The 57,671-nt window shown below is 44.7% G+C and carries 55 protein-coding genes (1 of these 55 running past the window's edge); 28 read left to right on the top strand and 27 right to left on the bottom strand.

The genetic code is table 11. The features are described from left to right. Nucleotides 1-710: 710 nt before the first annotated feature. The 3 genes from Q4Q46_RS18780 to Q4Q46_RS18790 form a co-directional block, all read right to left on the bottom strand. Complete coding sequence (locus Q4Q46_RS18780; RefSeq protein ID WP_172837314.1) at nt 711-1,337, bottom strand: FRG domain-containing protein; 627 nt, start codon at nt 1,335-1,337, stop codon at nt 711-713. 438 nt (nt 1,338-1,775) lie between these two features. Continuing rightward, on the bottom strand, nt 1,776-2,873 hold the full coding sequence (locus tag Q4Q46_RS18785) for a ParB family protein (protein WP_311906751.1): 1,098 nt from the start codon (nt 2,871-2,873) through the stop codon (nt 1,776-1,778). Continuing rightward, complete coding sequence (locus Q4Q46_RS18790) at nt 2,873-4,072, bottom strand: ParA family protein (RefSeq protein WP_011979538.1); 1,200 nt, start codon at nt 4,070-4,072, stop codon at nt 2,873-2,875. Before Q4Q46_RS18790 ends, Q4Q46_RS18785 begins: the two co-directional genes overlap by 1 nt. A 168-nt stretch (nt 4,073-4,240) precedes the next feature. Here Q4Q46_RS18790 and Q4Q46_RS18795 point away from each other — a divergent pair, with 168 nt between their 5' ends. Next, nucleotides 4,241-4,468 (top strand): hypothetical protein, encoded by a 228-nt coding sequence (locus tag Q4Q46_RS18795; protein ID WP_014358140.1) that lies wholly within the window; start codon nt 4,241-4,243, stop codon nt 4,466-4,468. Between the two features lie 661 nt (nt 4,469-5,129). Here the strand turns inward: Q4Q46_RS18795 and Q4Q46_RS18800 are convergent. Beyond that, the gene (locus Q4Q46_RS18800; RefSeq protein ID WP_012197907.1) at nt 5,130-5,861 is read right to left on the bottom strand and encodes a hypothetical protein; all 732 of its coding nucleotides are present in this window, start codon (nt 5,859-5,861) and stop codon (nt 5,130-5,132) included. Nucleotides 5,862-6,307: 446 nt separating this feature from the next. Then, complete coding sequence (locus Q4Q46_RS18805; RefSeq protein ID WP_012197906.1) at nt 6,308-6,490, bottom strand: ribbon-helix-helix domain-containing protein; 183 nt, start codon at nt 6,488-6,490, stop codon at nt 6,308-6,310. A gap of 119 nt (nt 6,491-6,609) precedes the next feature. Between Q4Q46_RS18805 and Q4Q46_RS18810 the strand changes: the two genes are divergently transcribed. The 22 genes from Q4Q46_RS18810 (at nt 6,610) to traI (ending at nt 33,174) form a co-directional block, all read left to right on the top strand. Then, nucleotides 6,610-6,867 (top strand): hypothetical protein, encoded by a 258-nt coding sequence (locus Q4Q46_RS18810; RefSeq protein ID WP_012197905.1) that lies wholly within the window; start codon nt 6,610-6,612, stop codon nt 6,865-6,867. A 101-nt stretch (nt 6,868-6,968) separates the two neighbouring features. After that, nucleotides 6,969-7,157: a TraY domain-containing protein gene (locus Q4Q46_RS18815; protein ID WP_012588990.1), complete on the top strand. Its 189-nt coding sequence runs from the start codon at nt 6,969-6,971 to the stop codon at nt 7,155-7,157. A 63-nt stretch (nt 7,158-7,220) separates the two neighbouring features. Next, complete coding sequence (locus Q4Q46_RS18820; protein ID WP_012588991.1) at nt 7,221-7,595, top strand: hypothetical protein; 375 nt, start codon at nt 7,221-7,223, stop codon at nt 7,593-7,595. A 3-nt stretch (nt 7,596-7,598) separates the two neighbouring features. Further along, nucleotides 7,599-7,901 carry a type IV conjugative transfer system protein TraL gene (traL, locus tag Q4Q46_RS18825; protein WP_012588992.1) on the top strand — a complete coding sequence of 101 codons (303 nt, stop codon included), beginning with the start codon at nt 7,599-7,601 and terminating at the stop codon, nt 7,899-7,901. Between the two features lie 40 nt (nt 7,902-7,941). Continuing rightward, nucleotides 7,942-8,508 carry a type IV conjugative transfer system protein TraE gene (gene traE, locus Q4Q46_RS18830; protein WP_311906752.1) on the top strand — a complete coding sequence of 189 codons (567 nt, stop codon included), beginning with the start codon at nt 7,942-7,944 and terminating at the stop codon, nt 8,506-8,508. After that, a complete protein-coding gene (gene traK / locus Q4Q46_RS18835; protein WP_311906753.1) occupies nt 8,508-9,323 on the top strand; it encodes a type-F conjugative transfer system secretin TraK in 816 nt (271 codons plus the stop codon). Before traE ends, traK begins: the two co-directional genes overlap by 1 nt. Next, the gene (locus tag Q4Q46_RS18840; protein ID WP_012197902.1) at nt 9,320-10,846 is read left to right on the top strand and encodes a TrbI/VirB10 family protein; all 1,527 of its coding nucleotides are present in this window, start codon (nt 9,320-9,322) and stop codon (nt 10,844-10,846) included. The genes traK and Q4Q46_RS18840 overlap by 4 nt, the downstream gene beginning before the upstream one ends. Nucleotides 10,847-10,866: 20 nt before the next feature. Next, a complete protein-coding gene (gene traV, locus Q4Q46_RS18845) occupies nt 10,867-11,322 on the top strand; it encodes a type IV conjugative transfer system lipoprotein TraV (RefSeq protein ID WP_014615237.1) in 456 nt (151 codons plus the stop codon). Between the two features lie 3 nt (nt 11,323-11,325). Continuing rightward, the gene (traC, locus tag Q4Q46_RS18850; protein WP_311906754.1) at nt 11,326-13,914 is read left to right on the top strand and encodes a type IV secretion system protein TraC; all 2,589 of its coding nucleotides are present in this window, start codon (nt 11,326-11,328) and stop codon (nt 13,912-13,914) included. Nucleotide 13,915: 1 nt separating this feature from the next. Beyond that, the gene (locus tag Q4Q46_RS18855) at nt 13,916-14,287 is read left to right on the top strand and encodes a TrbI F-type domain-containing protein (RefSeq protein WP_311906755.1); all 372 of its coding nucleotides are present in this window, start codon (nt 13,916-13,918) and stop codon (nt 14,285-14,287) included. Further along, nucleotides 14,284-14,988 carry a type-F conjugative transfer system protein TraW gene (gene traW / locus Q4Q46_RS18860; RefSeq protein ID WP_063883625.1) on the top strand — a complete coding sequence of 235 codons (705 nt, stop codon included), beginning with the start codon at nt 14,284-14,286 and terminating at the stop codon, nt 14,986-14,988. Before Q4Q46_RS18855 ends, traW begins: the two co-directional genes overlap by 4 nt. Further along, nucleotides 14,975-15,988 carry a conjugal transfer pilus assembly protein TraU gene (gene traU, locus Q4Q46_RS18865; protein WP_012197965.1) on the top strand — a complete coding sequence of 338 codons (1,014 nt, stop codon included), beginning with the start codon at nt 14,975-14,977 and terminating at the stop codon, nt 15,986-15,988. Before traW ends, traU begins: the two co-directional genes overlap by 14 nt. 22 nt (nt 15,989-16,010) lie before the next feature. Next, entirely contained in the window at nt 16,011-16,748 is a 738-nt protein-coding gene (trbC, locus tag Q4Q46_RS18870) for a type-F conjugative transfer system pilin assembly protein TrbC (RefSeq protein WP_220773237.1), read from the top strand. After that, the gene (gene traN, locus Q4Q46_RS18875; RefSeq protein ID WP_311906757.1) at nt 16,745-18,562 is read left to right on the top strand and encodes a type-F conjugative transfer system mating-pair stabilization protein TraN; all 1,818 of its coding nucleotides are present in this window, start codon (nt 16,745-16,747) and stop codon (nt 18,560-18,562) included. The genes trbC and traN overlap by 4 nt, the downstream gene beginning before the upstream one ends. Next, a complete protein-coding gene (gene traF / locus Q4Q46_RS18880) occupies nt 18,559-19,434 on the top strand; it encodes a type-F conjugative transfer system pilin assembly protein TraF (RefSeq protein WP_012197894.1) in 876 nt (291 codons plus the stop codon). Before traN ends, traF begins: the two co-directional genes overlap by 4 nt. A 13-nt stretch (nt 19,435-19,447) precedes the next feature. After that, nucleotides 19,448-19,885, top strand: a complete 438-nt coding sequence (gene trbB / locus Q4Q46_RS18885) for a type-F conjugative transfer system pilin assembly thiol-disulfide isomerase TrbB (protein ID WP_012197893.1) — start codon at nt 19,448-19,450, stop codon at nt 19,883-19,885. A 172-nt stretch (nt 19,886-20,057) separates the two neighbouring features. Further along, nucleotides 20,058-21,446: a conjugal transfer protein TraH gene (locus Q4Q46_RS18890; RefSeq protein ID WP_012197892.1), complete on the top strand. Its 1,389-nt coding sequence runs from the start codon at nt 20,058-20,060 to the stop codon at nt 21,444-21,446. A 2-nt stretch (nt 21,447-21,448) separates the two neighbouring features. Further along, nucleotides 21,449-24,262 (top strand): conjugal transfer mating-pair stabilization protein TraG, encoded by a 2,814-nt coding sequence (gene traG / locus Q4Q46_RS18895; RefSeq protein ID WP_012197891.1) that lies wholly within the window; start codon nt 21,449-21,451, stop codon nt 24,260-24,262. Nucleotides 24,263-24,299: 37 nt separating this feature from the next. After that, complete coding sequence (locus Q4Q46_RS18900; RefSeq protein ID WP_012197888.1) at nt 24,300-24,833, top strand: hypothetical protein; 534 nt, start codon at nt 24,300-24,302, stop codon at nt 24,831-24,833. A gap of 2 nt (nt 24,834-24,835) precedes the next feature. Next, the gene (gene traD / locus Q4Q46_RS18905) at nt 24,836-26,962 is read left to right on the top strand and encodes a type IV conjugative transfer system coupling protein TraD (protein WP_259216213.1); all 2,127 of its coding nucleotides are present in this window, start codon (nt 24,836-24,838) and stop codon (nt 26,960-26,962) included. Nucleotides 26,963-26,975: 13 nt separating this feature from the next. Next, nucleotides 26,976-27,155, top strand: a complete 180-nt coding sequence (locus Q4Q46_RS18910) for a MerR family transcriptional regulator (protein WP_041411649.1) — start codon at nt 26,976-26,978, stop codon at nt 27,153-27,155. A 58-nt stretch (nt 27,156-27,213) separates the two neighbouring features. Further along, complete coding sequence (gene traI, locus Q4Q46_RS18915) at nt 27,214-33,174, top strand: conjugative transfer relaxase/helicase TraI (protein ID WP_311906758.1); 5,961 nt, start codon at nt 27,214-27,216, stop codon at nt 33,172-33,174. A gap of 20 nt (nt 33,175-33,194) precedes the next feature. On the opposite strand, the gene Q4Q46_RS18920 is transcribed toward traI, so the two are convergent. The 19 genes from Q4Q46_RS18920 to Q4Q46_RS19010 all read right to left on the bottom strand — a co-directional run bounded on the left by Q4Q46_RS18920 (nt 33,195) and on the right by Q4Q46_RS19010 (nt 46,699). Beyond that, nucleotides 33,195-33,554 carry a hypothetical protein gene (locus Q4Q46_RS18920; protein WP_006087379.1) on the bottom strand — a complete coding sequence of 120 codons (360 nt, stop codon included), beginning with the start codon at nt 33,552-33,554 and terminating at the stop codon, nt 33,195-33,197. A 558-nt stretch (nt 33,555-34,112) separates the two neighbouring features. Continuing rightward, nucleotides 34,113-34,412 carry a hypothetical protein gene (locus Q4Q46_RS18925; RefSeq protein WP_311906759.1) on the bottom strand — a complete coding sequence of 100 codons (300 nt, stop codon included), beginning with the start codon at nt 34,410-34,412 and terminating at the stop codon, nt 34,113-34,115. Nucleotides 34,413-34,491: 79 nt separating this feature from the next. After that, nucleotides 34,492-34,929 carry an IS200/IS605-like element ISSod23 family transposase gene (gene tnpA, locus Q4Q46_RS18930; protein ID WP_012088248.1) on the bottom strand — a complete coding sequence of 146 codons (438 nt, stop codon included), beginning with the start codon at nt 34,927-34,929 and terminating at the stop codon, nt 34,492-34,494. Nucleotides 34,930-35,079: 150 nt separating this feature from the next. Further along, entirely contained in the window at nt 35,080-36,078 is a 999-nt protein-coding gene (locus Q4Q46_RS18935) for an ArdC family protein (RefSeq protein WP_311906761.1), read from the bottom strand. A 602-nt stretch (nt 36,079-36,680) separates the two neighbouring features. Continuing rightward, the gene (locus tag Q4Q46_RS18940; RefSeq protein WP_012197942.1) at nt 36,681-37,019 is read right to left on the bottom strand and encodes a type II toxin-antitoxin system HicB family antitoxin; all 339 of its coding nucleotides are present in this window, start codon (nt 37,017-37,019) and stop codon (nt 36,681-36,683) included. Beyond that, entirely contained in the window at nt 37,016-37,261 is a 246-nt protein-coding gene (locus Q4Q46_RS18945; protein ID WP_006087375.1) for a type II toxin-antitoxin system HicA family toxin, read from the bottom strand. The genes Q4Q46_RS18940 and Q4Q46_RS18945 overlap by 4 nt, the downstream gene beginning before the upstream one ends. Nucleotides 37,262-37,457: 196 nt before the next feature. Then, nucleotides 37,458-37,859, bottom strand: a complete 402-nt coding sequence (locus Q4Q46_RS18950; protein ID WP_311906762.1) for a hypothetical protein — start codon at nt 37,857-37,859, stop codon at nt 37,458-37,460. Nucleotide 37,860: 1 nt separating this feature from the next. Further along, on the bottom strand, nt 37,861-38,484 hold the full coding sequence (locus Q4Q46_RS18955) for a hypothetical protein (RefSeq protein ID WP_311906763.1): 624 nt from the start codon (nt 38,482-38,484) through the stop codon (nt 37,861-37,863). A 675-nt stretch (nt 38,485-39,159) separates the two neighbouring features. Next, a complete protein-coding gene (locus Q4Q46_RS18960) occupies nt 39,160-39,381 on the bottom strand; it encodes a hypothetical protein (protein WP_011979510.1) in 222 nt (73 codons plus the stop codon). Between the two features lie 30 nt (nt 39,382-39,411). Next, the gene (locus tag Q4Q46_RS18965; RefSeq protein WP_311906764.1) at nt 39,412-39,900 is read right to left on the bottom strand and encodes a hypothetical protein; all 489 of its coding nucleotides are present in this window, start codon (nt 39,898-39,900) and stop codon (nt 39,412-39,414) included. A 1-nt stretch (nt 39,901) separates the two neighbouring features. Continuing rightward, nucleotides 39,902-40,357 carry a type II toxin-antitoxin system HicB family antitoxin gene (locus tag Q4Q46_RS18970; protein WP_173242429.1) on the bottom strand — a complete coding sequence of 152 codons (456 nt, stop codon included), beginning with the start codon at nt 40,355-40,357 and terminating at the stop codon, nt 39,902-39,904. Between the two features lie 124 nt (nt 40,358-40,481). Beyond that, nucleotides 40,482-42,356, bottom strand: a complete 1,875-nt coding sequence (locus Q4Q46_RS18975) for a ParB/RepB/Spo0J family partition protein (RefSeq protein WP_311906766.1) — start codon at nt 42,354-42,356, stop codon at nt 40,482-40,484. A 391-nt stretch (nt 42,357-42,747) separates the two neighbouring features. Then, nucleotides 42,748-42,981 carry a hypothetical protein gene (locus Q4Q46_RS18980; RefSeq protein ID WP_006087359.1) on the bottom strand — a complete coding sequence of 78 codons (234 nt, stop codon included), beginning with the start codon at nt 42,979-42,981 and terminating at the stop codon, nt 42,748-42,750. 14 nt (nt 42,982-42,995) lie between these two features. Continuing rightward, on the bottom strand, nt 42,996-43,727 hold the full coding sequence (locus tag Q4Q46_RS18985) for an endonuclease (RefSeq protein ID WP_311906767.1): 732 nt from the start codon (nt 43,725-43,727) through the stop codon (nt 42,996-42,998). A 411-nt stretch (nt 43,728-44,138) separates the two neighbouring features. Next, a complete protein-coding gene (locus Q4Q46_RS18990) occupies nt 44,139-44,429 on the bottom strand; it encodes a BrxR family helix-turn-helix transcriptional regulator (protein ID WP_311906768.1) in 291 nt (96 codons plus the stop codon). Between the two features lie 13 nt (nt 44,430-44,442). Further along, nucleotides 44,443-44,775, bottom strand: coding sequence for a hypothetical protein (locus tag Q4Q46_RS18995; protein WP_311906769.1), 333 nt, complete (start codon nt 44,773-44,775; stop codon nt 44,443-44,445). A gap of 172 nt (nt 44,776-44,947) precedes the next feature. Further along, nucleotides 44,948-45,124 (bottom strand): hypothetical protein, encoded by a 177-nt coding sequence (locus tag Q4Q46_RS19000; protein WP_311906770.1) that lies wholly within the window; start codon nt 45,122-45,124, stop codon nt 44,948-44,950. 52 nt (nt 45,125-45,176) lie between these two features. After that, nucleotides 45,177-45,854, bottom strand: coding sequence for a hypothetical protein (locus Q4Q46_RS19005; RefSeq protein ID WP_311906771.1), 678 nt, complete (start codon nt 45,852-45,854; stop codon nt 45,177-45,179). Between the two features lie 164 nt (nt 45,855-46,018). Then, complete coding sequence (locus Q4Q46_RS19010; protein ID WP_311906772.1) at nt 46,019-46,699, bottom strand: tyrosine-type recombinase/integrase; 681 nt, start codon at nt 46,697-46,699, stop codon at nt 46,019-46,021. Between the two features lie 157 nt (nt 46,700-46,856). Between Q4Q46_RS19010 and Q4Q46_RS19015 the strand changes: the two genes are divergently transcribed. Continuing rightward, nucleotides 46,857-47,195 (top strand): hypothetical protein, encoded by a 339-nt coding sequence (locus tag Q4Q46_RS19015; protein ID WP_311906773.1) that lies wholly within the window; start codon nt 46,857-46,859, stop codon nt 47,193-47,195. A 104-nt stretch (nt 47,196-47,299) separates the two neighbouring features. Here the strand turns inward: Q4Q46_RS19015 and Q4Q46_RS19020 are convergent, their stop codons facing one another. Together Q4Q46_RS19020 and Q4Q46_RS19025 are read right to left on the bottom strand one after the other, a co-directional pair. Further along, nucleotides 47,300-48,556 (bottom strand): Y-family DNA polymerase, encoded by a 1,257-nt coding sequence (locus Q4Q46_RS19020; RefSeq protein ID WP_259216199.1) that lies wholly within the window; start codon nt 48,554-48,556, stop codon nt 47,300-47,302. Continuing rightward, the gene (locus Q4Q46_RS19025; RefSeq protein ID WP_219255657.1) at nt 48,544-48,978 is read right to left on the bottom strand and encodes a S24 family peptidase; all 435 of its coding nucleotides are present in this window, start codon (nt 48,976-48,978) and stop codon (nt 48,544-48,546) included. The genes Q4Q46_RS19020 and Q4Q46_RS19025 overlap by 13 nt, the downstream gene beginning before the upstream one ends. Nucleotides 48,979-50,361: 1,383 nt before the next feature. Here Q4Q46_RS19025 and Q4Q46_RS19030 point away from each other — a divergent pair. From Q4Q46_RS19030 to Q4Q46_RS19045, 4 genes are all read left to right on the top strand, one after another. Then, on the top strand, nt 50,362-53,049 hold the full coding sequence (locus Q4Q46_RS19030) for a class I SAM-dependent DNA methyltransferase (protein WP_259216195.1): 2,688 nt from the start codon (nt 50,362-50,364) through the stop codon (nt 53,047-53,049). Next, nucleotides 53,039-55,090: a DEAD/DEAH box helicase gene (locus Q4Q46_RS19035; protein WP_259492145.1), complete on the top strand. Its 2,052-nt coding sequence runs from the start codon at nt 53,039-53,041 to the stop codon at nt 55,088-55,090. The genes Q4Q46_RS19030 and Q4Q46_RS19035 overlap by 11 nt, the downstream gene beginning before the upstream one ends. 15 nt (nt 55,091-55,105) lie before the next feature. Continuing rightward, nucleotides 55,106-56,359 carry a GIY-YIG nuclease family protein gene (locus Q4Q46_RS19040; RefSeq protein ID WP_311906774.1) on the top strand — a complete coding sequence of 418 codons (1,254 nt, stop codon included), beginning with the start codon at nt 55,106-55,108 and terminating at the stop codon, nt 56,357-56,359. Nucleotides 56,360-56,694: 335 nt separating this feature from the next. Continuing rightward, complete coding sequence (locus Q4Q46_RS19045; RefSeq protein ID WP_311906775.1) at nt 56,695-57,327, top strand: recombinase family protein; 633 nt, start codon at nt 56,695-56,697, stop codon at nt 57,325-57,327. Between the two features lie 297 nt (nt 57,328-57,624). Here Q4Q46_RS19045 and Q4Q46_RS19050 read toward each other — a convergent pair whose 3' ends face one another. Continuing rightward, a protein-coding gene (locus Q4Q46_RS19050; RefSeq protein ID WP_311906776.1) for a hypothetical protein crosses the window boundary here: on the bottom strand, nt 57,625-57,671 show its end. 187 nt of this gene lie beyond the right edge of the window; only the last 47 of its 234 coding nucleotides appear in the window; its start codon lies off the right edge, out of view; it ends in the stop codon at nt 57,625-57,627.

A 57,671-nucleotide genomic window follows, 5' to 3' on the forward strand; every position in this document is an offset into this window, starting at 1 on the left:
TTTCAGATTAGCTTTTCTATGGACAAAGCTTTTCATCCTATTTACCTTTTGAACTGCGAAACACGTTTTGGGGCATAAACGTGCCAGAACTGATCGGCCAGACACTAGTTGGGACAAAAGCGTTTTAGCTCTAACTGCAACAATTAACTTATAGTCGATTTCATTTACGGGCCAAAGCAAGCTTGTATTCAATAGGAATAGAGAACTCATTAGAGTTATATTCGCTGGATAATGTAGTAAAAGATTTAATGAACTTATCAACCACAGCTGCGGTGATATTAGTTAGGTACGAGCTCAAACCTTTTTGTGAATATTAAAGATAAATTTGTGTATACGCGTGATTAGCCTACCGCCTATCACTCTTCTGTGCCAAGCAAAAAAAGCAACAATAGGATGAAAAAACATCCCTAAAATTAAACAAATTAGGTTTAAAGGGGATGGAAGGAGAAATAGTTGGTTTGCTATTTGTTTAATTATTGTGTTTTCACCATAAAACTCAAACCCAGTGTAAGAGTTATAGGATACTGTAAATACAAAGGACACCATTACAACAAACAGTAACCATATATATCTAGCAAATTTTTCTTGTTTATCTGTTGCCATATCTTAAACCTCAAAATTTAATAATCGTGATCATATAGCACTTAGCTACTTTGAATACCTAACGCCCGAAACGCGCGCGAGCTTGCAAGTCGCAGTGCTTGCGATTGTTAAATACCATCGCTAGAGTCCTCAGGTGTAACCCAGTAGTCTTTATTCGCACTATACCAATTTATATGTTCTGAAAGACCATCGAGATCTGGAAATATAGATGAGTGATTAATTCCATAGTGAGATAGCTCAAAAGGCAATTGCTCGCGAAATTTAGCCTCAATAACAATAAGTTCAAGTGTATCTTTTGTGCTTTTTGCTTCTGTTAACGGAATAGATGGCTCAGGGTGAATTGTAAAAAGACCGCCTTGCCTAACAATGCGAGAGGCCACAGTGTGTGGCTTATACTTTGCCAAAGTTTTTGCTTTGAACGGTGATGCATCTGTTTGTTCATAGATTTTATCTGCTCTTAAGCAGTAAAGATGAGCATCGCCTTCATGATAAGTGCTTACGGCAAAAAAAGTCGCCACCAAGGGCTGATATGTCCAATCTAATAAACGCGTCGCAAGACCGTGATGCTGGGCAATAGAGAGCCATTCCCATTCATTTGATGGTCTTGGACTTAGGAACTCTACAGATCTTCGCTGCCAAGCTCGAAACATTCTTTCGTCGTCGGAATCTGAGAACGGTTCTCTACCGGCTGTTGGTACAAGTAGCCATTCAGAATTTGAATGTCCACGAAACATCCACCGATTATCCTTTCGGTATTTACTGAGTGCTTCGTGTAGCTCTTGAAAGCTACTGACCCTACATGTATCCATATGACTCCGAGTATTTAACGTTTTAGTATTTATACGTTGCGCTGTTTGCAAGGCGTAAATCGCTTGTTGGGCTTGGCCGATGCCGAGTCCAGATTAATCGGTACACTTTATCGCGAGAATGTTGGAAATTTCCACCACTGAAAAATTTCAATTATTTCTAGCATATATGTACACATCGATCCGAAGTCATATACTGCAAATAAAAAAAAGAACAGTAGATATTTCTGAGTTATCTACTGTTACAAATCTGCAATATTTAAGGTGTGGCTAAAGTGTTTTAATATGTAATAAGTGTACTGTACGTATTACTTACCATGAGCGAAGCAATTATCTAATTTGAGTGACGTAAAACTAATTTTTTTATTAAAAATCAGATGTTGTATTAAATTTATTTTTTTTCAAAACATCAGCAATAGCAACATCTAACTGCTGTTGAACATCTAGAGACAATCGTCCAAATTCATAAGCGAAGTTTCGCCCTTTGATACGCTTTCTTGCATAAATGCCAGAACTATCAAATGTCGCAAGATTAGTAACGCTAACCAGTGCTTTATTTTTCATATCCTTAGCAATCTGAAGTTCTGCTTTTATCGCTTTGGTGATAGCTGATTTACGTTCTTCCCTTGAATATTCAGCCTGAATAATGACAAATTTTTTAGTCAAACCATTGATGAATGATAGTAATTCATCTTCAAATTCATATACTTCCATAACTTTATTCAGCAAAGCATAGTCAGTGTGTGACAAGTCATTAGCCACAGGAAAAAGCTTCACCAAACGTTCATCGACCTTAGCGGCTTTTAAAGCTTTACTCACACCAGCCTGACTCATTCCAAGTTGAGCTGCTACTTGAGCCTGTGTAATCTTAGGATTCGCTTTTTCCAAAGATAAGCATTGTTGTCCAATTTCACGTAGGTTATGTTCTTTTGCGGTTTGGAGCTGTTTAGCTAGAGCTTTAGCATCTGAAAGTGAAATATCATCTTTAGTTACCAGTATGCGAAATATATCAACTTCACCATTTTGCAGTAAAAACCAAGCTCTGCGTCGAGAACCATCTAGCACATCGAGTTTACCATTCACTTCTCTCGCGACGGCTGGGTAAAATTGCTGGAAGGCTAATGAATCGAGATCTTGTAGAGAATCTGCATTTAATAATGCCTGGTCACGCCCGTTAACATCAAACGTCACATAGGTACTATCGCGAACTTGTTCATATGATAACGTTGCTTCGGTAAATGTAGCGGTAGCACCCGAAGCTAATTGCCATAAGAAGCTTTTACCTACAGATTCAAGACCAAATAGATTTTGAAGAGATAACGTAACATCTTCACTTACTTTTTCTATTTCAGTTGTAATTTGGCGTTTTAAAGACTCAATATTAGCTTTGGCTGCATTTATTTGTGCTTCTTCGGCACCAACTGCATTACCTAGAGGGCTCATTACCCCACGTTTTTTAGCCATTATGCTTGCTCCTGTTCACGCCAGACGTTCACAATATCTCTTAGGACTTGGCTGGTTACTTCATAACAATTTTGCTGTGCACTTTGAAAAGTCGCTTTACTCTTAGGGTATTCACTCTTAGACATATCAAACACGGTAGAAAGCAACGAAGATGACTGACGAATAGCTTCACTATGTTTAAATTCATTTGAGTACATATAAGGCGCAAAATGATCGTATAAACTATTCATTAGATCGGTTGTAGTAGCGCTATCACGATGATTTGTAATTAAAATCTTCATAAAATCATAACCATGATGATTAGCATTAGCCAATAAAGCCCACACTTGAGGGATATAACTAAAATAGGAACAAGTAGCATCAATGTCGTTTTCTGTGATGGACAACGGGAAAACTACACTGGTAGCGGCAAAATATGCATTATAAGTTGCATACCCTAATGAGGGAGGGGTATCGATAATGATGATATCAAATTCATCTTGAACAGCATTGATGATCGTGTTCAAAAGAGAGTAAGGAGACTTTAACTTTTGACCAAATACTTGTTCATGAAACCAACCTTCAATAGCTCTATCACTTTGTGATGCCGGCAAAATACGGAGATTAGGTATAGTTGTAGGTAAGAATGCGTTTGAAACGACTTGTTCAAGAGTCTCACCTTCATCTAGATCAAAATTATTCATCATGAGATCGCCAACAGATAAACAACCTTCTAGATCCGCTTCTGGTGCGTAATACATGGACAAAGTAGCTTGACCATCCATATCGATAAGGCCTACCCGATACTCTTGATGAAACTCTGTAGCCAAGCCTGAAGCGATTGTTGCGGCAGAAACGGTTTTACCAACACCACCTTTTTGATTTTGTATAACAATAACCTGCATTTTTTGGTTATCACTGCGCTTAAATTTAGATGCTTTACGCAAGTTTTCTGGCAGCAAATCTCGTAACTGATACATTTCTTCTATGTTGATTAGCCATTGAGAATCTTCATGCCGCCTTGGATCAAAATCTGCTGTAGATACATATTTATCAAGTGTTTTTGCGTCAATGTCCAAATAGGTAAAGGCTTCCGCACGCGTAAATTTTCGCAACTCTTTCCGGTGATTTGACAATAACCGTTGGTTACGTCGCTTAATATAGGCATCAGCCCCCATTTTAAGCACTTGAAAAGTCTCTGTAGTCTGCATGCTATCCATGAAATTCTCCTTAAATAATTAAATATAAGTGTATACCTTAATATTTAAGGTGTATACTTATATTCGATGGAATTTCTATTTTAAAGGTAAAAGTACCCGAATTTGGTCAGACTGTTAATGTGGCCAAACAACAAAATACGGTAGTTGAGGGTATTGAAATGAGAAATGATGAATAAAAATACGGCCAATGATGATGGTCAAGATCATCACTGGCCTGTGCCACAACTTAGGATAAAGGTAACTAAACTTATGTCACAATTTCAGTATAACCAAATTGAAAAAGCGCGTCTAATCGACTTACCAATGATCCCATCGGGATTGTTGATTCAATGGTTAGTAACGAAACCTGATTGGTTACAACAGCGAGTATTTAAACAACTAACACTTCAACAATAAACCATAGAGAGCAGGGATTAAGTTCCTGCTCTTTAATGCTAGGTCTAAATACCTTTATAAATTTTTAACCTTTCTTACTTCGCTCATATTCAAGTGATCTTACAATAAAATGGTTCAACCATTTTATTGTAAGATCAACTCCTCTTGCTTTTGGAAATCTCAGTTTTACTCCGTTTCTTCGCCACTTTGGCACTTAGCTTGCAAATCCCTTCTGCTAGACGCTTTTTTCTTTAGCTACTTACTATACAGCGCGTTTGAATTTTAACGGTCGTAGACAAAATTAACTTACAGCACTGTTTTTAGATATCGCCCCTAGCGTTAGCTAGGAATTGGCGAGGCATTATGCATTTAGTGGATTTATCCACTGCTTTTGATTCCTTTTAATAAGTTATCTTTTACTAATAAGTAAGCTCTTAAAAGAAAAAAGCTTTTGGACTCCCGAATTTTACTCCTTTTTCTTACTCCCAATTTAATAAGGATATACATACCTTATCCACAAGAGCTACGAACCTATGAGAAAAACATACGAATTAACGTCAATCGCTAACAGAGAGAGATGAAAATTTAGTGAAATGTAAGCCTTTAACTAGCAAAATTAGCTGTTATTTATCGTTGGGGTAGGGAAGGGCGCCGCCATATGACGGTAAGCTTAAAATAGCGATTAATGCGTACTGGGGGGATTAACGTTAGAGGAGAAAAACATATCCGCTGTAAATCGTTGCCTCAATGGCAGCTGACGCTTGAAGCAGCGCCACGTAAACGATAAACCATTATCAAGAGCTTTCTGATACGAAAACTTAATTTGCGCTCTTATATCATCGGAATAAACACCAATCGATTGTAAAAATTGAGGTGATAGCCACTTATAAGCAGCGCGAGAACGAATAGTACCTTCTTCGTCAGCTTTTTTAACTTCTTGAACCAGGTAGACGCCTGCAAGTTTAAGCATATCGATAAAGCGATACCAAGTTGAGCTTGGTATCGCTTCACCCCAGCGCTTAGCGTGAGCAAGCATGAGTGCATCATGGCTGGTAGGATCGAACCCTATGTTTTTAGCTTTACCCACTTGGCCGCTCATAAGATCGCATGTAGTTATCAATGTAACTGATATCTCAAATAGCTTTCGCTTAGTACGTTCAGACATAGTTCGTGATACGCCACCATTATCAACGTCTAACTTTCGGCTATAAATCAGCCGGCGCGCATTGTTGATCACCACATTAAAATATCGAGGTAAACGGCTACCTTTAAGCTTAAAACCGTCAAGACTAGCTTTATAGGCATTAGAGCCCACATCATGCTTATTATTTTTTACATGAAGAGCAGCTGCGCGTTTTTCGTTGCGTAGTCTCTGACGCTTCTGACGTGCTTTATCTGCGTTAGATTTTTGCATGAGACACTACCACAATGCACTCACGAAAAGATGATCTCAAGATCAACTGACGCTGGCATATGGGGTTTAAGTGTCTTAAATTTTGGTGCTGCAAAGGTACGCAGCCATTGAAATAATTAGGCATTATATTGATTCCACATGTTTTAGGGCTGTTTGAATGGTTAGTTCAAACATTGCTGATCACTATAATCTTATCGATCGCAAAGATCAACGATCTTTCAATGGCTTGAATTTTAGGCACAAAAAAGCCGACCCATGTGGTAAGTCGGCTTCGTTGTCGAATGCTTCACGTTAGGGAACCACCCCCAACACACTCTAATTTTGAAAAATACACTACATAGAAAACTATGTAGTAGCGTGCTATGTAATGCACTTTTGCTTCAAAATCTACTTCGTATTTTAATAGCTCATCAAAAAAATTGCAAGGCCAATGCAAAACAGATCAACTATGCATCTGAATCGGGGTCGAATTGCAATTTATCCTTAACAGCCTCAACAGTTAAAGCTGTAATTGTTTGATATTTACCATCTTTTACAGCTTGGTCCATCAATTCCTTAAGCTTCTTTGGGCACCTAAACGTCACAAGCTCAGTTTTAGACGAAGTAGGAGGGTTATAATTTTTTTTCATAATAATTCATTTTGTATTGACCACCTTACTGTAATACAGTAAGTTTACTGTAATACAGTAATCTTGTAATTTTATTCATGATAGAACATATCGATTTTTCAATAAAGAAGTAAAAAAATATGCCTCTAAATAAAAGCGAGATCACTATTTTCCGTGAGTTGTTCCCAACTCTTACGCAACGGCAGCTAGAAGTAATGAAGGATTTTTCACTAGGAATGACACCATCTCAATTACAAGCCAAAGCAGACTGCTCGCGCACGGCAATTGAAAGGCACCTTGCCGATCTCAGAGCAGAATTTGGATGCACGTCATCTAATGAAATTAGAACTATCTTTTTAAATAAACTATTAATACAAGTATTACGTAACTCAATTTAAGTTTCATTTCAAGTTAGGAATTTCCTAACTAATAACGGTATCTGTTTTCACTTATTATCTTCGCCGCGATAGTCGCACAACTAGATATAAATGAGGATTACATGTCCGATGGAAAAATTAACAAAAATCACTCAAGAATAACAATTATTCTAACAGGTGAATATCACAATAAATTAGTTAATTCATGTGAACGTTCAGCACGTAGCAAACGAGCCGAAATACAGCTTCGAATTGAGCATAGTTTATTAAGTTTTGTTGATGCTCCGCCCAAACCAATTAAACAACAATGATCAAACAAGTAATTATAATTAATTACATAAGCCTCACCTAAATATATACAAAGGAAGTGTTATATGACAACTCTGACTCAGAAACAACCTAACGCACAACAAACTGAAGTAAACGAAGAAATTCTAAGACTCGCAAAACATATACCCAGTGATAGCACCATATTCATAATGCGTTGCACTTTCCTATTCATCATTTGTATCGTCGCTACTTTGCTGTTGTCTTGGGATGTACATGCCATAGACATATTCGCCCCCGCTAAAAATGAGATTGTTGATACCGTTGGCACAGGTTCAACAGCGCAATTTGCCATTCTGGTGGCGGGCTTATGTGTAGGGGCTCTCACGGGATTTTTAACCAGAGACTGGGGAAAAGCCATAGGGGGTTTTATCGTTGGCATCATTTTCATCAACGTTGGGTTAAAGGTCGTAGGTCTATAGGCCGTGGATAATCCCACTCAGTTTTTTAGCATCCCTAAACACCTTAATAACACCCCTACGCTATTAGGGTTCGCTATGGATGAAATAGTCCCTGCCTTAATGTTTTTTGCCGTGTTATTCATGATGGATCACGCGCTCATTGGCATGGTACTAGCCTCTTCATGGTTTTTAGGGATGCGCAGAATGAAATCGCAATACGGCATGAGCGTATTACGCCTCACCGCTTATTGGTACGCCCCAGCAGAATTTAGCGCTTCATTTTTAAAACGAACGCCTGCGGCATGTCGCCGCTACTGGTTACGTTAAATGATGTGAATTAGGGGGCCAATCCCCCTAAGGATGCCCCATGTTACAAAAGAACAAGATCGACTTTATCCGCATTGCAAAATCCCTCAACACACTTCTGTTAATCGGCTTTACCGTAGCCATGATCAGTAACACGGTCCTAGCAAGTATTGTATGGATGGCTTATTTCAATAAAAGCCGCACCGTTGTACCACCGACCATCAGCGCAGCCTTTACCGTATCAGACACGTCTATAGATGAACCGTATTTACAGCAAATGGCCGAATACTTTGCCTTTCTAAAACTCAATGTCACGCCCGCTTCGGTAGACCATCAGTACAAACAGCTCGCAACGTATATCGATGAAGCTGATTGGCATCAGATGCAACCTTTACTGGTTGAAGATGCAGCCATGATTAAAAAACAAAATATAAGCAGTCACTTCACCATCGTTGATACCCAAATTGCCCTTGACGATCGTCTTGTCAAACTCACAGGCACGTTAAACAAATATGTCGGGAAACGCCCGCTAGAACCCGAAACCATCAGCTACATCATTGCCATGAATTATGACCATGGCCAACTGTCGCTCAAAGCCATTAAGAAAGTGCAAAAGGAAGTTAAATAATGAAGATTGCTTACCCACTTGTTTTCGCTGCCTGCGCGCTTTTTCCTATGAGCGTGTTAGCGGCAAATACGCCCCCAAAACACTACGGATTCAATGACAGCGAAACGGTTCCTATCGAGCTGTCGAGTGTTGATATCAACCGCTTAGTCGTTGAAGGTGACAAAATCACCTCGATTGATTGTCCAGAAGGATTTTGCGTTGTCACTGGCACTAAATCGGATAAATCCGGTGCAGCGCGCGTTAACCTCAATTTGGCCATGCCATTTACAGCCTATGTATCAACTGAAAAGGGCAGACATTTCGGCTTATTCATCAGCCCTAAAGCCATTCCTGCCGTGACCTCTATCTTCACTGCTGAACATTATCGCGAAGAACAACCCTCCGTTTTCGATAAGAAAACCCCTTACCCCACCATGATGACGGAGTTTACCGCGCAAATGATCCGTTACCTGAACACAGGCAAACCGATTGACGGTTATCGTGTGCATGTAGTTAGTGCCCCTGCTGAACGAGAACCGACAAATAACGAGCCGAGAGGCACAGAAACATCAATAGATGATCTCATGTTTACTCGCTTAAATGAGCAAATGCCCAAACCGGCAGGACTGACAACAGCGCCCGCCGTTGTGTTCACTGGTAAGCATTTCAACGGCATCATTTATCGCGTAACCAATCACGCAGCACTCCCAGTCACCCTCACAACGGCGCAGTTCTACTCCCCAACGACGCGAGCCGCAGCCTTATCAACCTATGAATTAGCACCACAACAAACAGGCCACCTGTTTGTTGTCTCGGGCGGGGAGAGCATGCAATGAAGCAACTCCTAGACTACTTCAAAAAGGACCCCGAAGCCGACTTTGAGCAAGGCAGTGCGTTAAATGAAGCCAATAAAAAACGCAATTGGGTGATTGCAGGTGTGGGGGCAACGGTACTCGGTGCCCTCTATTTAGCGGGCGACGCCTATATGTCTGCCCCTAAACGTGCCCCCGAAACCGCAGCGGGCAATCCTATCGATTTTGGTGCCGTGATTGATAAAGATTTCACCGAGAAAGACAATCAGTCTGCGCTCACCGCACAACAAATTGCCTTAGATAAGCAGCAGAAAGCGATTGATAAAATACTGAGCAGCATGCAAGCCATTGAGCGCAACAATGAAGCTAATCGCCTTGATTTAAAACGTAATTTAGAGACATTCCAACTAACCATCACTGAAAGAATTGATGATAAGATTAATGCAGCAAACGCAAATGCAATGCAGCATAGCAATGTCACCGATGAATTTTCGACAGAGGGCATCGATGCATCTGCCTATCCCGTTAGGCAAAGCACACGCTACTTAGGTGAACAAACGCTGCCGCCACGCCCGAGCGTGGGTGACGGACAAAGCGGGTATGCTGCCCCCTATCAAGGCGGCGCTATCCCGCCACCTGCAACCCAAAATGGCATCGATTCCTTTGCATTAAATTGGGAAACGCCAGAAGAAAACCTGCCAAAAAAACGCACCCCTGAGAACTATGTTCCTGCAGGTACGTTTGTCACGGCTGTCGTTACGGGCGGCGCAGATGCCAATGCGGGTGTGAATGGCCAAGGCGATACGGTGCCGATGGTATTCCAAACCACTAACCAAGGTGTACTCCCTAACGGCAAGCCCTCAAAACTAAACAACTGCACAGTTTTGGGCGCGGCTTACGGCGAAATCTCATCGAGTCGCGGCATTGTGCGCACCACTCGCCTCAGCTGTATTTTTGAAGATGAAATCATCGACATTCCAGTCGAGGCGACCGTATTTAACTATGGCCGCAATGGCATTCGCGGTACAGCCATTATGAAGAACGGCAAAATCGTTCAGATGGCAGGGATTAGCGGCATTTTGACGGGCATTGGTGAGACAGGTAAGGCACTGAGCCAAACCACATCGAACTCAGCGCTAGGGTCAACTTCAAGCGTGAATGGGGCCGATGCACTGCTCAACTTAGCCGGCAGTGCCAGTTCAAGCGTGGGTAGCAAGCTTGCTGATTACTACATTAAATTAGCTGAGCAATACCACCCGATTATTGAGCTCAATCCGGGCAATACCGTCAACATCGTGTTTTTGAAAGGCTTTCCGCTCGATCCGGTTGGCATTCAAGAATACGAAGAAGCGCTAGCGCAGCAAGCCCAAAATCCTGTCAGTGCCACAGCGCAAATCCTCAACACTATCAGCAACCCACTGTTAGAACAGATGCCAGGGAATATTAAGCCGCAGGCCCAAGGCGCAAACACGCCTACACCACAGCAGCAATATAACCAACAAGGCCAGCGTCCCCCTGTTAACTCAGCCTTTGGCCGTGCGAACTAATTCATTAAAGGAGTGACATTTTGAACCCAATCATGAGCAAAAATGCATTACGTAACACCAGTATTATCGCACTGGCTTCATGGCTATTAAGTGGCTGTGCGGCGGGGCTGGATAGTGACTATTCCTGCGATAAGGTGGGCGGCATCAATGGCTGTACCAATATGATGGAAGTGAGGCAACTCACCGACAGTGGTGTGTTCAATCAGCCACAAGCACAAAGCCCTGCGGTGACAGCCTTAAGCGGCCAAAGCACAACTGCACTTCCCAAGCTCGCGAGCCAACAACAAGACTTTATCCCTTTGCCACGCCGCGACCGCCACGGTGTACCGCTGCGCACCTCTGAGTCAGTCCAAAAAGTAACCATCTTCCCCTACCTCAACGAGCAAGGTGATTACGTTGATACCAGCGATGTCTACATCGTGGTCGATAAGAGCCGTTGGACGGGTAGACCTGCCAAATACATCAAGCAGGATTAAGCCATGAAACAACGTATTAAAAACGATCTCGGCGCACTCTATGCCAGCAGCAAACAGCAGCACAACCATCTGCATCATGAATTGCCCTATCGCATTTATGATGATGCTGAACAAGTCTTTGAAAATGCTAATTCGCTTGGTTTTGGCTTTGCTATTTCGCTGTTTGGCGGGGCTAATGACGACTTGATCAAAACCATGAACGCCTTGGTGTGCACACTGCCAGAGGGCGACAAATGGCATTATCAATTCGTCATGGTGGGTAATAATCAAGTCGGTGAGCTCATCGAGCAAAATCAAGCGCTGCTCAGTGGCCGCAATGCCATTTGCGATAAATTTGCCTCAAATGAAGCTATCTATGCCAAACACAGTTCGATCAAAGGCTTTGGCACCAAGCTCAGCAGCGCATATCACTACGATCTAAAGAACACCAAAGGGTTTTTCTTTGTTTCAACCACCGAAGACATGCCCGCACTGCTGGATATGCGCCTTGGCATTGAGTCAGAGCTGGCGCAAACAGGCATGCACATTCGCCGCTTAGGCGCTGACGATTTGATTGAGCATTGCCGCGAGCATTTAAATTTTTCGCATCAACAAGATCGCGTTTCGCCCGCTAAATATAACGAGTATCAACCTCTCAACACCCAAATTCTCAGCCCTGACAGTGAGTTCATCATTAATCGTGATTCGGTCAATATCCGTCACACACCGATGCAATCAGACAACAGTGTCGATACCACCTTAATCAATCTTGGGCTAAAGGGGCTGCCGAACGACTTTAGGCTATATGCGTTTCCCAACTGTATTGCATCACTCAGTTACACCATGAACAGTGTTCAATGCCCTTACCGTGTCAGCGTGTCTTTTTATATTAATAAAACGGGTGAGCAAACAACCCGTAACGACAGCAAAATTGGCTCACTAACCAAAACGGTCAACTCCCCCATGCGGTTGTTGATCCCCAGTGCCGCGGATGAACTGGCTGAACGCAAGGAGATACAAAAAGGACTCAGCTCACACGCCTTTAAAATCACCACCATGACATTGAATGTCACCCTGTATACGACAGAAGAGAAACAACGCCATGACACCTCAAAAGCGATTGCGACCTTCCGCACGGCAGGCATTGATTTAATCCGAAACAATAAACTGCAAGGCATGTGCACCCTGTCCACACTCCCGTTCTCAATGAGCGAAGGCTTTATGAAAGACAGCCAAAAAGCGGGCCTGTGTTTCATGATGAAAACCTCAAACTTGGTAAACTTTTTACCGATTGTGGCTGACTACAAACGCTTATCAGCAGGGCTACTCTTGCCAACAATGCGCCATCAAATTAGCTATTTCGATCCGTTTAACTGCGGCAGTGATAACTACAACATGGCGATTACGGGCGGCTCAGGGGCAGGGAAGTCATTCTTCATGCAAGCCTTGGTGAAATCTATTTTTGCCAAAGGGGGCAAGGCATGGATTTTAGACAAAGGCCAAAGCTATAAAAAACTCACTCAAACATTAGGCGGCGTCTATCTCGACAGTTCGCAGATTTTCCTCAACCCGTTTACCCACTTAGGCAAAGTATTAAGCGTGCGGGATGCGGGCACTTTTGGCCCAATCCTCGATGATGAAGGTCAAGCCATTGATCCCATCACCGAAGTGTTGGGAAACATCACCGCGCTTATCGCCACCATGGCATCACCTGATGAAAAGCTCACCGGATTTCAGACGGCATTACTTGGCGATGCTATTTTGCTGGCATGGCAAAAATGCGGTAACGACACGCTGATTGACGATGTGCAAAAGGCACTCTATAACATTGCCGCACAAAAAAATGACGATACCCGTATCAGTGATATCGCTGCGCAATTAAACAAGTTCTGCTCGGCGGGTATTCATGGCGCCATTTTCAACAAGCCCTCGATGCTCGATCCCAATATCGACATCACCACCCTTGAACTCGATGGGTTTAAAGGCGAGCTGCAACGTCCGGTGATTTTCGCGTTAATGGTGACGATTAGCCAACAAATGTACTTATCTGGCCAACGTTCTATTCCGAAAATCTGTGTGATTGAAGAAGCGTGGTCGCTCATGAGCGGCGCGAATGCGCAAAGTAAGGATTTCATCAACGAAGGTTATCGCACAGTGCGTAAGTTCGGCGGCAGCTTTGCAACAGTAACGCAAGGCATGAACGACTTCTTTGCCAACGCCGAGGCCGAAGCGGCACTGAACAGTTCAGATATTCATATCACCTTGCGTCAAGGTGATGGCTTTGGGGATTTCTTGAACAAGCATCCTGACCACTTCTCGCCCTTCGAGCAACACATGATCAAGTCATTCCCCCGCGCCAATGATGCGGGTCATTCCTGCGTCATGCTCAAAGCGGGCGGGCTAGTGTCCTTTCACCGGATTTTTGCCGATCCATGGTCGCGCGCCATGCTCTCAACTGAACCCAAAGAGTTTGAATATTGCGAAAACTTGATTAAAGGCGGCATGCCGTTACTCGATGCCATCGAACTGACAGCCCAACATTTCTATCCCGATGATATGGCCCGCTTTGATGCCATTTTGTCCGCCGCAGCAACCCACAAAGAGGCCGCATAAAATGGAAAAAACCATCATACAATCAATTTTATGGCTGGTGACGCTGGGCGTCATGATAACCCTCTGGGTGACGCGCGAACCCAGTGTTGTCGAGTATGACATTAACGAAACCGTGGCGAGCTTTCACCAATCTATCGGTCAAAGCGAGCTATCCGACGAACAACGCGAAAAAGAAATCACTCGATTTACCCAAACACTCGATGATGTGGTGCAGCAATACGCCATTGATAACCATGTCTTGGTGTTAGTCAGCCCCGCCGTCGTCAGTGGCGCCGTGAATGTCACCCAAGAAATTCAGCAGTCACTACTGCAAACCCTTCAAGCGCAAAACAAGGCGAACCGCGCCCAAGCGAGCGAGGTCACGGCTAAATGAATAAATTCGCGCTTCTGATGCTAGCGCTATGCCCACTCTTACCACTCAAGGCTGCGTCCATCGGCACCGTGGGCCAAGTGTTCCCCATAGCTGAAATTGACATGCTGCAGTGGATTGAAAACCGTCTGCAAACCTTAGAAAAAACGGGTGAGCTAGACAGTATGCGCGAGCAATTCCAAGAGAATGTCAAAGCGGGTGTTAAGCGCCCTCGTCCGGTGGGGCTCATTACCACTAAAACCCCAGAGGTGTTTTTAGTCGATCCCACTTTAACGCTGGCCAAAGATATCAATGATGCAAAGGGCAACCTGATTTATCCCAAAGGGACACGCGTAAACCCATTTGACACCAAGACATGGCCAGCATTGCAAAAGGCCAACGTCGGCAAGTTTGAGTTCAGTAAAACGCTGGTGTTTTTTGATGGGGATGATGTGCAGCAAGTGTTATGGGCCAAAGAGTTTGCAACAACCCATGACAAGCCACACACCATCAAATGGATTTTAACGGGCGGCGAACCCGAAACACTGCATGGCCAATTAGATGCGCGCGTTTACTTTGACCAGCAAGGAAACCTCAGCCGCGCATTAACACTTAAGCGCGTTCCGAGTGTCGTTAAGCAAGCGGGGGTGATGTGGCAAGTGCGCGAAATAGATGTGTCAAATTTCCCTGTATTCATGGAGGAAACAAACCATGCGACACATTAAACTCGCGTGGCTTGTAGCCTTATCTTTATTGATGGGTCTAATTCCTTCACAAGCCAACGCACAGGCCGCCTGTACGGGTACGTTCGTTAACCCGATGACCGACATTTGTTGGTCGTGTATCTTCCCGATGACCATTGGCAGTGTGCCTATTATTCCTGGGAGCCTACCCGATACACGCAACCCTGTATCACCCATTTCATTTTGTCCCAAACCGCCGCCTATTTTTATGCAAATTGGCTTGAATATCGGCTACTGGGAGCCTGATACCTTAGTGGACGTGACGCGCGTCCCTTACTGCATGGTCAACATGGGCATGAAGCTCGACATGAGTAATTCCCCCCAAATTGGCGGTCGCGTTACAAGTCGCGATAACGATGCCAGTGATGGCGCGTTTTATCATGGGCACTGGTACAAATACCCAGTAATTTATTGGCTGCAAATTATGCAAAGCGCAGCCTGTATGGCCACAGACAATTTCGACATTGCCTATTTAACAGAGATAGATCCACTGTGGGATGACGATGAGTTGTCTTTTATCCTCAATCCCGAAGCCATTTTATTTGGCAATTTAGTGTCACAACTCGCCTGTGCAACCGAAGCCGTGGCCACCTCAACTAACAGCATATTGCCTTTTGATTTTCTGTTTTGGTGTATGGGCTCACAAGGCAGTGCCTACCCCCTGACTGGCACCACCAATTACCGCGACACGCCCATTCAGGCGGGTACGTTGATTTTAGAGCGCCTGAACTACAAATTGCATCGCCAAGGCATCGTTTGGGAATCCCACGGTGAAGACGGCGCGATTTGCTATCAAACGCCGATGCCCCTCATGCCCAAATCCCGCTATCGCTATCAAATGACCAACACCATACCCGATGCGCTATGGGCGCACCCTTACACCACGACCACCGTTATCTGGGAAAGTGGCCACGACAACCCTGTGTCGGGTGACAACTTTGGTTTTATCAACTTCAAAAAACGCAATTGCGTGTTTTTGTGACCAAGAAGGAGAGGGATTTTCGATGAAAAAGTTTGAGACCAAATTACCTACAATTTATACCGAGTTATGCACAAAAATTGTGCATAACTCTCTATTTTCACAACCATTCAAGGGATTAGCCTTACTGCTGAGCTTATACCTTGGATCAATTTCACAGGTATTCGCCCAAACGGATTACAGTATTGACGAATTAAAAGCGCTGTCGATGCGAGAACGTCACACATTACCCCCATTGAATGGTGACCAAGCCGCACTGTTTGATAAAGCTCGTCAGTTCGAAGCGCAAAGCAAAGGCCAATTAGACAACGCGCTATCACCATTGCTCGATGCAAAGCCCAACCCCAGTGCCGATGCTAATGGTGTGATGGTATTTGTGTCATTGGGTATGCCTGCCACCAGTTTGCAGCAATTGCTCATGCAAAGCGCAGACTTACAAGTGCCACTCATTGTGCGCGGTGTACTGCCACAAGGCTTTACCGCCACTGTTAAACAGATGAATCACCTCATCGATAACAAGGGTAAAACCATACAGAGCGGTTTTGCGATTAATCCCCAGTGGTTTACGCAATTCGGCATTACCCAAGTACCCGCCTTTGTTGCTGTAAGACCCAACAAATGTCAGGCAAAACAGCCCTGCAGTACCGATGACTTTGACGTGATTTACGGCAACGTTTCGTTGTATGACGCGCTGAACTTACTAGCACAACACGGCAGCATTCCCGATGTTGCGGCGAAGACATTAGCACAGGGGGCGAAATGACTCAGTTGAATAATGCCTTAATCCTCAGTGCCATCCTCACATTGAGCGCCGCCTTGCCTGTTGTGGCGGCCAACAGCGAAAAGGATTACCGCGACAATGTGCAGTGGGCCAAAGACAGTATCAAGCAGAATCAGAACAAAGCGGGTTACACCGGTTTTGACGTTAACAGCCTATGCAAAGATGCGACATGTCAGCAAGAAGTCGCCAACCCGAGCGAAAGCCGTTACTACAACAACCCGAGCGCCATGGACAGTGCCAAAATGCAAGGCATGAGCACGGATGGCCAAGCCCAAGCCGTGACGAGTGGCTTTAATAATGGCCGCCCGACGATTGATGAAAACGATCCGGCATACCATACCGCCGTTGGCTATCAAAATGATGCTTACAATATCAGCCACGGCATTTCATCTAAATATCATGACTGTGAAAAAGGGCTCGTTTGTGAAGTCGATTCTCAGCCACGTTCTTGCACGTTGCCCACCAATAATCCGGTGCAATGCTACCTAACACCCTTTGTCAAAAGCACGTCAACGCGTGAAAAAGAGCACTCATTCCGGTTGTCAGGTAAGCCGCCATTTACCATTACACTGCCTAATCCCAACGCTGAAATTAAACGGATACGATTCAACGGCGATTACTCAAGTTGGGGTGGCGCGACAAAACTTGAAATCAAACTTAATGACATCTATATCGGCCACATTCCTTCACAACGCGCCGCTGGTGACTGCATTGTAAATGGCTTTTGTCCCTCAAGTGTCAACGCCACCTTAAGCACTGATAACTATCAAGGCGGTACATCACCACTTACAGTCAATATTGGCACTATTCTGGGTGGTACATGGGATTGGGCTTTTTACCTCCCAATCGAAAATCTACCGATCACATTCGTGACAACAGAAAGCGACGTTGAAATTGGCTACAACAACAGTTGCGGCGCAGTCCTCCCCGAGTGCCAACAAGTCCAATCTCAATGTATTGAAGGTAAAGAAACACGCATGATTAATGGGATCAGCGTGACATTGGATTGCTGGAAAGAACAAACCACCTATCAATGTGCCTTTCCCAATACCTGCACCACCCTCGCAGATTGCAGCATTCAATCAACCAGCTGTGACACCCAACTTGGCGGCGTTTGCATTAAAGATAAACAACAACGCCTATGTGATAAACAGCAATGCCGCGATACGGGCCTTATCTGCGGTGCAGACAGCTTTGCGCTCAGTGGTGACTATTACGATCCTGCGGCCACTCGCAGCACTGACTTTAACCATGCTGCGGCAGGACTGGCCGCCGTCAGTGACGCAGCCGGTGATGTGAAAGACAAAGCCAACATCAACGAAAACAGCGCCATCATTTTCAAAGGCAACATCATGGAATGCAGCGATAAAGCGCTGGGGATAAGCAATTGTTGTCAGGACAGCGGTTGGGGTAACGGCATCGGCTTAACGTCCTGCAGTGAAGAAGAAAAAGCGCTGGGTACCGCCAAAGAAGACAAGCTCACCGTATCACTTGGCCAATATTGCGCTGAGAAAGTACTTGGCGTGTGTATCCGCAAGAAAAAAGCCTATTGCGCGTTTGATAGCAAACTCGCGCGCATTGTGCAGGTTGAAGGCCGCGCGCAATTGGGTAAAAACTTTGGCAGCGCCAAGCATCCTGATTGCAGCGCCTTTTCCCCCAACGAACTGCAACGCATTGATATGTCGTCAATGGACTTTTCTGATTTTTATGAAGACATGTACGACGCCATCGAACTGCCCAGCACTGACGAAATTCAAAAACGCTTACAACAGTCGGTTGGAGGAACCAAACCATGAGGACGTTGTTAAATAACCGCTTACAACATGCCGCAGCATCTCCTTTTTTTCGGTGGTCAAGCCGCGCGCCGTTGGCGTGGTTGTCCACAAAAAATGGGGATGCAGTGGTCAACAAGCGCAGCGCGTTAGTGCTCCTTATGCTGACAACGTTTTGCCACGGTGCAAACGCCACGGATGCACAAGGGTGGCGCTGGTATAACGAACCGACAGCCCCCAAGAAGCAAGCGCCTAAAAAGGCCGAAACGCCAAGCGTCACACTCACGCGCACCAAAACGCTGACGCCCACCGAGCAGATGGATTGGTTCCACAGCTACTACCAAGACACGCTCAATGACGCGGCGATAAACAGCCAAGACAGCGAGAAAGTGGAAAAGGCCATGCTGCTTAATCAGTACGTCAGTAATAAATCGTCAGAGTTTGGCATGACCTTCAAAAAGGTCCTGCTGGATAACCCTGAGCTGTCTTACACCAAAGACAGGCCAACAGAGCAAGCGGCAAGAAGCACCTATTTATCATTAGAGCGCAACAAGAAGATGCGCGCGGTACGCAGCCTTGCCGATGCGGGATGGGGGCTGTTCTTTGTCTACAAAGGCCAAGAAGAAATTGATATTGCGCTAGCGCCCAGCGTGCAGCAGTTCGCTACTGAGCATGGCATTGAGCTACTTGGCGTCACGCTCGATGGTGTCGCACTGCCAGCCATCGTGCAGAACCGTCAAAACGACCAGCACATAAACGTCCCGTTTAGTCCCGCACTCGTGTTAGTTAATCCTGGCACGGGGGAAATGAAACCGCTCGCTTATGGCTTTATCTCTCAAGACGATTTACTTGGCCGCTTCCTGAACGTGGCCACCGATTTCGCCCCTGACTTTTAAACGGAAAATACCCATGAAACGCATCATCACTGTAATGTTAATGACTCTTCTATTCTCTTTCAACGCGAAGGCTACCCCCATGGGGGCGGCTGTTGCAGCCAATCCGAATGATTACGCGTTAGTGTTTTTCTTTCGCTCTGATTGCCCGTTTTGCCACAAGTTCGCCCCGAAACTGAAACAGCTTGCGGCGCAAACTGGCACCTATACCTATGCCTTTTCGCTCGACAACCAAGGGATAGCAGGTTTTGAAGTGCCTATTCCTTCCACGCCAGACATTGCCGCCACCTTCTTTGAGAACCCGCGCAGCGTGACAGTGCCCGCCACATTTTTAATAAACGTCAATACCCGTAAGTTTGTCCGTTTAACCGTCGGTGATGTGACGCCCTCGCAGCTTCAACAAAGTTACCTTCAATCCCTCAATGACCCACAAGTCATTGCAAGCATGCGTTAGGAGCAACCTTCATGGACACGATGTTAATCATCAATATTTTACTGGCCCTAGCCATTTATAAATTTGTACTCGTCCCAGTGCATGCATTGTTAAGTGCTGTTTGCTTGCGTGCGCTACGCACACTACACCCGCGCCATAACGGCAACATAAGCGGCAATACAGGGGGTAAATCATGAAACGCTTAGCACTGACACGCACACTACTGGGCGTCACTATTTCATGTTTGCTGACAACCCACGCGCATAGTGCGGGGGTTTCAGGTTCACTAAACGATTTTTTCAATGGCCTAGGCTATGGCACGAACGTGACCAATCCGGGCTCATTCAAAGGCCAAAGCGCCAACTATTACAGCGGCGGCAATCTCTTTGTGCGCAGCCCCATTCGCGACGCACAACTGGTGAGTGTGCAAATGCCCAGCATTGCCGCAGGCTGTGGCGGTATTGATATGTTTATGGGGGGATTCAGCCACATTAACTCTGACGCGCTGGTGCAACAAGGTAAGGCTATTATTGCTAACGCCGCGCCGTTTGCCGTCGATTTAGCCCTGCAAACGTGGGCGCCGCAAATCAAACAGATTAAGGACACGCTAACGGCCATTGCTGATAAGTATCTCAATCAGTCGATCAATTCTTGCGAGAGTGCCCAAGCGGGCGTGTCGGCACTGGCGGGGTTTGCGGGTGTAGGTAGTCAAAAATACATTTGTGCCACCATGGGTACACAAAATAACGCCTTTGCGGATTGGGTATCTGGCCAGCAAGAATGCGGCGCGGGCGGTCAAGCTAACAATCAGCTCGATAACGCCAAGAAAGATCCCGCACTAAAAGACATGGTGCGCAAAAACACCAACATCGTCTGGGCCGCCATTTTAAAAAACACCTTCCTTGCCAGCGATCCCACCTTGGCAGAATTTCTCATGTCGATTTCGGGTACATATATCTATGACGCGACTGGCAATGCGCGCGGCTATGGCTCACTGCTGACCGACAACAATAACCTGATTAATAGTCTGTTAGAGGGCGGCAAAGCCGAAACCTATCAGTGCACCAATAAAGCGATTGATCAATGTCTTGCACCGACACAACAAACGATCACGATCCAAAGTAACCACGGCCTGCAATACCGTGTAGATACCTTGCTCAGAGGCATCGCCAGTAAGATGCAAAACGACCAGCCACTCACAGATAACGACAAGTCGCTGCTCGAATACACGACACTGCCCATCATGACTTTTTTACGCACTGAACTAGAAGCTGGACTCACGCCCCAAACCAATACTTACGCCAAAATCATCAGCGTGCAGTTTATTACCCTCTATCTGCAAAACATGCTGTCGATTGTGAAATCCTCTATCACTGCGACGAACAATGATCCCAAAGACATTGATCGTATCGAGCGAGACATTATCAACGCCAACCGCTTTTTAGAAGGACTCACCGCTAAAGCTCAAAATGAGGCCGTATCGCAGCACCAGCTCATTATGCAAAACCAGCAAATCAAACAGCAAATAACGGGCGCCATGAGCGCTAAAGCTAAGGCCAACTTGAATTTTGGGGAGCGATAACCATGGCAGTTGAGATTTTCACCTACAGCAACGGTGACGTGGCCAAACAAGTGATGAATGCCATTGCCGTGCTGTTCAAGTCCGATTCATTTGCCAGCATGATAAGCATCTGCGCACTGTTTGCCGTTGTGGCCACCGCGCTGCACTTTTTCATCAAGCGTGACCATAACGCGATTATGAAATGGTGCGCGGTTTACTTTGCCGTGCCATTGCTTGCCATGAACACCACCGCCACAGTGCAAATTACCGATCTAACCAATCCGACGGGGAACTATCGCGTGGACAATGTGCCGGCGATTGTGGCGTATCCAGCCTCATGGGCATCGCACTATATGTATGCCACCACCCAAACGGTGGAAGATATTTTTCACGTACCGGATGATCAACAATACAGTAAAACGGGCATGATGTTTGGCTCAGAGCTGTACAAGTTATCCAGACAAAGCGAGATAGAAAACACCCAACTTAAAGGCTATTGGCAGCACTACATCAGCAGTTGTATTCGCGGAGATATGCTACTCAATAATAAATACACATGGCGAGATTTAGCCAGTGCGCCGGATATTTGGGACTTTCTAGCGACTCACAACCCTTCGCCGCTACGGGCTATTCAAATGGGTCCTAATGACTATCCTACCTGCAAAGAAGCCCTTCCGCGCCTCAAGCAACTATTCCAAGCAGACAGCGCAAAAAGCATCAAGTTACTGGGCAGTTGGATTTATGGTGAAAAGGCTACAAGCCAACAAAGCTTTTTGAATACCAGCATCAGTGGTGGTTATCAAAAGTACGCCAATATCAGTCAAAGCGCGTCGCAAATCACGCTGCAAAACATGACGATTAACGCCTTGCGAAATGGCCTCGCGGATGATGCAGCGGTGAGCAACAACACCGCCGCCGCATTCAACTACGCCTATACACAAAACAAAATGCAAACCACATCGATGTGGGCGGGAATGGCCCTGCAGGCGCGCGAATTTTTGCCCATGCTGCAATCAATTTTGTTTTTGCTGTTTAGCTCTGTCGCCTTTTTAGTGGTGGCGATTGCCATGATCCCCTCACTCACGTTTCAAGTGCTCGGCAACTATTTCAAAGGCTTTATCTACCTTGGCACATGGCCGGTGATGTTTGCCCTCATTAACTTCATCATGACCACGCGCTTATCCCTTAACGCCACCGAAATCACAAACATTTACGGCGGTATCACGTTAAGCAACGTTGATCCCTTACAAGAAATGCACTCCCGCTATGCGGCCATGACCGGCTTTTTAATGATGAGCGTACCGACATTAATTGTCCCGCTCATTATGAAAGGCGGCGCGTCGGTAATGAGCAGTATGTCGCATCAGTTCGCGGGCATGATGAGCAGCGTTAACGCGCGCACCTCTGCAAGTGCGGCAAGTGGTGATATCAATTTGGGTAACGCTCAGGTGGATAACTACAGCTACAACAACACCAACGGCAATAAAATCGACACCACTGGCGTTGAACGTATTCACGGCAACACCAAGCAAGATGCAACCGGTTATGAAACCACGACCTTTGATGATGGCAAACAAGTCATTAGTGGCCAAAATGCCCTAAGCCGTAGCTTGCCGGTGAACATCAGCGGTAATGATGTGTTATCAAACTCATTATCTCAATCAGCCACTGATAGCATCAATGCCAGCAAGGTTTCAGGTGAACAAGTCAGTACAAGCATTGCAAGCGTCAACAATGCCGCGTTAAGTCAAATGAGCGGAGTTAATACATCGAACAGTTATGGCAGCAATAGCGCCACCGGCGACAGTGGTTCCCATAACAAAGGCTTCTCAGATATGAGTAGCACAGTGAAGTCTTATGCCAAAGATTTTAACGTGTCAGAAGAACAAGCCTTAAGCGATTTAACCACTATGTATATAGCCGCAGAAGCAGGGGTAAAAGTTGGCACACCTGGGAGTGGAATATTTGGTTCTGGCGCACATGTTTCCGCCAATGCAGGCACCAAAGGGTCAACCGATGAGTCTAACAGCTCGCGCATGAGTGAAAGCGAACGCGCAAGTCGCCAAGAAAGCTACCTTGACCAGTTCAGCACTAACGTTAACACCGTGAAGTCATATAGTAGCGGCGAACAAGCGAGCGAAACTAACAGTAAAAATGCAGGTGAAACGCAAAGCTTCCTACAGGGAATTAACGAAGCAACAACCCAAGCTAAAAACTACCAATCTCAGCTCACCGAAGCACAAAGTTACACTGATGCAGCCAATAGCGTGAAGAGTGGCTCAATTAGTGTTGGTCGCGATTTCAATCAGGATTTTGTTAATTTCGTCGGAAAGGCAAGAGAGCAGGAAGGGGATTTCATGGATGTTATCAAGGGCGAAACCCCTCAAGCGATAGAGACGAGAAACCAGCTAGTCGAAGAATTTGCAAACAGCCCTGAAGTCAAAGCGATGGCTGAGCAATATAAAAATCATGAATTTCCGCAAAACAGAGATGACATTGTGCAAGCTCAGGAGCGTTACGCTTCAGACATTGATGTCAATAAACAGCAATCACCACATTATGCTCCTGCGCCGCTTAATGAAAGCCTCTATCAATCAGGCGAATTTGAGCGCATCCAAGGCCATGCTGCGCAAGGTAACGCTGAAATTAGACAAGATGTTTGGAAGGAAGAGCGCGACCATACTCCTTCAAATGTTCAGAGCATTGATATGGAACAAGCCCGTGCAGACGCAAAAGCTGCGCACGCGCTAATACCGCAAGACAATCGAAGTGACGATGAAAAAATGGCAGAAACAGTACGTCAATCAAGTCCCTTTAATACAGGACCAAAAATGTGATAATAGCCATGACTTTCAATCACAAAGAGATAATCTCATGAACATCATTAAAACAGGCGCACTGTTGCTGTGCTTATTAAGCCCCTTGGCTCAGGCTGAAACCACCCTGTTCGGCCTCACCTTGGGCAAATCCACACTGCAAGAAGTTGAGCAATCCTACACGCTCCAAGACAAAAACACTGCATCAGGACAGTCTGATAGACGGAATTATTATGTCGTTGATGGCAAGCAGTTTAATGAGCCACAGCTTAAAGACGCCGCGCTGTATTTTGATGACGCTCAAACATTAGGAACCATCCTGTTTACCTTCCCGAGCTCCTTAGAAAAGTATAAGGCGCTAGAAGAACAACTTAGCCGCCAATACCCACGCATAAAAATGGCCCCCTTCGTATCGGAGCCATTACGCCTCGATAAAGCCGAGTTTCAAAATGACACCACCCATATCCGACTGGAGTACAACGTTTACAGCACTTTCTTGTCCTTTACTGACCTAAAGTATCGCGCTGCCAACCAAAAACGCCTCGCTGAAAAGAAAGCCCTCGAAGGCAATAAACCGAAAAAGGAACCCTAGACGTGACCTTAAACCCCAAACGTACTAAAGGCAGTAACTACACCCGTGGTGGCCAGATTTTATTTCACAATTTGCGGATGTTCCTGCAGATTAACGCCGTGCTTATCCGCTGGACGTGTTATGGCGTGCTCATCTTAACAGCGCTGCTATGCTACCTTTTCATTGATAAAGATACCTTAACGGGCGCTTATTATTATTGGATAAACCAAACAGTTAGCGTGTTTAGACCAGAAAGTCATGTTATGCAAACTGAATGGCAAGGCACTGTCTATACCAGTACGTTAGGGTCTCAATTGCAAAACCCGATACTGATTGCGGCCAACAGCCGCTTTTGGTTGTGGGCACAAATTTACCTCCTCATAAGCAGTGTAATTGGCATCGTTTTTCTGTCCGTGGCCATGTGGTATTTCAAGAAAAAAGGGGACGAGCAAACCGAGGAACACTTTATTCGGGGGATGCAAAAAGCCACGCCGAAGGAATTAGCAAAACAGCTTAAAAAGGACAAGCGCCAGTCCGATTTCAAGCTCGATGGCATCGGTATTTTCAAAGAACGCTTTGAAGTACAACACTTGTTACTCGATGGCACCACGGGCGCGGGAAAGTCCGTGGCGCTGCGTAAGTTTTTAACGTGGATACGTGAACGGGGCGACAAAGCCATTATCTATGACAAAGGCTGTACCTTTGTCAGTAAATTTTATAATCCAGCAACGGACGTACTACTAAACCCGTTTGATGAACGCTGTGCCTATTGGGATGTGTGGTGTGATGCGCATGAACCCTCAGATTTTGAGAACATGGCGAGCGCGCTCATTCCCCAACACGGCGAGGGCGATCCATTTTGGGTGCAATCTGCTCGCACCATTTTTTCATCTACTGCATTTAAGATGCAAGATGAACCTAAAGCGAACCAAACCACTGAACGACTGCTTGAACTCATGCTGACCAGCGAGCTTGAGTCCTTAAGTGAGTATCTTAAAGGGACCGAATCGGCCTCACTGGTATCAGATAAAATCCAAAAAACGGCGATATCCATTAAATCAGTCCTCGCGGCCTACATCAAATCATTACGATTCCTTGCCGGACTGGATGAAAAGGACGAACAGGGAAAACTCCTTCGCCGCAAATTTTCAATCCGTGAGTGGGTGAAAAACGATGCCGAAAATGGCTTCCTATTTCTATCCAGTAACGCACAGCAACATGCTTCATTGCGGCCACTGATCTCAATGTGGCTATCCATTGCCTCGACCGCCATTTTGGAACAAGACGAAGATCCCGACCGCAGAATTTGGGTGTTGATGGATGAAGCACCAAGCTTGCACAAGTTACCTGAACTTGCCGAAACAATCGCAGAAGTGCGCAAGTTCGGCGGCTGTTATGTCATAGGCATTCAGTCATTCGCACAGCTTAAAAAAGTCTATGGCGAAAATGCGGCACTTGAAATGTTCGACTTGCTCAACACTCGCTTATTTTTCCGCTCACCCTCTAACGAAATGGCCAAAATCTCGTCTCACGATTTAGGCGAGCAAGAAGTCGATGTTTCTAAAGAGCAATACAGCTACGGCGCTAATGAAATCAGGGATGGCGTATCACTGGGCCATCAAACCATTACCCGCCCTGTGGTCACGCCCTCTGAAATCATGCAGCTTGAAGATTTACAATTTTGGCTGCGCACGCCTGGCAATTATCCCGTGGTAAGAGTGGATTTAGAGTTTAACCAAATGCGCTCACTGTGCGCCCCGTTTATTAAGCGGGATTACACACCATCTGAGAAAGTGAAGAAATTAGAGATAAGCCTTAACTATCACCAATTCAGCGCGGCACAACATCTCGATAAGGCTGATAAAACCAAGCTCCAAAGCATTCATGACACCATGTATGAAGGGGATGAAAACAATGATGAACGCAGCGCGGAAGCACAGCGCATGACCAAACTTGCTGAAAAAACCGATGCGGTCGCCCAAAGCCTCATCGATGCGAAAAAGGCCAAACCGACTGAGTTAGCGCTCAAGGATGCAGAGAAGAAAAAAGCCGCTGAAAAACAAAAGGCCAATGACCAGCACATTGAGGATGCACAGCGACTTGAAGAGCAACAAATAGCCTCAGTACATGAAGAAATATCGCTCGACTAAAGGAGCTAAAACGATGACCTCATTCAACACCACAGTACGAGTGCCCGAATTGTCGGCGAAAAAGCCCTCACGTAAAGCCTCTAAAAATGACAATGAACGGATGAACGTCATGCGTCGAATTGAAGCCATCAAGGAACTCAAAGCGCTGGGCTTCACGTCTGACGAAATCAAAGCCCAACTCGACTCAGAATAAACCTACCGGATTAGTTCACCTCGCGCCCCGCGCGAGGTCCCTCTAAAGGAATATCATTATGCTTTCCATCAGTCCCATTGCGTCGAGCGCTGGCGGCGCGGCCAGCTACTACCTCAGTGAAGAAAAGAACCTCAATTTGCCTGACGTGTCGTTAGAAAAAGCAGCGGACGCCAAAGAAGGGGAAACCAACTATTACTTGAAAGAGCAGAGCGCCGAGCCCAATACCCAATGGTTTGGCAAACTGGCAGAGCAAGAGGGAATGCTAGGTAAGCCCGTTGAAGAACATCAACTCAAAGAGGTGTTAGCCGGTAGCCTGAACGACCAAACGCTTAAAACCCAAAACAGCAACGCCCGCAACGGTTTTGACTTTACCTTTTCGGCGCCTAAATCCGTCAGTTTGCTTGCACTCGTGGGCGGCGATAAGCGCTTAATGACAGCGCACGATGACGCGGTAAAATTCGCGTTATCGCATATCGAGAAAGATGCGGCGCAGGCCAGACAAACTAACCCTGATACCAAAGCGACCTCTTTTGAAAACACGGGAAATTTGCTGTTTGCAATGGTGCGTCACAAAACCAGCCGTGAAGAAGATCCGCAGCTGCACACCCACTCACTCACCGCCAACATGACCAAGGACAGCGAGGGCACATTGCGCGCGCTGGCAAGCAGCTTTAAACAAAAAGGCGGCATCATCAATGGCACGGGTGAGCGGGTTTATAACCATCAAAAATACTATACCTCGCTCTATCAAAGCGCCTTAGCCCGCAGTGTTGAACAAGCGGGTTATCAAACTCGTTCACTGGGTAATAATTTGTTTGAAGTCGAAGGTGTCCCGCAGTCCTTACTCGATACCTTTTCAACCCGTAGCCAGCAAATCAACGAACAAACCCAAAGCTTAGGTTTAGACTCCCAAGCGGCGCGGGATGTGGCCGCAAAGGACACCCGCAAGAGTAAAGCCTATACCAGCGAAGCCACCTTGTTTGAGCAATGGAAAAACAAAGCCAATAACAGCGGCTTTAACCTGACAAGCTTCGTGACGGACAGCATGTCACGAGAAACATCACTCAATGCGTTAGCGCTCAAACCCGCCGCTATCGATGCGGTGAGTCGCGCGATTGAGCACGCCAGTAACACCCAAAACCGTTTTAATTACGCGAAATTAGTGGAATCAGCCACGCTTGAATTTACACTAGGCCAGAAGCTCGATGCGCTCGATATTAAATTGGCACTCGATAAGCACATTGAAGATGGCGCACTCATTCCGCTTGATAAAGAGTCTGCGACCTTTACCAGCGCCGCCCACATCAAAGCCGAAACTAACCTGCTAGAGAGCATCAAGCCAAAAACGGCCAACATGCGCCAAGTGGTCGATACCAACACGCTTCAAGGCAAAGGCTTAAATGCGGACAACCAAAAGAAAGTCTCTGAACTGTTCGCCAGTACCAAACAAGTTAACCTAGTGAACGTCTTTGGTAGCAGTGAACAGCTCGCGACCGCCCTGCTCAATGTCGGTGAGGCCAACGGTAAACGTATTCACATCATTACCCCTGACATGAAAAGCAAACTGCAAACCAGTGAACGAGTGCAACGCGATTCATCGACTGTGGTGAAGTGGATAATGAACCACTTCAAACCCGACCACACCCATACACTCAGCAGCTTTACTAAAACGGCCAACAACACTAACCGCGATATTTTAGTGGTTGAGAACGCCAATAAACTCGGCCTTAACGACTTTAATGCCCTGCTCGCGCAAGCCAAAGCGGGTAACAGTAAAGTGATTTTGCTCAATCACGCCAATGCCAAGCAAGGCATGAAAGCCGGTAACGCTATCGAGGTACTTAAAAAAGGCAACGTAAACGAAAGCAACTGGGTCGCCACAAAACAAAGCAACACAGCCATGCGACTGCATGAAAGCAAAGACAGTGACAGGGTTAACCTGATTGCAAAAACTTACGCGCAACTGCCCGAGAAGCAACACACCCAAGTCATTGCGGGCACCCATAAAGATGTGAAGCAGCTTAACAGCGCCATTCGCGCAGAACTGCAAAATCAAGGTGATGTATCGCGCCTTGGGCTCAACATCCCTACCCTTAATCCCGTGTTCTTATCCGCGCAGCAACGGGAAGTCGTCGGCCAGTACACCAAGGGCATGGTACTCACCCAATGGCAAAAAGTCGGTGGCCGCAATCAACAGCAGCAATTGACGGTGGACAGTGTAAACCGTGATAACAACACCCTCACGCTGATAGACAAAAACGGTAAAGCATCTGAGATTAACCCCAGCAGCAAAGCCTTTAAAGCCGCAGAGTACGTGATCGCTAAACCGGACAATTTACATATCGCCAACGGCGATAAACTCATCATGGCCACAAACCATCAAGACAGTGGTTTGAGCAAACAAATTTATACGATCAACGCCCTGTCCAAAGAATGGGTCACGCTCAAAGACGAAAGCGGCAAACAGCACAGCGTTAAAGCCAGTGCATTGCACCATGCGCCGCTCAATCATGGTTACGCCACCACGCCAAGCAATGCCAGCCCTAATGCAAGTCACCACATCGTCAACATTAAAGCCTATAGCGCCTCAAAAGAGTGGTTACATGACACCCTGACACAAGGCATCAAACACATCGATATATTCACCGACAAGGCACAACAATTTGATGACCGATTAGAAAAAAGTGAGGTGAAACCATCCAGTATTTCGCGCATCATGCAAGCCGCTGACATGCCAGAAAAGTTCGTGAATAGCCAAACCACGGCCCTGCTCACCCAAGATGTGACCGCAGCACTGAATGCCATTGGTGCCCAGCATCAAGACAAAGGGCTTATTCACAATGCCGTGGACTTTGCCATCCAGCACATTAGCGAGAAAGAAGCCGGTTACTCACAAAAAGAGCTGATTGTTAATGCGATCAAGTACGCATTTGAGGAAAAAGGCACCAGCATTACCCAACATGAAATCATCAACACCCTGCAACACATGGCCACGAACAGCACGGATAAAGGCGCGCCCTCACTCCTGAGCGCCGAATACCACGACGGCACCCGCTGGACAACCCAAGCCGCTATCGATACCGAAGTGCGTATTTTAGACAGACTGCAAGCGGGCAAAGATCAACTTGCGCCCCTTACCAGCGTTGAACACGCCGCGCAGGTACTCAGTCAAAATCAAAACCTGACCGATGGCCAAAAAGACGCGACCTTGCTTATCACCACCACCAAAGACCGATTTGTGGGTGTTCAAGGGTTAGCGGGTACGGGTAAATCGACCATGCTTGAAACGGGTATCGATCTTGTTAAACAAAGCGAATCCATTCTCAACACACAACCCAATAAGACACCGACACAATTCATCGGTCTAGCGCCGACACACGCCGCCGTTAACGAACTCAAAGACAAGAACGTCGAAAGCCAAACGGTGCAATCACTCCTAAGCAACTTTTTAAGCCAAGATGCGAAACCTGACCAATACGCCAACACCGTGTTCTTGCTCGATGAATCCTCGATGACCAGTAACGCCCAAATGGATAAATTTACCCATTTGATTGAGACAACAGGCGCGCGCGCCGTGTTCTTGGGTGACACTAAACAGTTAACGTCCCAAGAAGCGGGTAAACCTTTTGAACTCGCGTTAAACAAAGGCGCAATCAATAGCGTCACCATGAAAGACATTGTGCGCCAACAGAACAGCACGCTACTGAGTGCAGTACACAATATTGTCGATCGCCAAGGCGAAAGCGCTATTGATAAAATTCAGCAACAATTACCCTTTGACCAATACACCGCGCCCACCGCGAACGACGCGGTAACGCCCGAAAAGCAGGCGACAGCTAACATCAATCAAAGCTTGAATATCATTTCTACTTTGCAGTCGATAACCGATAACCCAAAGAAAAACCAGCAACTTGCGACCGAAGCCCTGCCCGCCACGGTGGCACTGGAATACTTGGCCAGAACACCTAAAGCGCGTGAAAATACCCTTATCATTGCGTACACCAACAAGGAACGCGACGACATTACCCACGAAATACGCCAAGGGTTACAGCAACAAAAAAGCCTCAGTGCTGAGCAATTCACTGTACCGAGATTACGCGGAGTTCATGCCAGTAAGGCGGAACTGGCGACCATGTTGCCCTATCAGCAGGGATTAATCCTGACGACCGGTAAAGACAGTTATTTTGAAATTATGAAGGTCGATAAGCTCAATAACATGCTCACCCTCGCGGATATGAAAACCGGCGAGGAAAAGCATTTCTTCCCCAAAAATCATGGCCACAAATTCACGAACCTTTGGGCTAAGAGTGAGCAACCTCTCGCAGAAGGCGACAGTATCATGCTCCGCAAAAGCGATATTGACCGTGAAATGCAGGGCAACAAAACCTATACCGTTAGCAGCATTGACGATAAACAAATGCAGCTCAAATCCACGGATAACCACACATTAACGCTCTCAACCAAAGATTTGAAAGATGCTCATTGGGATTACGCATACACCCGCACCGCCGATATGGCGCAAGGGGCAACCTATGAGAATGTCATTACCGCGATTAAGGGCCAAGGTGCATTAACTAACGTAAGGCGCGCGTATATCGATATCACCCGTGCCAGTAAGCACGTAAAAATCATCACCGATAACCCGCAAAAAATGATGATCTCATGGGTCAATAACGATCCCAATAAAGTCTCTGCACTTGAGACAAGAGATAAGTATTACCCTGAACATACCCCGCTATTTAATGACAAACCCTTGCCGCAGGAAAACCCAAAGTACCTCGATGTAAATGGATATGTGGATCTAAAACTGATGGCCACCGAGCTAAATGCCAAGCTTCCGGCCTACAGTGAATCACTGGCAACGCAGCTTTTAGGTGAGCCGAACCGCGATAAATCAGACAAAGATAACCTGACATTTGGCAAAGAGGGGAGCATAACATTGACCACAACGGGCCAATATCGCGGCTATTTTAAAGACTGGAAAACCGGCGATAAAGGCACCCTAATTAACCTGATTATGGTCGCTGAAAAATGCAGTTATAAAGATGCACTTTATAAAGCCGATAAAATGATGAACGAACCCGATAAATATAATCTGGTGAAAAACCCACAGCATGATGAACTAACACATGCCATTCCGGTTAAGCAAAGCCAATTAGAAGCGCGCGCGAAGCAATACTTTAACGAAGCTAAACCTATAGAAAACTCACTCGCACAAACCTATTTAGCCAAGCAAGGAATCGAGGTTACGAAGCATGAAAACTTACGTTTTCACGATGCCGTTTATTCGTCAGAAAAACGTGGAACCTTCCCCGCATTAATCGCGAATATCACCAATGACAAGAGTGAAACCAAGGCAGTAGAAATCACTTACCTTGATAAATCCAGCGGTGACATTGCAGCGCTAAAAATAAATAAGCGCATACTCGGCTCTAAATCGGGGAACAGCACGACGATCAACAAAGGCAATAATTCAGACTATAGTATTGTCGCTGTCGGTGTAGAGAATGCGCTTAAGATAAATGCTGACAATAAAAACGGGGCTGACGTTATTGCGCTAAACAATAATAATGACACTAAAACATTTAATACAAATGAATTGCGCGAAAACGTGATAGTGGTACTTGATACTAATAATTCACAAGACACTGCAAAACTGGCTAATGACCTTACGGAAAAATTCAGTAAGGAAAATATACATGCGGTTATTATTGAACCCAGTCTGATACCTGACGGCTTAAACAAAGTCGAAACGACAAAGCAATTAGTCAATGAAGCGGTCTATAGCATAACGACAAAAGACAATACACTATCTAAAGCCATTCAATCATTGAGTCATGATATTGCAGGCACAAAAAATATCACGATGAAAGATGACAGCACTAACGTAGCAACGAATAAAATAAAGCACGATGAACACTATCAACATTTAGCAATGGATAGCCACCGTTCACCCACGAAAGAACATAGCCCCAACATCGACAATCCTAAATTGGATATTGGGGAAAAGACCATGTAATGAATATATAAAGAGGACACTTAGTCCTCTTTATTTTCTCCCGCTAAAATCTGCTCAACTTTTTCCTCTGCCTTTCTCATTGTGTCCTTATGCTTAATACCTGCATTCTGTATATCAACAGGTGCCGCATTGTATGTCTGGTAATAGACCAGACTGCTAGTGTGTTGCGCCTTAACTGTATAGGTCAGAATCACCTCTAACAGTTCGCGAGTAGATAACCCCTCGGCATCATCTTTATGCTCAAGAATACGCAGAGCAAACAAGATCAAATCTCGCGCGGCGGCAGCATCTTTTTCTAAACCCTTCTCTTCTCGATAAGCAACAATCTTGGCATAGAGATCTGCATCGCAGGGGACTTGCACAACTTTACTTCTGGCCATAGTGACATTATCCAATGTATTAAAAGTGTATTAACAACGTATAGGTTTGCATTATAACTGTATTAATCAGTGTATTAAAGTTTAATACACTCACAAATTGAGCTAATGAGTAATTCGTTTATAAACATCACTTTAATACTAAATAATACACACGGTATTAATACTGTATTAATCCGCCTAAAACCATTGGTACAAGGGCTTTTAATACGATTGTATTATTTTATTAATACACCTTTAATACGATTTAGTGTAAAAACGAAATGAATTTTCAAAAAAAAAATTTTAAACTATTTTTACATTTAATCGCTTGATTTCAATAGCTTACACCACAAACAACCATAAGAATTGATTTATCAATTCTTGCGTGGGGTGTGGTCTTATTCTCAAGGTACCAACTTCACTATTTCGCCAGGATTTTGCACTTTTCATTTTTTGGGGACTTTTTGGGGATTTTCGATTTTTGCTAGGCGGCTGCCGTATGAAGCGGCAAAGGTATCGGGGGATTTTCAGGCCAAAAAAAACGCACTCAATGAGTGCGTTTTCTGCAAGCGTGGCGGCTTAATATTCGCTTGGCAATAATGCGGTGGTTCGTGCTCTGTCTGCCTCGGTGATGATCCATATTTCTACACCTTCAAACTGATAAGCTGAAAGGATACGACCGCCCTTAATTAACATCTCATTATTAAGCTGGTAATCTTCATCCTCTAAATCGCCCCAATCTCCGATCGCGTGACGATAGAACAAAGACGCTAACGCTAAACCATTACCATGGCCGTTATTGACCAATTCATTTATCCCTTTAGATGTATACAATGCACCAAGCCACTTCAATTTATCTTCTATTGTTTTATCCGACATATCTATTCCTAACTAGTAAAGAATCCGCCTTCTTAGAAGGCGGCTTTGACTTGCCCCTGGAAGGGGCTATTCCAAGAACCTACATCATCTGCAACGACAATTGAGCCTCATGTTCCTGATCTTGTTTATCTTGATGGCGCACATATCGTCTAATGATTTCTTCATTAACCCCTACTGTATCTACAAAATAACCTCTGGCCCAAAAGCTATTACCCCATAGCTTTTTACGTACATGAGGGAATTTATTGAATAGCCTTATCGCACTTCTTCCTTTCAATACTCCCATCAGCGTTGATACTGACAGCTTCGGCGGGATTATGACTACCAAGTGAACGTGGTCTATCTGAACGTTTAATTCTAAAACCTCACAACCCTTCATATTGCAAAGGATATAAATTGACCTATATAACTCCTTACCAAGGTTTCCTTTTAAAATTTTAAAACGGTACTTCGGAGTCCAAACAATATGATATTTGCAACGCCAATAAACATGTGATGAACTTCTATAATCACCCATGCTTTTCGTTTCCTCTTACTTGTGGTGAATAAGAAGTCTCTTTTAGCATGGGCGTAATTCAGGCTATAGCCTCAAGTAACAATCACCACCGCCAGAGGCGGTGGTTTTGGGATGACAATAAAAGGCTTAGTGAAAACTAAGCCTTTAAAATCAAGCGGCCTTTAACTGTTCGCATGTAACTTGCATTAAATACTGATGAGCCTTAGACGCGGCACTGGCGGCTTTAAAAATATAGCGCTTATCATTCTTTAACTGCGTTAACCAACTTGCGATATAAGACTCATGCTGAACGTCACCGCTAATATTTAACTCGGCCATTAAAAAACTTGCGCCTAATTCAGCGATCAATTCTTCAAAGGCGTAATCATCCGAACCAAATCGAGATCCCTTTATTCTGTCTAATCGGCTTTTTGCACCTGTCCAATGCGTTAACTCATGCAATGCCGTACAATAAAAATCAAGGCTATTTGAGAAACGTTCGCGAGTGGGTAAAACGATGTTATCGGTAGAGGGTCTAAAAAAAGCTTTATCTCCTTGCTCTACAATATTCGCACCTGTTTTACTAATGAAGCTTTCAACATGATCAATTGCATCAAATGAATTGTTAACGTTGAAACCTTTCACTTCCTCAACATTTAACCCGTCGATTTGCTCAACGTTAAAGACAGTGAAACTTTTAAGCATGGGAATAACTTCTTTTTCACCTTGTTCATTTTCTTTTTCCCAACTCTTATAAAAAATAATTGAGGTGCCCTTCTCGCCTTTGCGAACTTGACCGCCTAAATTATTCGCTTGGTTATAGGTTAAAAATTGATTTGATGAAAATCCCGCATCAAATGCCGCCGCCCATAACAACAAAACATTAATACCGCTATAGGCTTTTTTAGTATCGAAATTAATCGGCAAACCTGCACCGATTGAATTTCTCTGCCACGGACACACCCAAGGCTTTACACCTTTATCTAATGCCGCAATGATTTGATCAGTGACGACCTGATACATATCTACTTTTTTAAATGCTTTTGCACTTTTACTTTTTGTTTTGCTTTTTGAGATATCGTCTTTGGAGAGCCTGCTTGTCGCTTGTAAGCTGGCTTGCTCGCTGAAAGGCTTAGTGTGGCTTACTGGGGTAGTGATTGAGTGTGTCATGGCTGCTTGCTCCGTTTGGGGTCTATCATCTTCGTTTTCGCCTGACGTCCTGCTCGCTCGCCATCGTTCTGATTGACAAGGGCGCGCAGCGGCGAAGCGAACCCTTGGCAAGCGGGTTGTGGTGAGCGACAGATAAGACGGAAGCGTAAACGAAAGGGATAGAACCAGGAGCGGCCATGATGCCGAAATGAACGACCAGCTTAGCCACACTTGCCGCGCAGTGAGTAGGACTGTGCTTGGCGGTTTGGTCGTTGCGTTAGGGATTGGCAAGCAGGAACGTAGAGCCACGGCAAGCTTGCTTGCCATCAGTGGATCACGTTATCGCGGGGAGCGAAGCGAAAAGCCCGACCGAAGGGAACGCCCAAGTTCATCAGTGGTATTTAGATGACATAGCGCGACAGCAGCCAATAGACACTCAGAGTAAATAGATTGACCGCCGAGGCACGTTTCAAAGCACACCAAGGGGTATTGTCAGATAAACGGAAATGGGCGGCGAAGCCGCCGCTTGTTTCGCGTTTTGCGGGGAGCTAACAGGGGTAATGTTCAGTTTAAGTAGATCACATGGCTCTGGCTGATATCATTGCTCGACAACGATTTGCAGCCTACAAACCCACGCTTTTTTGAACTGCCCTTTTGATAAACTCATTCGTGCTAGTCGATGCCTGAAATGCCGCGATAGACGCAGCCAAATGCAAGTCATGGCCTAATCTGACATTAAGCGATCCCTTGCAGGGCTTCTCTGGTTGAATGTCCTGTTGAGCACAGTCAGCAAGATAAGCGTTAATCGCCTCTTGAAAGGCTTGCTCTAACCCTTTGGCTGTTTCGGCCTCATAGTTGATCAACGGTGAAATGAATAGCACCTGCCCAAACAGAATATTATCCTCTGGGCTGATTTCTACAGAGCCGTGATAACCCTTATATGTCATTGTATTTTGCATCATAGTTTCCCCCATTCGGTTAATTTGTCTCTCACTTGGCGCAATGCGTAAGCCTTTAATTCATTTTTAGGATGCGGTTTATGCAGGTTGATTAACTCCTTCGGAATGCCATTATCAAACTTAACCCTCGAACCATCACCCTCGACTTGTTGATAGCCGAGCACTTTTAACGCCCCCGCTAATTCATTCCAAGTCAGTGTTTTGGACGATTTGAGCTTTGCTAATAATTTATCCGTTTTCGTCATAATGCCCCCTGCGATATAGGGGATCATTATACCAAATCAACCGCAAAAAGTGCAACTATATATAGTTGCAAATGAGATATTTTCGAGACTTAACCTATCGAATGGTTTGAACTTAAGACGAAAAAAACGAAGTGGGTCATGATGTGAATTAACGAGAAAGGGGAACGCATGTTCCCCTGTAAGACGTTCAGGCTGCTTACACAAACTGCCCTTGCAGATCCTTAATTCTCACTATCGGATAGCGATTAGCATTCTCTAAGCATTTAGCGCGAGCCCTTTCGATATTGATCGCTGAATCAATAAAATAGCATTGTTTTTGGGCAATATCGTTTTCAGAGTCATAGCCAACAATAAAAAAGCGGGGGGAATATTTAACCTCATCCACGGTATAACGGATCGCCTGACCTGTCGCGGATTCGTGATGGCCAATGTACCCGATCCCGTTAGCATTCAAATCAGCCATGTGGCTACTGACAACCGATGTTGCATAGTCCGCAGGCCAACCCGTTGCAGGGGTGCGACCATATAAACGTTCATGTTTATATTGCCCTTGTAAATAGGTGTTCATTTCTTCAAACGTCACTGAGGGTTTGCACATATCATACCGCCCCCGTGTTAGTGGCTAACTCAATGCAGCCCCCTTCCATCACAAACCAAAGGGCATGATGTGTATAGCAATCGCTTATCTCCCCGTTAGCCTCCACCGACACATAAACCGTTGATGTGATCCCCGAGGGTAAAGACCACATGATTGAAACGTGCTTATTTCGATAGTTCTGACTTAACGCCCTCGTTAGTTCATCAAGTGAGAGGCATTGCGTATCGTTGCCAAAATTCTTAATCACGACAGGAAAACGAACCGAAACCCGTTTTTTGTCAGTGCTAAACACATTGAAACGCACGCGATAATCAATACTTGCGCCATTGCGTCGAGGTTGATCGATTGATACGACATTTTGAGCCACTTTTGCCGCGACCAAGAACCGTTCAACCGCTTCAAACAACAACCCCTGTGAGTAGGGATACCATGCTTCATTTGCCACCCCTTCAAGTCCGAGGCCGCAGAAGTGGAAGAAGTTCATTTCAGTTAAAACAATGATCGTCAACTCGCCCCTTTTTTGCTGTTGAATATCGTCTTTGGAGAGCCTGCTTGTCGCTTGTAAGCTGGCTTGCTCATTGAAAGGCTTAGTGTGGCTTGCTGGGGTAGTGATTGAGTGTGTCATGGCTGCTTGCTCCGTTTGGGGTCTATCATCTTCGTTTTCGCCTGACGTCCTGCTCGCTCGCCATCGTTCTGATTGACAAGGGCGCGCAGCGGCGAAGCGAACCCTTGGCAAGCGGGTTGTGGTGAGCGACAGATAAGACGGAAGCGTAAACGAAAGGGATAGAACCAGGAGCGGCCATGATGCCGAATGAAACGACCAACTTAGCCACACTTGCCGCGCAGTGAGTAGGACTGTGCTTGGCGGTTTGGCGGTTGCGTTAGGGATTGGCAAGCAGGAACGTAGAGCCACGGCAAGCTTGCTTGCCATCAGTGGATCACGTTATCGCGGGGAGCGAAGCGAAAAGCCCGACCGAAGGGAACGCCCAAGTTCATCAGTTGTATTTAGATGACATAGCGCCACAGCAGCCAATAGACACTCAGAGTAAATAGATTGACCGCCGAGGCACGTTTCAAAGCACACCAAGGGGTATTGTCAGATAAACGGAAAAGGGCGGCGCAGCCGCCGCTTGTTTCGCGTTTTGCGGGGAACTAACAGGGGATACTAGAGCGACTATCGGCGGCCAATGAAAACGAGCCTGAATGCGGCTGCGCCGAAATAAAGGGCAGAAATGGCAATGAACAGCCAACAAATCACCAATAGTAAATTATTCAATAAAGCCATCAACATGTCGCTCGCTTATTTTATCAATTCAAATACTTTACGGTTAGCAGCGGTTTTGGTGTTATCAGTCAACGGCCAAATTTCCCAAGGAGAATCGACGCCCGTGCGACTTCTGAGAAAGCTATCTCCCTTGCGCCATTGAAACTCTTCGTAATCAATACACCACTCAAACACTTCACCCTGTTTGACGGACTTGAGATCACTTATCTTCACAATCTCTATCGCACGTTGAGACATGCCTAACCCTCCTTGTCGTTATCGCAACACTCACATTTCTTCATCTTCCCACTCGATGAGGCGGTATTTTTGAAACTCTGGATGCTCTTTAAGCTGCTCGTGAACATCAGCGGGAATATGAAAATTCAACTCCCCCGCTTCAATCAAATACTTCAAACACGCTAAGCCCTCATGCTCAAGCCCAGACTCATCAATCACGCGCTGCACTTGATTGGCTTGGCATCGATACCGCGCCCCACCGACAACGACATTCACCGCGCCAGAGGGCATAAAAATCATCGTCACTGGATAGTGATGGCCGCCAAACAGATTCACAAAGGAAAAATAGACATGATGACCTTCACGAGTACAACTCACGATATTGTTGATTGGCATGATAACGCCCTCACTGTGTTGCACTGGAATAATGTGGATCGGTTCATCGGCTTGTACGGCTTGCTCATAGGCCGCGACAACCTCGGGATTGTCCATAAGCTGCGCTTTCACCTCTGAAAATGGAATACCGGTTACTTTGCCCATATCAATCTCCCACTTTTGAACACGATCTTACTGAGTCTGCGCTGTTCATTAACTTATCAGCTGCCTTGGCTAAGAAGTCCGAACGGTCTTTGAACTCGCGATGAAACGCCACAAAACTATCGATACGTACAATCTGCGATTCAGACAATGTGATATTGAGGCGTTTTTGTTTCGCTTTGAGCGCCTCTAGCGGCACCTCTAAGGCCAGCCATTGGTCGAACTTGGGATGCAATGCCTGATAGTCGCGATAACCTTCATTCAAGCTATCGACTAAATGACCATCGTTGATCACTTCCTCGGCCATTAATAAAATGGCTTCCTTAGCCTTAAACAAGATTTCTTCTTGGCTATCCGCCGCCGAAAAACAGCCATAGCCTAATTTTTCAAACACGGGAATAACGATACCAAACGCCTGCATTTCATCAGCAGGGCTTTCGATCCCGACCATAAATAGCATGGTAAAACCTCTGCGTTAACCGTTGAACCATTATACACACGCATACACACAACTCAATTTATTTAGTTAATTTTTGCTCAGATTTACCCTGAATTAACAGGGTAAATCTGCATCAGTATGCGGCTTAAAATCCAGCGGGCATCAACGCATCAAAGTAGGCTTTTTGTGCATCATCTAGCCCTTTTCGCTCCCCGTTCACTAAGCTATCAACCTGATTTGCTAAGTCCTTTTTCTTGAGTGCGGCGGCTTGTAATGCCCACTGCTCACCCATGACAGGCTGAGCCATATCAATTAGACAAGACAAGCTCACGCGCTTAAAGAAGGTTTCCGCAGTAGGTCGCCAGTAGTTAGACCATTTCACATCGAGCGTGGATATCACGGCCTCAACAGCTTTATGACTATTATCAATTGACGCCTCGAACATGGAAGCCGTGGCGTAAGCCACCTGCTTTTCTTTCTCTTTTACATCGAGGGTGCAAAAAGCGTTAAAGCGTTCAGCGACCGTTGGCAGACCAACCCACGCTAAATTAAGACTGGCTCTAACCCCTTCAATCAACTGCACCGCTTTGTTATCCGTGAGCGCTCCCGTTTTAGGATGGCAAGTGGTGTCGTTAACGCTGATATGCAGTGGACGGCTGCCATAACGTGAGTCAGTGAACGCGCTTACACAGACAGAGAAATGCAACGTATCAAGCGCCACCGTTGGCGCACTCATTAACGCATGTTTCGTGATAATCAAACGCTGCGCCCGTAAGTCGTCATTAAGCGCAGCGGAATAACCGCTAGCATCCTTATCTTCAATTTTTTTCACGTCACCCACGTTGAGTGGGTCTGATTGCACACTGGCTTTTAATTGTGCCAGCGCCTTTTTATCGTCCTTATGCACTAACCCAATATAGATACTGACAGGCTCACCATAACTTTTTAACACGAGCATACACCCCGCTAGCGCCATTTCAGCGGGATCATACTCACCCTCTTTTGAGTCTAGAAGCCCAAACCCTGCAAGTTCATCGTATTCAGAAACTAACTTTATCTGTGTCCACTTCCAGCCACGCGCGATTAACTTTGCGGCTTCGATTTCCAATTTTGCGGTCGCTAATGATTCGAGCAGGGCTTTATCATCAAGATAGACTTCGTCACTGAACAAGTCTGAGGTCACAACCCCGCCCGCTTTTTCGTATTCTTCTTGGCCAACAAACTGAGCCAAATAGTGATCAGCATTCACAGCGGCGTCTTTAAGCATATTGCGGAACTGGTTTTCGTTGTAACGTCTATCGCCTGCCAGCTCCCACACTTCGACTTGTTTTTCGACACTGGCAATCGTGAATATCATCACGACATCAAGCGACACGTTCCCCGCTTTGTACGCATCGAGCACAACAGGGGCGACCATGCTTAACTTCATGCGCTGCTGCACAAATTTCGCTGTCACGCCAAACCGCGCCGCAACATCAGCAATGCTCGCGCCCTTATTCACCATGTCAGCAAAAGCGTGAAATTCATCGACTGGGTGCATCTTTGCGCGTGTGAAGTTTTCAGTCATTGATAGCTCGGTGGCATAGTTGGCTACTTCTTCGGCTGTCAGCAACTTAACAGGCACAAGCGTTTTCGGTTTCAGCTTATTATTTTTGACCGCTTTAATGAGCTGTCTCAGTCTACGGCCACCGCCCAAAACTGGGTATAAGCCTTGCGCGTTCATGGGCTCGACGATCAAATTTTGTAAAATGCCATGCGCCAAAATGGAGGCATACAACTGTTCATCGTCAGCCTTGGACGCATTTTCTTTACGCACGTTCTTCTCAGACAACACCAACTGGTTAATCTGCAATTGCAGTAACACTGGCTTTGCTGTTGAGGCCAATGCCACCACAGCGTTAGCCGCTGTTGCCGATTTTTGAGCAATATCGGGCTTGTGAGAGCCTGCTTGAGTCTTTGGGCTGGCAGGTAAAGTGGTGGCTTTAGTGTGAGTTGCTTGCGCTTGAATTGAGTTTGTCATTGCTTGTTTTCCTGTCGTTTAAATATCGTTCTCGTCTTCGCCTAACTTCCTGACTCATTTCACGTTCTGACAGACAAGGGCGCGCAGCGGCGAAGCCTCCCTTGGCGGGCAGGTTGTGAAATGAGACAGATAAGAAGTGACAGCGCAGACGTGAACGGTATTGACAGGGAAACGATGACAAGCGATAGAGAAGCGCACGCTTACTCACACTTTAGCCGGCAATGAACCGGACAGTGCTTGTGACTTTGATGTTTGCTTTGGTTTGGGACTTGGTGGTTGCGTTAGGGATTGGCAAGCAGGAACGTAGAGCCACGGCAAGCTTGCTTGCCATCAGTGGATCACGTTATCGCGGGGAGCGAAGCGAAAAGCCCGACCGAAGGGAACGCCCAGTTTAAGACCAATCTCCGGTGAGCTGTTTTACTTCCGTTTCGCGAAGACAAAACGCCGTATTAATCGACGTTAGATTATCAAACTTCTCACGTTGAGTGAGCGCAGGATCTTGATCTATTTTACGCTCAGCGCCGGTCACTTGGATTAATAGCGTATCTAAATTCTTACTGGCTTTAAACTTACGCAACCAAACCAAATCCAACTCTGACAAGGTATTATTATCAATATAGTTCATAGCTTCTCGTATATTTACCAAATATTAGCTTGCTGACAGCGACTTTTGACGATCTCATTATCATTGAGCTGAATGGCGGCAATTTTTTTAGCCCGCTGACACTCTTGGACATTCACCGGATATTGCTTATCCCACGCACTCATTAACTGCCGCTGCGACTTACTCATAGAATATTTAGGATAACTTTGGTCCATATACAGATAGGACCGAGCAATGCGCCCTCTAGCGTCTTCGGGAGGTTGAGCTCTGCTGCCATCAATGCGCATATCACAGGCACCAAAATCAGATTTAGCCGACGGTAACAAGGCAAAATTGTAATTACTGCGCAGCGCATTCACAGCGCCAATGGCCGGAAATAGATTGTGCATATCCGCTTGCATGTATCGATACTCAACATTCATCTTCTCGGCACACTTGCGGCCCTTGAACGACTTACCTTTGCTATCGACACATTGCCCATGGCCATCACGCCACTCAGTAAATGCTTTGCCAAAATTTTCGGCGGGTACAACGTGTTCCCATTCAATTTTTTTAGCGCGCGCTAAATGCGTTCTAGTAGTAAATCCTGGCGGAGATATTACCTGCCCTTTTGCGTCAAATACAGCACCGCAATAAAGGGTTTCCCGCTGATCTTGATAGACCGATAACAGCTGTTTTTTAGCCTGATTAAACGACTGATTCGTCGTATTGGAAGCAACAGCAAAAAGGGGAATTACCGCAATGATAGAAATTAAAAAACGATTCAAAAACAAACCTCTTTTCAATGAGATTGACTACATTTGATTAATCTAAAAGCTGTGTTAATAATGCGATACTGCCAAATATTCTACTTTATCCAGAAACTTAGGCGGCCAAAGATATGACTTGTTTAAGCGATCATTATCGACGACAGCTAATGAGGCTATTTAGTTAAGTAAATGACAAACCTCTGTTTTTTCATCACACAAAAATGATTTTCCGCTCAGTTAACACTAATGACTGAGAAGCCTTTATGCTCCCCACATTTAAGACATGAATCAGGCACTTTGTCCCCTTCAAAATAATGCTTGTTATCACCGCATTTTTCACAATGAGAGCAATAAACAGCATCGTGCATTTTGGCCGCAACTTTATGAAGATCAGACAAATCTACGTTTAATTTCATGCATTGATTTCCGTTATTTATTAAATGTTCCAAAAACAGTGTTCAAAGCATCTACAAATTCACCTGCTTTGACATCACCAAGGAAGCAGGGCTTAAAAGAATCGGTGGCTATGTATTTTTTCTTAGCTGGCACGTAGATCATTGAGTCTGGATTCGCGGCCAAATAGTCTTGAAAGACTCTACTCACTTTTTGACGACCTAGCCCCAAATGACGGTAAATATCTTGGCTGGTAACGTGTCCATTAAGCACAAGTTTTGCATCAATCAACTTTAATACTGCGTCATCAAGTAATGGGCGTGACATAAATTATTTTCCGTTACCAAGTCCATTCCGGTTCTCTGTCATGTGTTTGCGGTGATCCCACACTAAAAGTGCATACATATGAAATAAAATTATGTTGGTCATCGAAATAACCGTAAGGAGCTGTTGGACATATTGATTGTCTGGTTTGTTCTTGCAGGAAAAAAACATAGTTTCGAGTCAAAATGCCCTTTTTTTGAATCAGCTGAGCAATTACATCAGAGAGAAATTCTGGACTGATTTGCTGGGATACAAGGTAGTTACTCAAATCCATTTCATCGTATAAATACAAAGGTTTATAACCTGATGGAGGCAAACTGTAATCTGGAATCAATATATTGTTGTGCATAAATTGTCCGCTCTATTTAGTTCACACGAAGCGAAGACCACTTATCAAGTAACGTGGTGATCTTGTCTTTCACATAAACGCCAATACCGCGCTGGCAGTTTTGAACCTCACTGATTCTTTCTGCTAGCCCAGAGCGGGAGTCGCCAAACACCGCTCTGGTTTTAATTACCGATTATTTACTGTTTTTCTTTGGCAAGCCTCTTACCGCATCCATATCCCTAGCATCACCCGCAGCCGCGATTCTGGATAGCTGGCGTTCTGACTTACCCCACCGTTTAGCAATTTCTTCAAATGTCCAACCCTTTGAGTTTGCGATTATTTGAAATTCTGTGACCTTTTTACCTGTCATATGCGTCCAGTATACCTCATAATTTTAACCCGTCAAATATGTCTAGTATTGTTTATGGTTGTTTCACAGGTTTGACCTGTAGCAATGGCGAAATTTGCTCAATGGTGTACAGCCAATTAGCAGAATCAATGCAGCGATAATTAATCAACTTAGTTATATTGGAGTAGTCTTGCTGTAGATTTCGATTTATCAAATGTTCATGGTGAGCAATTCTGTTACGAACTAAGCGGATGGATTCGAGTGAATTATAGATTTCAGAAAGAAGTAAGGCAGTTGTTAGATGCCCGGTCCCGTTAGGGAATAAGTTAAGAAGTTCTGCATCCCACAAACGAGTTGAATGGCGGCTAGTAAACATCTTTTGCCAAAACACAAACTTCAATTCAGGGATTACCTTACCAGTAGAAACCTTATTACGTCTTGCCGCAATGAGATCTTGCCTAGGATTGTATCTACCTTTGTTCGGTAGTGTCAGCTCAAAGGATTGTTCCCAAGGCCATGATTTCCCATAAACCTTTGTAAGAACTTGATCTACTGCGTTTCTTACCACGACTTCACAAATATGTAGTGGCAACATGAAAGCAGAAGAAATTTGTCCGTTCCAACTATACAAAGCCATAGCGCTAGCATCACAATAAGGCTGTCCATAATAGTTTAGAAACGTCTGTATTCTTGGTTTTGAAAGCGCTTCAATGACATTGTTTATTTCAAAATGATTTGACGTATGCGTCATTTTTCCTTATCCTTTGGTCACTAGCTACAAGATTCGCGGGCTTAAGCCTCCACTTGTAGACATATGAAGAAGTAAAAAACCCAACATTTGTTTGGGTTTTTTGCTTTTTAGCAGCTATCTAACAAGTCGTATTATCTTACCCTCTACCTGTCATATACGTCCATTCAAAATGCATTAGCAACAATTGCCCCCATGTTAATCGGGTCAGTGGTTATCAATTTTTGTGTTGTTTCCAGCGTTTTGTTGCCCAGCATGTAATGAATGTGCGCAACATCATAGCCTTGTCGGTGCAGCTCTACAGCGAACGTTCTGCGACCTGAAAGTGTGCTTGGTGACTCAATACCCGCATTTGTAAGCAAGGTCTTTATATGGCGGTTTAGCGCGTCACAGGAGTAGCTATCAGTACCTGCTGGCGTCAGCTTTCGCACGATTGAATATGGCTTGTTTTGGTACGAATAGAAAAGGGCTGAGTCTGGATCTAGGCTGCGGTATTGGTCGGGATTATCCCCCAACCCAATGTGGTTTTTAACGCGATATGACAGGTATTGGTTTAGATACTCACGCAAACGTTCACTAGACAGATAAAACTCGCGTTCTGCGCCTCTGACAGTGTACGACTTGGTTAGCTTGCCTGACTTGGTGAGTACGTCTTTAAGCTGGATGCGGTTGATTTCGAGCGTACTACACGCAGAGCCAAAGAAGAACGCTAACAAACATTGATCACGTTCAGGTTGTTTGCTGTTCAATTTGGTGACTTTAAACAGCCAATCCCGCTGCGGTTTCTCAATTAGTTGCGGCAATGCCATTGTCGGTATTTCTCGTAATTCAGTGAGAGATACAGACATAATAACGGCAATGCTCACGGTTTTAAAGCGAGGCGGTCAGTAACTCCAAGGGATTCACGGAAAGTAAATAAAGTAGTTTGTGCCACTTGAATATCAATAAGTTAAGCCCAATAACTATCAGTAGGGAATGCTCCCTTTACACTCAATAGGACACAGTATGGAACATCATTTTTTATTAACTTATAGCGTTCATCCCCAAGATCCAGACGATAATATTGATGTTGATAAAGCCAACAAAGTTAGAAATGACATTCGAAAAATTAATGTGTGGAAAAAGCTAGATGATGTAGAAACCGTGTTTACCGGAGAAATGGATCTCTCAGGCGATAATTTAACCATGCGCGCCAAAGCAGTCAGCAAAGTAAGGGATCAATTTGAAGATATCCTTAGAGAGCATGGAGCAAAATCAGCATACGTGAAAATCAACTGCGTCCTCATGGTAGATGGCTTAGGTACGCCGATTATATTTGAAGTCACGATTCGCGGTTATGTATGATTAAAGTTGCTCTCAAATAAAAGCGGAACTTCGAGTTCCGCTTTTTTTTTAAATCCATCGTTTCCGTGGCGTTTAGCCGATGGCCAGAACGTCACAGAATCCTGTTACGCTTTAACTGTCGGTATATCGGACCAGCGAGTAGTGTACTGCGGCGATAAAAACTGCCGGCGCATAGCCCAATGCTGATCCCTCCCTTGCGAAGCAATATACAACACATCACGGCCATAGCGATTATTCAGACTATCAAAGATTTTCATTACGTTCGGGTCGCCCTTTGGCACATTAAATAAATCATATTGCAGTGACGTTTTAGGACAAAGATCGATCAGGCCCACGCCAATTCGATAATAGCGCACACCAAAGCGATAGAGGTTTGATAGCTCCCTGCTAACCGCGGCGCACAGTTCACGGCTGTCATCAGTGGCACAAGCGAACTGGACGACCTTCTTAAAATACACGGGCTGCGGATCGTGCGGCGAGTTGGCGGCAAACACCACCATCGATTTACAGAGTGAACCTTGCTCACGCGCCTTGGCCGCCGCAATGGCGGCATGTTTGGCTAACGCTTGGTGTAAATGTTCCCGGGTACATATTCGCTCGCCAAGGCTACGAGTGGAAAATATTTGCTGCTTATCTGCTTTGGTTTCATCCCATGTTTTACAGATCTGGCCGTTGAGTTCGCGCACAGTTCGTTCTACTTCAATCGAAAAAAGTTGTCGCGCCATTTTCGGTGCCAGCTGGGCCAAATCAAACGCGGTGTTAATACCAAGTAATCCTAGTTTGTCAGTCAGTTTGCGGCCTATTCCCCAAACTTCATCAACTGGCATCAACTTTAAAATTTCAATCCTCAGTGCATCGTTATCGATCACGCAAACGCCCTGATATTGGACCAATTGTTTCGCTGCATGGTTGGCCAACTTCGCCAAGGTTAATGTCTCCCCTACACCCACGCACACAGGCAAGCGGCATTCACGCCAAACGGCACGACGAATGGCGCGACAATGCAACCAAAGATTAGGGATAGCAGCTTGGCACTTTTGAAAAGATACAAATGACTCATCAATACTATAAACATACTGTTCTGGCGCAAAGCGCCCAATCACTTGCATCATTTTTGCAGACAGATCTGCATACAACTCGTAGTTAGATGAAAATACCTGCACATGGTGGCGCCGACATAAATGTTGCTGCTCAAAGTAAGGACCAAACTTTTTCACACCGACCGCCTTGGCCGCTCTATTCGCAGCGACACAGCAGCCGTCATTGTTACTGAGTACAATAGCCGGCTTTCCGCGCAGATCAGGTCTAAACACCAACTGGCAATTGACATAAAACGAGTCGGCATCGATTAATCCGAACATTGCTGACTCAAATACTGATCAAGTAATGTTGAATGCTCATGGATGCGAATACTTTTAATGACCACACCATCGACACTGAAAGTGTCGGCTTCATCGATTGCAACGTATGTCATGTTTTGCTGTTGATCGATAGACACTAGCAAACGACGTTTCATATCGAGTAATTTAACAGTAAATTCCCCGTTGTAACTCGCCACCACTAGAGACATGTTCCGGCGCGGTGCCGCTCTATCGATAATTAAAATGTCGCCATCGTATATACCGACACCTTCCATGCTTCGCCCAGCTGTGCGGCCGAACCACGTAGAACTAGGGTGCTCAACAAGGAGTTGATCGAGGCTAAGCGGCAATTCGAGGTAATCTGCAGCAGGTGAAGGGAAGCCGCTTACCCCAGCACTTGCATTGCATGTAATCAATTTCACAAGCCAAAACCACTGTATAAATAATCAGTAATGATAGCAGTAAAAAAATAAAAATCTAAAATTTCGATCCTGCTGCCGGTTCCTGACTTTTTTCGGTGGGTAATCACCGCGCTCTTTGCGGTGTTATCCACAAAAAATCAGGGTTCGGTGGCGAATGGCTTGTCGCTTGAAATGGTCATGAGTGATGGAAAATCGGTAAATAATTTCTGACAGCCGCTTTTGTTGCATAAATCTGGTCAATACCCACAGATTATTGACCACTTGTTGCAGAATACTTGGTAATCTCATGGCAACTGTCTAGATCCACGGTGAACAACTCCTAGACAGCCAGCCCCCGCAAGGGGGCGTTCTATCTTTATAAACGCCAAGAGACGACAAAGGATACAAATGACTATTAAGAGTGAGTATCTTCATGTCATTTTGGGACAAAAACGAGTTAGATTTTTAACTCTATCAGGTGAATTTCGGATAAAATTTTTTATGGCTTAACGCCCTCCTAACGCGAGCACCTCGTGGCGAGTCGAGCGCCCAACGTGCGCGTTTTTGATAGCGCTTGTTATGTGTAATATCAAAACGAAGCTTCCCGCAAAATACTTTTATGCAACCGACATCGCCTTCAAGCTCAAATCCATCGTTTAAAACTATGAAAGAATCTATGTTTCCATAATCAACTGAACCGCTAGCATTGTTAAATTGCATCTAAATTTGATCCAATTCAACCCGCATTTTGCATGTGTGACAGACCCACAAATCTCACCATCAATGACACAATATCAGTTTGTTAAGTTATCCTAGGCAGGGTCACTTTTCGATGCAAAGGGTGGATCAGTTTTGAGTGCAAATTAACAGTTCAGGGCTCACAGTTTCCTCGGCGCATTTTAGCTTTCAACAAAGGACGAATTGTCGACCGGGCGTGGCTTTATACTGCTATCATCCGCGTTCAAACTTAAATTCACATTGTCGGCTCTTCGTTGGACTATGGTTAAATAACTAAATTAATGAGGAAAAGTGGATTACTAAACAACCACTTAAAAGAACTCTTGAGGTGCACTCTCACAAACTACTCACAAGGCTTCACGAGGCAAGATGAATTTGTCAGCATTAGTAATAACTAATTTGTATTTAGTGACTCACTCTCAATCGGACATCAGTGGAATTTGAAATAATGCAATCCTGACCGTTTTGACCGAGAGAGCGGCTCAAATGAGGGCTAATCAGGTTCCATACTTATCGGATATTTACAGTATTATGTTTTTAGATAAGGAACTGAATTTGAAAGATTAAACAGTCTTTCAAATTAATGTATGTGATATATTTATACTCAGAGTGTTTTTTAGAGAGCTAAGCTGCGGATGCGGTATGGGTTCTATCAGGGAGTTTCAAATGGCTTTTGACCAGTCCAACGCGTTCATTCAATTAGAAAAATTAATTAAAGAGCAAGATGAGGAAAACTTCTTCTTTGATTTCATGCTCGCATTCAACACACCTCGTGCAACCGTAACAAAGCTAAAAAAAAATATTGGTTCGGATGTTTCATCCACCGATGGTGAATACCGCCTTAAAAACAAAATCCACTTTAAGCAGGTACCTAGAAGCACTGATTTACATGCTGAATGCGATTTTTTAAAAAGCTTATCCAGCACCTCTAAAGAGAAATTACGCTTTATACTCGTTACGGACTTCCTAGATGTTGTTGCTTACGATACGAAAGCAAAAGCTTTACTAGATGTTGAATTCGTCGACCTGCACAAGAATTATGCTTTTTTCTTGCCTCTGGCTGGCATTGAAAAGTATGAATTGACGGATGAACATCCAGCGGACATCAAAGCAGCTTACAAACTTGGACAACTATGTGATGTCATTCGGCGTCATAATGAAATCAACTCTCCAGACAGGGTTCATGCCTTTAACGTATTTCTTACCCGTTTACTCTTCTGCTTTTACGCTGAAGACACCGGTATTTTTTCCGACAATCAGCTTATCAAAGCGGTCCAAAATACAACCGAAAAAAACGGAAGTGATTTAGATAGCTTCTTTGAAATGTTGTTTCACGTCTTAAATCTTCCGAATGATTCTGAAGAGCGACGTGTTCTACCTTCGCATTTTGCCTCTTTCCCATATGTTAATGGTGGCTTATTCGCGAGTGATGAGTGGGTACCCAAATTCACTGGCAAAGCCAGGCGCATGATCATTGAGGCCGGCTCTCTCGAATGGGACCAAATTAACCCTGATATTTTTGGGAGCATGTTTCAGTCCGTAATCGATCCTGAGCAAAGGGGCAAGTTAGGACAGCATTACACTAGCGTCCCAAATATCATGAAGGTTATCCAGCCTTTATTTCTCGATGGGCTAGAAGAAGCGTTGGATAAAGCAAAGACTAGCTCCAGGAAACTCCAAGCACTGCTCATGCGAATTCAGCGCATACGGATTTTTGATAGTGCTTGTGGCTCTGGAAACTTTCTGATCATTGCCTACAAGGAATTGCGAAAGTTTGAAATGAAGGTAATTAAGGCTTTGGATGACCTCGGTGAACAATCAGTTATATTCATGAGTGGCATAAGACTAACTCAGTTTTATGGCATAGAGATTGATGATTTTGCTCATGAGATAGCGTTGCTTTCCCTATGGCTTGCTGAAAATCAGATGAACAAGATGTTTGAAGCAGAGTTTGGCTATTTAGAGCCAATGTTGCCGTTAAAAGATTCAGGCCATGTCATTCATGGGAATGCGCTATGGCTCGACTGGGATAAGGAGTGCCCAAAACAAGATGAACAAGGTGATTTGGAAGTATATGTTTGTGGCAACCCTCCTTTCCTTGGCGCTAGAGTTCAAACACCAAATCAGAAAGAAGATCTCGCTTTAGTTTTTGAAAATCATAAGGACTATAAGGATTGTGACTATGTATCTGGTTGGTTTATCAAAGGTGCTCAGTATATCGGCAATAGTGGCAATGTGACTTGCAGCTTTGTCGCTACAAATTCAGTTTGTCAGGGCGAGCAAGTTGGTTATATATGGTCTCGTATCTTGAAAAATAATGAAATTTTATTTGCTCATCAGTCCTTTAAATGGAGTAATAGCGCCCATGACAAGGCAGCCGTGATATGTGTCATTGTCGGTTTTGGTAACTCAAAAGAAAGAAAGAAGATTTTTACAGATGAGAAAATCACATACGCTCAGCACATATCTCCATATCTGATTGAGAGTAAGTCAACTTTTGTGTCACCTCGCAACGTACCATTTTTTGGCACAAAAATGGTAATGGGAAGTATGCCAAGGGACGGCGGGAACTTGATTCTTTCCCCTTTAGAAAGACAGAAAATGATAGATGCAGATCATAGAGCAGAAAAATTTATCCGTCCGCTTTACGGAGCCCAAGAATTACTGTCATCAAGTCCTCGCTTTGCTATTTGGATTGAAGATAAGGAAGTCGAAGCGGCTTTAGAAATCGAAGATATTGCAGCCAGAATTCAGAGAGTAAAAAGTTTTAGGCTTGCATCCAAAGCCAAAACAACAAATCAATATGCTACCGTACCTCATAGGTTTGCTCAGAAAACACCACTTGCAAGCAACACTATAATTATACCGAGCGTCTCATCTGAACGTCGCAGTTACATTCCAATGGCATATTTTTCTGAAGAGACCGTTTCAACAAACGCAAACTTCGTCATCAACAGAGCAACACTCTATGAATTTTCAATTCTGACCAGCGAGATGCATAACGATTGGATGCGAACGGTTGCGGGTCGACTTGAGAGTCGTTACCGATATTCAGCCACATTGGTTTATAACACTTTCCCATGGCCTGAGGTATCAGAGGCGCAAAAAGCAAAAATCAGCGCTATTGGTGAAGAAATTCTGCTTACTCGAGCAGATTACCCTGATAAGACATTGGCCCAATTATATGACCCGAACAAGATGCCAGAATCATTGCTTCAGGCACACAGAAAGCTAGACCTTGCTGTGGAGCAACTATATCGCGCCAAGCCATTTGAGGACGCCGCAGAACGTGTTGCGTTCTTATTCAAACGTTATGAGCAACTCATAAATACCAAGGAGGGTAATGATGCCTAATTTAGTAAATGTCCAATTCGACACGACATCAACAAATAAGAGTAATGAATTAGGTATGCGGCCCATGCAGGCGCGAGTTTTCGAGCAAAGAAATGAACCATACATACTCGTTAAGGCTCCCCCAGCTTCTGGGAAGTCACGTGCGCTGATGTTCGTTGCATTGGATAAACTCATTAATCAAGGGATAAAGAAAGCAATTGTCGCAGTGCCAGAGATGTCAATTGGCAGTTCATTCAAGTCAACTGACCTTACATCCCATGGTTTTTTTGCCGATTGGCACATGCCTGATAAATACAATCTTTGTAATGACGGCAATATTAGTAAGGCTAAAGTCTTCCGTGAGTTTCTGTCATCACCGAATGAAAAGGTTTTACTGTGCACTCACGCCACGTTTAGGCTTACGCTCAAGGATATCGACGTATCTTTACTGAATGATACTGTTATTGCAATTGACGAGTTTCATCACGTGAGTGAATCCACTGACAATGAACTAGGGAATGTTCTCAGTGAAATAATGGCAAACAGTAATGCCCATGTCATCGCTATGACTGGGTCTTATTTCAGGGGGGACCAGTTAAATATACTGAATTCTTCAGATGAAGCGAGGTTTAAACACGTTACCTACTCATATTATGAGCAGATCCAAAGCTATCAATACCTGAAATCACTTTGTATCGGATATCACTTTTATCGCGATGGGTATTTGAGCGGTCTAGGTGAGGTACTTGATGTCACTAAGAAGACAATTATTCATATCCCAAATGTCAATTCACGAGAAAGTACCGGCGACAAATACAACGAACGATCCGCTATTCTCGACATTATAGGTGGGGGCCATCTGGAAGAAATCTCCACCGATGAGAACGGCATTTATCTTGTCCCTGCCAAATTACCTGATGGCAGTGAGCGTGTTTTAAAAGTTGCTGACCTAGTTGACGACGGACCCAATCGAGTTCAGGTAAAAAACTATCTGAAAAATATAACGAGTGCGGATGACTTAGACATTATTATCGCTCTTGACATGGCGAAAGAGGGCTTTGACTGGGAATATTGTGAACATGCACTGACCATTGGCTTTCGCAGTAGTTTAACTGAAGTTATTCAGATAATTGGACGTGCAACACGTGACTGCAAAGGGAAAACACATGCGCAATTTACCAATCTAATTGCTGAGCCTGACGCGACATCAGAAGAAGCTGCGTATGCGGTTAACAATATGCTTAAAGCAATCACTGTATCCCTTTTAATGGAGCAAGTATTAGCCCCTAAAGTCAACTTTAAAATACGGGGAGAAGTCATTGGTGATGAGGATGGAGATTACGAGATCAGTATAGACGATTGGCCTAACCCACCCAGTGAGTCGGCGAAAAAAGCAATTGAAAACAGTGATACGATTATCGCCAAGTTAACAAATGATAGTAAGAAGTTGCATTCGGTACTCACAGGCGAATATGAGCCAGAAGTCTGGCGTGATTACCATATCCCCAAACTCCTGAGAGAGTCATATCCAGACCTTGAAGAAGAGGAAATAGAGAGACTATCGGAAGTATTCTTAACCGCAATGACCGTTTCTGCCGGCGGCGCAAAAGTAGTCAATGGCGATAAAATACCTGAAGACGCAAAACCTCATATTGAAGATCCGACTGAACCGTATAACGGTCCATCAAGCGGTGCGGAGGCAGATCCTAACAAAAAGTTCTTACTGATGGGGGACAAGTTTATCGCTGTAGACGATTTAAACATAAATCTAATTCATAGCATAAACCCTTTCCAGCAGGCCTATGAAGTCATTTCACGCGGAATAAATGCTCAGTTACTTAGTGTAATTCAAGCCCAAGTGCGGGCAATGCAATCAGACATGAGCATTGAAGAGGCAAAAGCACTTGCCCCACGGATTAAGGAATTTCAGGCTGAGCATGGCAAAATTCCCGAAGTTGGTAGTGCAGATGATATAGAGCACAGGCTAGCCATTGCTTTACAAAAGCTATTTCAGTGGGCACAAGCGAAGAGAAATCAGGAAGTATCTCAAACCGAGATATAAGAAAGGGATATTTTTATGTCAAAACGAGTTGGTCGTCATTTAACGAGACGCTCATTAAGCCTTGATGAGTTTTGGGAACAAGAAAAAGATGATCTGTTTAAAGATGTCGTTGCAAAAACACCAAAATCAAATGGAAGCTCAGATCCAGCAGTCCAAACACTAAATGATGTAAATGTTTTTTTCTCTAAACACAATAGAGAGCCCAAACTAGATGGACCTCTCGAAGAAAAGGTACTTGCCAGAAAATTGAACGGTATTAGGAAGCTCTCTGGCCGGAATGACCTAAGGGAGGCAGATATACACGGGCTGTTATTTCTAAAGATAAGTGATCATAAAGCAGAAGAATTAAATGGGCCGATAACACCACTCATCGATATATCAAACGACGATGCTCTCGCTGATAGTCTTCTAGGTATGCTAGGAGGTGACAATCTCAAAGGTCTCTTTGACACAATGGTCTTAAAACAAGCGAAGCCCAAGAACACACGAGACCGTGTTGGTCAGCGCACCCCATGCTCAAACTTCACTCCTTATATACCAATATTTAATCAGATAAAGGACAAAATAGACAATAGTCCGGACTCCATAATTCCTTTTAAAGGAACGTCTAAATTCAACGTCGGAGACGTCTTCATTTGGGGAGGCATCACGTGTTTTGTCGAGCGTGAATTGAAAATGGAATACGACTCAGAAGGTAAGCCAAACCCACGATTAAAGATCATTTTTGATAATGGAATGTATGCAGACATGCTTTATCAGTCTTTCTCTCAGGGAATGTATCGCTCACCTGGTACTAGACGAATTAGATTAGATATCTCTCATAGTTTGGGTGACTTGAGCAAGCCATTAGCAGAAAGGTATGGCAATAAGACGGGCGAGATTTACTTTTTAGCCTCGCATTCAAATGCTCCTGAAGTAACAAAGTTTAAAAATCTAATTAAGGTAGGTGTTACAACAAACCATACACCACTTCGAACGCGCAATGCTGATTCAGAAAGCACTTACCTTTATGCGCCAGTGAGAATACTAAGAATCCTGCCTTGTTATAACATCAATGTTCAGGGGTTAGAGTCTATGATCCACACCCAACTTCACGAATTCCGTAAGGAAATAAAGCTACGAAACAAAAAAACAGGAAAGGAACTTGTTGCAAAAGAGTGGTTTGACGTCAGTTTAGAGAAAGCAGTGTCCGTCGCTATTAATATCGTAAGGGACAGTATCGGTCATATTACTTTGGATGAAAATGATAATTTGTACTCAAACGAATGAATCGCCACTTATGAACTAGTCACTTTGTAGCATTACTAAAATTAGGTCAATCTTTGAGGGCTAGAGTTAGCCGAAAGTCACGAGGCTAACTCATTTAGAGGGAGAAATGGCTTAGGATGCTCGCTCTAATACTTACGAAGCCAAACCATGCAAACTTAATATGCCCCTTAACTAGGCCTGCATTGGCCCAATATGATAATGAGACTAGAATACTTAGGGTATACCCCAAGCAAACTAGCTACATCGTATTGCCAATTGGTTCGCTATGTGTTGATTTTATACCCTACTCGCACTACTATCGTAAACCACATCCTAAAAACACCAAATGAGGCAAAATGTTTATTCGGGCCTATCTGCGCGCATCAACAGATGAACAAGATGCCAATCGAGCCAGAAATGAGTTGGTTCAGTTTTCAGACAGTAAAAATGTTCGCATAGCCAGTTTTTATACTGAGACACAATCTGGGGCTAAAATTGAACGACCTGAACTTGGTCGCTTGATCATGGACTCACATCCTGGTGATGTTTTACTTATAGAAAAAGTCGATAGATTGTCTCGCCTCCCCTTCGAGCAATGGAAGGTCCTAAAAAGTAAGTTGGTAAAAGCCAATATTCATATTGTTGTCGTTGACCAGCCAATGACACATGGCGTCTTAATAAGTGGCACAGAAGAACATACCATGATCGCAAAGGTACTGACTGAGTTCATGATTGATTTAGCCGCGGCAATGGCCAGAGATGATTACGAGACAAGAAGAAAGCGTCAAGCGCAAGGCATCGAAAAGGCCAAAACCTTAGGCAAATACCTTGGACGTCAGCCTGACCATGGATTAAGGCAAAATATTCGGTTACTACTCGATGAAGGGAAAAGCTGGTCACAAGTGCAGAGTCTTCTTAAATGCAGTCGTTCTACCATTGCCAAAGCAGCTAAGTTGAATGAGTTAAAAACCGATGAATCAATTCTCTAAAGATTTGATTCATTCTAAGGCAAAAAAAGCCCCGTTGGAAAGAAGAAACGGGGCGAAATGGGCCTTTTAAGGTCAGAGTGTTTCACGCACAGAAGACGATAAGGCTATCCAATTTTTGCCCCAAAGTGAGTTATGACGAGCTCTTGACTACATCGAGTGATACTGGTGCTGCCATATGTTATTTTATGTAAAAGCTTCTGTTTAGTTGGCCAAATTCAGTATGTCACTATAAGCAAGAAGTGGACTAAGTTATCGTTGGGAGCAAAGCAAAAAGCCCGACCGTAAAGAAAGTCTAGTTTAAGACCAATCCCCTGTGAGCTGTTTTACTTCTATTTCACGAAGAC

Origin of the sequence: Shewanella vaxholmensis, from assembly GCF_031932135.1 — a bacterium.
Lineage (GTDB): Bacteria > Pseudomonadota > Gammaproteobacteria > Enterobacterales > Shewanellaceae > Shewanella > Shewanella hafniensis.

Bases quoted from the DNA above. Each gene is read 5' to 3' on its own strand.
- Q4Q46_RS18935 (WP_311906761.1), bottom strand. From the start codon at position 36,078: ATGACACACTCAATCACTACCCCAGTAAGCCACACTAAGCCTTTCAGC.
- Q4Q46_RS18995 (WP_311906769.1), bottom strand. From the start codon at position 44,775: ATGCACAACAATATATTGATTCCAGATTACAGTTTGCCTCCATCAGGT.
- Q4Q46_RS18950 (WP_311906762.1), bottom strand. From the start codon at position 37,859: ATGTGCAAACCCTCAGTGACGTTTGAAGAAATGAACACCTATTTACAA.
- Q4Q46_RS18815 (WP_012588990.1), top strand. From the start codon at position 6,969: ATGTCCGATGGAAAAATTAACAAAAATCACTCAAGAATAACAATTATT.
- Q4Q46_RS19020 (WP_259216199.1), bottom strand. From the start codon at position 48,556: ATGTTCGGATTAATCGATGCCGACTCGTTTTATGTCAATTGCCAGTTG.
- Q4Q46_RS19040 (WP_311906774.1), top strand. From the start codon at position 55,106: ATGTCAAAACGAGTTGGTCGTCATTTAACGAGACGCTCATTAAGCCTT.
- traK (WP_311906753.1), top strand. From the start codon at position 8,508: ATGAAGATTGCTTACCCACTTGTTTTCGCTGCCTGCGCGCTTTTTCCT.
- Q4Q46_RS19045 (WP_311906775.1), top strand. From the start codon at position 56,695: ATGTTTATTCGGGCCTATCTGCGCGCATCAACAGATGAACAAGATGCC.
- Q4Q46_RS18805 (WP_012197906.1), bottom strand. From the start codon at position 6,490: ATGAAAAAAAATTATAACCCTCCTACTTCGTCTAAAACTGAGCTTGTG.
- Q4Q46_RS19010 (WP_311906772.1), bottom strand. From the start codon at position 46,699: ATGTCTGTATCTCTCACTGAATTACGAGAAATACCGACAATGGCATTG.
- Q4Q46_RS18965 (WP_311906764.1), bottom strand. From the start codon at position 39,900: ATGGGCAAAGTAACCGGTATTCCATTTTCAGAGGTGAAAGCGCAGCTT.
- Q4Q46_RS18790 (WP_011979538.1), bottom strand. From the start codon at position 4,072: ATGGATAGCATGCAGACTACAGAGACTTTTCAAGTGCTTAAAATGGGG.
- trbC (WP_220773237.1), top strand. From the start codon at position 16,011: ATGAAAAAGTTTGAGACCAAATTACCTACAATTTATACCGAGTTATGC.
- Q4Q46_RS18810 (WP_012197905.1), top strand. From the start codon at position 6,610: ATGCCTCTAAATAAAAGCGAGATCACTATTTTCCGTGAGTTGTTCCCA.
- Q4Q46_RS18800 (WP_012197907.1), bottom strand. From the start codon at position 5,861: ATGCAAAAATCTAACGCAGATAAAGCACGTCAGAAGCGTCAGAGACTA.
- Q4Q46_RS18840 (WP_012197902.1), top strand. From the start codon at position 9,320: ATGAAGCAACTCCTAGACTACTTCAAAAAGGACCCCGAAGCCGACTTT.
- Q4Q46_RS18970 (WP_173242429.1), bottom strand. From the start codon at position 40,357: ATGCTATTTATGGTCGGGATCGAAAGCCCTGCTGATGAAATGCAGGCG.
- Q4Q46_RS18955 (WP_311906763.1), bottom strand. From the start codon at position 38,484: ATGACACACTCAATCACTACCCCAGCAAGCCACACTAAGCCTTTCAAT.
- traE (WP_311906752.1), top strand. From the start codon at position 7,942: ATGTTACAAAAGAACAAGATCGACTTTATCCGCATTGCAAAATCCCTC.
- Q4Q46_RS18910 (WP_041411649.1), top strand. From the start codon at position 26,976: ATGACCTCATTCAACACCACAGTACGAGTGCCCGAATTGTCGGCGAAA.
- traC (WP_311906754.1), top strand. From the start codon at position 11,326: ATGAAACAACGTATTAAAAACGATCTCGGCGCACTCTATGCCAGCAGC.
- Q4Q46_RS18820 (WP_012588991.1), top strand. From the start codon at position 7,221: ATGACAACTCTGACTCAGAAACAACCTAACGCACAACAAACTGAAGTA.
- Q4Q46_RS18890 (WP_012197892.1), top strand. From the start codon at position 20,058: ATGAAACGCTTAGCACTGACACGCACACTACTGGGCGTCACTATTTCA.
- tnpA (WP_012088248.1), bottom strand. From the start codon at position 34,929: ATGGGTGATTATAGAAGTTCATCACATGTTTATTGGCGTTGCAAATAT.
- Q4Q46_RS19030 (WP_259216195.1), top strand. From the start codon at position 50,362: ATGGCTTTTGACCAGTCCAACGCGTTCATTCAATTAGAAAAATTAATT.
- Q4Q46_RS18855 (WP_311906755.1), top strand. From the start codon at position 13,916: ATGGAAAAAACCATCATACAATCAATTTTATGGCTGGTGACGCTGGGC.
- traI (WP_311906758.1), top strand. From the start codon at position 27,214: ATGCTTTCCATCAGTCCCATTGCGTCGAGCGCTGGCGGCGCGGCCAGC.
- Q4Q46_RS18980 (WP_006087359.1), bottom strand. From the start codon at position 42,981: ATGAACTATATTGATAATAATACCTTGTCAGAGTTGGATTTGGTTTGG.
- traN (WP_311906757.1), top strand. From the start codon at position 16,745: ATGACTCAGTTGAATAATGCCTTAATCCTCAGTGCCATCCTCACATTG.
- Q4Q46_RS18990 (WP_311906768.1), bottom strand. From the start codon at position 44,429: ATGTCACGCCCATTACTTGATGACGCAGTATTAAAGTTGATTGATGCA.
- Q4Q46_RS18780 (WP_172837314.1), bottom strand. From the start codon at position 1,337: ATGTTTCGTGGACATTCAAATTCTGAATGGCTACTTGTACCAACAGCC.
- Q4Q46_RS19000 (WP_311906770.1), bottom strand. From the start codon at position 45,124: ATGACAGGTAAAAAGGTCACAGAATTTCAAATAATCGCAAACTCAAAG.
- Q4Q46_RS18945 (WP_006087375.1), bottom strand. From the start codon at position 37,261: ATGACGAAAACGGATAAATTATTAGCAAAGCTCAAATCGTCCAAAACA.
- Q4Q46_RS19015 (WP_311906773.1), top strand. From the start codon at position 46,857: ATGGAACATCATTTTTTATTAACTTATAGCGTTCATCCCCAAGATCCA.
- trbB (WP_012197893.1), top strand. From the start codon at position 19,448: ATGAAACGCATCATCACTGTAATGTTAATGACTCTTCTATTCTCTTTC.
- Q4Q46_RS18920 (WP_006087379.1), bottom strand. From the start codon at position 33,554: ATGGCCAGAAGTAAAGTTGTGCAAGTCCCCTGCGATGCAGATCTCTAT.
- traG (WP_012197891.1), top strand. From the start codon at position 21,449: ATGGCAGTTGAGATTTTCACCTACAGCAACGGTGACGTGGCCAAACAA.
- Q4Q46_RS18900 (WP_012197888.1), top strand. From the start codon at position 24,300: ATGAACATCATTAAAACAGGCGCACTGTTGCTGTGCTTATTAAGCCCC.
- traU (WP_012197965.1), top strand. From the start codon at position 14,975: ATGCGACACATTAAACTCGCGTGGCTTGTAGCCTTATCTTTATTGATG.
- Q4Q46_RS18975 (WP_311906766.1), bottom strand. From the start codon at position 42,356: ATGACAAACTCAATTCAAGCGCAAGCAACTCACACTAAAGCCACCACT.
- Q4Q46_RS19005 (WP_311906771.1), bottom strand. From the start codon at position 45,854: ATGACGCATACGTCAAATCATTTTGAAATAAACAATGTCATTGAAGCG.
- Q4Q46_RS18940 (WP_012197942.1), bottom strand. From the start codon at position 37,019: ATGATGCAAAATACAATGACATATAAGGGTTATCACGGCTCTGTAGAA.
- traF (WP_012197894.1), top strand. From the start codon at position 18,559: ATGAGGACGTTGTTAAATAACCGCTTACAACATGCCGCAGCATCTCCT.
- traW (WP_063883625.1), top strand. From the start codon at position 14,284: ATGAATAAATTCGCGCTTCTGATGCTAGCGCTATGCCCACTCTTACCA.
- Q4Q46_RS18795 (WP_014358140.1), top strand. From the start codon at position 4,241: ATGAATAAAAATACGGCCAATGATGATGGTCAAGATCATCACTGGCCT.
- Q4Q46_RS18785 (WP_311906751.1), bottom strand. From the start codon at position 2,873: ATGGCTAAAAAACGTGGGGTAATGAGCCCTCTAGGTAATGCAGTTGGT.
- Q4Q46_RS19035 (WP_259492145.1), top strand. From the start codon at position 53,039: ATGATGCCTAATTTAGTAAATGTCCAATTCGACACGACATCAACAAAT.
- Q4Q46_RS18960 (WP_011979510.1), bottom strand. From the start codon at position 39,381: ATGTCTCAACGTGCGATAGAGATTGTGAAGATAAGTGATCTCAAGTCC.
- Q4Q46_RS18925 (WP_311906759.1), bottom strand. From the start codon at position 34,412: ATGTCGGATAAAACAATAGAAGATAAATTGAAGTGGCTTGGTGCATTG.